This is a genomic window from Amycolatopsis sp. NPDC028719, from assembly GCF_055565395.1.
Genome location: NZ_JBVHUL010000005.1, coordinates 494,053 through 549,984, shown reverse-complemented (window position 1 = coordinate 549,984; position 55,932 = coordinate 494,053). Strand labels below are relative to the sequence as shown.

Sequence of the window (55,932 nt, the reverse complement as noted above, 5' to 3'; positions counted from 1 at the left end):
CGTCATCGTGCCGCCGGAGGGCTACTTCGCCGACGTCCGCGCGGCGTGCGACGAGCACGGCGTGCTGCTGATCGCCGACGAGATCCAGTCCGGCCTGGCCCGCACCGGCACGGTGCTGGCGCTCGACCACGAAGGCGTCCGCGCGGACCTCTACACGCTGGGCAAGGCCCTCGGCGGCGGCATCCTGCCGGTATCGGCGGTGGCCGGGCGCCGCGACGTGCTGGGCGTGCTGAAGCCGGGCGAGCACGGCTCGACCTTCGGCGGCAACCCCCTGGCCTGCGCGGTCGGGCGCGCGGTGGTCAAGCTGCTGAACACGGGTGAGTTCCAGCAACGGTCGACGGAACTGGGCGCGCACCTCCAGACGCGGCTGGGCGAGCTGATCGGCACCGGGCTGTCCGAGGTCCGCGGGCGCGGGCTGTGGGCGGGCATCGACATCGCCCCGGGCGGGCCGTCCGGCCGCGAGGCGTCCGAGGCGCTGGCGACGCGCGGCGTGCTCTGCAAGGAGACGCACGAGCGCACGCTGCGGGTGGCGCCGCCGCTGGTGATCACCCGCGAGGAGCTGGACCGCGGCATCGACGCGATCGCCGCGGTCATCCGCCCCTGAACCACCGGATGCCGCCGGGTGAGCCTCCCACCCCGGCGGCATCCGGAGCACAACGTCCTGCACCCCGAAGCCGTGAATGGCACATTGAGGGACTTCAAGTCCGTGAATGTGCCATTCACGGCTTTCGGGGACATTCGGTCCGGATGGGACGTTGGGTGGGTATGGGATCAGGGGACTGGGTGGAGCGGCCGCTCGTCGGCGCCGACAGCGTCACGCCGGCCGAGCTTTACGAACGGGGGAAGCGGCTCCGGGACAAGACTCCCGCCGCCGTGCACGACCACGAGGCCGCCGGGGCAGACCGGCCGAGCCCGAAGCAGTACTTCGACGCCAGCGACGCCGGCCGGCTCCCCGAGCTGACCGAACTGCGCCGGGAACGCATGCTCGCGTCGCCGTTCACCTTTTTCCGCGGCGCCGCCGGGCTGATGGGCGCCGACCTCGCCGGCACGCCGTCGTCCGGGCTCACCGCGCAGCTGTGCGGCGACGCCCACGCCGCCAACTTCGGGCTCTACGGCACGCCCGAAGGCAAGATCGTGATGGACATCAACGACTTCGACGAGACCGTCCCGGGCCCGTGGGAATGGGACCTCAAGCGGCTCGCGGCCAGTCTCGTGCTCGCCGGCCGCGAGGGCGGCATCGGCGATTCCGGTTGCCGCGAAGCCGCCGAAGACGCCGTGAAGTCCTACCGCCGCACCATCCGCGCGCTCGCCGACCTGCCGTTCCTGCGCAGCTGGAACGCGCTGCCGGACTCGTCGGTGCTGTCGAAGGCCCGCGCGGACGAGCTGATCGACGACTTCGCCGACGCCGCCGAGAAGGCCCGCAAGAACGACAGCGCGAAGGTCTCCGCGAAGTGGACCGAGCGCATCGACGACCACGAGACCGGCCTGGCTCGTCACCGGTTCGTCGAGGACCCGCCGGTGCTGACCCACGTCGACGATGCGACCGCGGAGGCCGTCGCCGCCGGCCTGGTGTCCTATGTGGACACCCTGCGCGAGTCGCGGCGGACGCTCATCGCGCGGTACCGGATCGCCGACGTCGCCTTCCGCGTGGTCGGCACCGGCAGTGTCGGGCTGCGCAGCTACGTCGCCCTGCTGCACGGCAACGACGACGAAGACCTGGTGCTGCAGGTGAAACAGGCGCAGAAGCCCGCGCTGGCGCCGTACCTGGACCTCCCGGAGGCCGAGCACGAAGGACGCCGGATCGTCGACGGCGCCCGGCTGGTGCAGGCCGAGACCGACGTCCTGCTCGGCTGGACCACGATCGACGGCGTCCCGTACATCGTCCGCCAGTTCCGGAACCTCAAGGGCGACATCGACCCGTCGGAGCTGGAGCGCGACCACCTCGACGACTACGGCCGCCTGGCGGGTGCCCTGCTGGCTCGCGCCCACACGCGCTCACTGCACCCGAAGCTCCTCGCGGGCTACTTCGCCGACGACTCCGAACTGGACGAAGCGTTGGGCGCGTACGCGGTGCGGTACGCCGACCGGACGGAAGCCGACCACGCCGCCTTCTCGGCGACCTAGGTCGCCACCAAAGCCGCGACGTCGGCCGCGCAGCCCCACGCCAACGTGATCCCCGAACCGCCGTGGCCGTAGCAGTGCACGACCTCGCCCACCCGTTCCAGCCGCACCACCGGCCGGAACGGGCGCAGGCCCACCGCGGACCGCAGCACCTCCGCACCCGCCAAGGCCGGGACCAGCTCGCGGCAGCGGCGCACGATGTCCGCCGTCACGCCCGGGTTGGGCTCGACGTCACCGCGGCCCGGCTCCTCCGTGCCGCCGCAGACCACGTGGCTGCCGTGCGGGATGACGTACGTGACGCCCGGGCCCGTCTCGTCGACCACGAACTCCGTCAGGCCCGGGTCGCTCAGGTGCACGACCTGCCCGCCGACCGGGACCATCGAGCCGTCGCCGGCCAGGGGGCCCGCGCCGAGGCCCGCCGCGTTGACCACCGGGCCGAGGTCCGCCAGCGACGTCAGCGACCGGTACTCGACGCGCGCGCCCAGCGAGACCACCTGAGCCAGCAGCCACTCCAGGTACACCGGCGGGTCGACCAGGGCCGTCGTGAACACCAGGTGGCCGCCGTCGCGCACCGGGTCGATCATCGCCGGCAGCCACTGCGGCTCGGGTTCGCCCGGGGCCAGCAGGACCCGCCCGCGGCGGAAGCGCACCCCGGGCGCCTCCTGCGCGCGCAGCACGGCCAGGGTCTCGGCGGTCCAGCGCACGATCCGCTTGTCCGGGCGGCGCACGGGCGGGTACAGCACCCCGCCCGCGGTCGCCGACGTCGTCTCCCCCGGCGGAGCCGCCGCGACGACCGTGACGTCGTGTCCCGCGCCGGCCAGCCGGTACGCGCAGCTCAGGCCGATGATCCCGGCCCCCGCCACCGTGATGTGCATCCGTTCCTCCTCTCCCGGCATCGTGGCAGACGGGTGCGTCACGGAGTCACGGCTACCCTCTCGCGGGTGAGGACGATGTGGGTGCCGGCCGCGGTCTGCGGGCTGCTCGCGGTGCTGCTGGGGCTGCCGTTCGCCGGCGGGACCACGCCCGGCGCCGTGGACGCGACGGTCGCCGGCTGGATAGCGCACCTGAGCCCGGGCGTGCTGCGGGCGCTGGTCCTGCCGACCGAGCCGTACGTGGTGCTCCCCCTCGGCGTGCTCGCCGTGGTGCTGTGCCTGCGCGCCGGTCGGCGGACGGACGCGGTGTTCGCGCTCGGCGCGCCCGTGCTGGCGATCCTGCTGACGAGCTGGCTGCTGAAGCCGCTCTACGACCGGTGGAAGAACGACACGCTGGTCTACCCCAGCGGCCACACGGTGAGCCTGGTCGCGGTGCTGACCGTGCTCGTCCTCGTCACGCGCAGGGTGTCCGTCGTGGTGCTCGCCGCACTGGCGCTGTCCGCCGCGACGATCGGCCTGGTCGGGATGGGGTACCACTACCTGACCGACGTCGTCGGCGGGACGCTGTTCGCGGTCGCCGTCGTGCTGCTCACGTGGCCGGCGCCGCGTCCCGAGCCAGCGCCGTCAACCGGCTGACCGCGCGCAGGTACTTCTTGCGGTAACCGCCGTTGACCATCTCCTCGGTGAACAGCGACGGCAGCGGCTCCCCCGAGACGACCACCGGGATCGCCCGGTCGTAGAGCCGGTCGGCGAACGCGACCAGCCGCAGGGCCACGTTCTGGTCCGGCGCCGGGTGGACACCGCGCAGGTGCACGCGGGTGACCCCGTCGAGCAACCGGCCGTAGCGCGAAGGATGCAGCGAAGCCAGGTGCTCGCACAGCGCCTCGAAGTCGTCCACAGTGGACCCTTCGTGCGCGGCGACGGACTCCTCGAGGACGTCGGGCGGGACCGGCGGCGGCGCGTCCGGCAGGCCGCGGTGGCGGTAGTCCGGGCCGTCGACGCGCACCACGCCGAACCGGGCCGACAGCGACTGGATCTCGCGCAGGAAGTCCTCGGCGGCGAACCGGCCCTCACCGAGTTTCTCCGGCAGCGTGTTCGACGTCGCCGCGATGTGCACGCCGGCGTCCATGAGCTCCTGCAGCAGCCGCGTGACCAGCGTGGTGTCGCCCGGGTCGTCCAGCTCGAACTCGTCGATGGCCAGGATCCGGTGCTCCGAGAGCCGCCGCACGGCCTCGGCGAAGCCCAGCGCGCCGACCAGGTGGGTCAGCTCGACGAACGTGCCGTACGCCTTGGGCGAGGGCGCCGCGTGCCAGGCCGAAGCGAGCAGGTGGGTCTTGCCGACGCCGAACCCGCCGTCCAGGTAGAGCCCCATCGGCCCGGCCGGCTCCGAAGAACCGCCGAAGAGCTTGAAGCGCTTCTTCTCCTTGCGCGCGCCGACCTTGGCGGCGAACGCCGAGCAGGCCTCGACCGCGGCGGCCTGGCTGGGCTCGTCCGGGTTCGGGATGTACGTGTCGAACCGGACCGCGTCGAACCGCGGGGGCGGCACCAGCGCACCGATCAGCTCGTCGGCGGACAGCTCGGGACGGCGGTCGGTGAGGTGCGCGGGCATGGTCGCAGAGCCTAACGGCGCCGCGCGACCCGGCGAGCGGCGATGTCCCCCGGTCGAGACGCACTTCACGCCCATGCTGGGATTGTCGCGTGCGGAGCGTGTGGCCCTCTTCGACGGGCGAACTGACCGGGGCCGACCTCGAGGAGATCTACGCCTACCCGGCGGCGGTCGACCGCCCCTGGGTGCAGGTCAACTTCGTCGCCTCGGCCGACGGCGCCGTCGAGGTCGACACGACGTCGGCGGGCCTTTCGCACGCCGCCGACCGGCGGGTCTTCCTGCTCGGGCGCGACCTCGCCGACGTGATCCTGGTCGGCGCCGGCACCGCCCGCGCCGAGGACTACCGCGGGGTCGTCGCGGGCCCGAAGCGCCTGGAACGCCGCCGCCGGCTCGGATTCGACGGCGTCCCGCCGATCGCCGTCGTGACGCGCACCGCGGAGCTCGACCCGGCGTCGCGGCTGTTCACCGAGACCGTCGTACCCCCGATCGTGGTCACCACGGAGTCCGCGCCGACCGGCGCCCTCGAAGCCGCCGGGGCGGAGATCCTGCGCGCGGGCACCGGCGACGTCGACGTCCGGCGCGCGCTCGAGCTGCTCGCCGCGCGCGGGCTGCGCCGCGTCGCCTGCGAGGGCGGGCCGCGGCTGTTCGGCCGGCTCGTCGCGGACGACCTCGTCGACCAGCTGTGCCTGACCGTCGCGCCGCTGCTGGTGGCCGGCCCGGCGGCCCGGATCGCCGCGGGACCGGTGGCCGTGCCGCGGCGGCTCGCGCTGGCGTCGATCCTGGTCGAGGACGGCTTCACGTTCCTGCGTTACCGCCGGGACGCGGGGTGAGCGACGACGCCGGCCTGGTCACCCGGGCCGCGGCCGGCGACGACACCGCGTTCGGCGCGCTCGTGCGGCGGCACACCCCGCGGATGTACCGCGTCGCGCTGCGGATCACCGGCAGCGCCGCCGAAGCCGAGGACGTCGTGCAGGATTCGTGGCTCGCCGCGTGGCGCTCCCTCGCGTCCTTCCGGCACGAGTCCGCGGTGTCGACCTGGCTCTACCGCGTGGTCACCAACAGCGCGCTCGCGCTGCTGCGCCGTCGCCGTCCCACGGTCTCCCTCGACGAGCCCACCGACCGGTCCACTGTGGACAGTGCGCTGCTCGCCGCCGCGGTCCCGGGCCCCGAAGGCCGCGTCGTGCGAGCCGAGGAGGTCGACGCGGTGCTGCGCGCGATCGGGCGGCTGGAGGTGTCGCAGCGCGTGCCGCTGGTGCTGCGCGAACTGGAGGGCCTGAGCTACGAAGAGGTCGCCGAGGTGCTCGACGTGAACGTCGGCGCCTTGCGCTCGCGGCTGCACCGGGCCAGGGTGGCGCTGCTCGCCGAATTGAGGGAGCGGTGATGGCCGAGCTTCAGGACCCCGAGCGGGACCCCCGCTGGGACGCCGTGCGCGCCGCGGCCCGGCGCCGGGTGCCGACGCCGCCCGGGCTGGTCGAACGCGTGCTGCGGGCCGTCGCGCGCGGCCACCGGACGGCCGTGGAGGTGCCCGGCGAGACGGGCAGCCTGCGCGTCACCGAAAACGTCGTCGCGCGGCTCGCCTCGGCGATCGCCGCCGAGCGGGCGCCCGGCGAGGTGCGGGTTTCGGCCGTCGCGGTCGAGGACGACGCCGTGCAGGTGCTCGTGTCGGTGCGGTTCGGCGTCGCCGCCGACGCGGTGGCCGAAGCGCTGCGGCAGGAGATCACCACGGAGCTGTCCCACCGGCTCGGCGTCGCCACGACGGTGAACGTGCACGTCGTGGACGTCCACCGCGGCTAGCCGTTCCCCCGATCGGGGGACCTTGCGTGAGGTTCTCGCCTTCGCGGGCATCGTACGGGCGAGAGACCGCCGCGAGAGGAGCCCGCACGCATGCACCCGGAACGGACCGAAAGCCCCGGCACGGTGACCCCGCTCAACGAAGACGGCGCCGCCGGCCGCACCACGATCTCGTCGGTCGTCGTGCAGAAGGTGGCCGGCCTGGCCACCCGCGAGGTCGCCGGGGTGCACGCCCTGGGCGGCGGCGGGGTGTCGCGCGCGCTCGGCGCCCTGCGCGAACGCATCCCCGGCTCCGGCACGGTGACGACCGCCGGCGTCGCGGTGGAGGTCGGCGAGAAGCAGACGGCGATCGACCTCGACGTCGTCGTCGAGTACGGCGCGCGCATCGCGGACGTCGCCCGCGCGGTGCGGCGCAACGTGATCACCGCCGTCGAGCAGATCACCGGGCTCGAGGTGATCGAGGTGAACATCGCCGTCAACGACATCCACCTGCCGGGCGAGGAAGAGCCCGAATCGACGCGGGTGGAATGACCGGGCGCGGCACGGGCGACGCGGCGGGCCGGGCGGCCTTCCGCGCGTTCGTGCGCGCGCACCACCCGGACGTGGGCGGCGATCCGGCGGAGTTCGCGGCCGGGCTGGCCCGGTTCCGGGCGGAGTCCGCCCGGGTGTCCGAAGTGGACTCCCGCTACGACGCCCCGGTGAGCTTCGTCGAGCGCCGCCGCGGGATCGCGGCCGTCGTGGCGCGGTTCCGCCGCCGCCGCCGCCGTCCGCCCCGGGTGCGCTGAGGCGCACCTTCCGTACCGTCCAAGCCGTCCTAGGAGGACATGTGAACGCAACGCAGACCGGGCTCCTGGCCGGGCTGATCCTCGGCCTGGCCGCGACCCAGGGGTTCACCGCGTTCCTGGTGACCCTGGCCCTCGGCATCATCGGCCTGGTCGCCGGCCGGGTCCTCGACGGCGAGCTCGACCTCGGCGAGCTCTTCGGCAAGGGCCGCGACAAGTGAGCCGCGTCCTGGACGTGCCGCGCGAGCTCGCCGAACCGGCCGAGCGCGGCACGCTCACCGTCGGGCACGCCGTGGTGCGCAAGGTCGCCCAGCACGCCGCCGACCAGGTCCCGGGCACCACGCGCGACGGCAAGAAGGGTGCCAAGGCCAAGGTCGGCGGCCTCGACAACGACGTCGACCTCGCGCTCGACCTCGCGCTGCGGTACCCGGCGCCGGTGCGGACGGTCGTCGACGTCGTGCGGGAGAAGGTCACCGACGAGGTCGAACTGCTCACCGGCTACCGCGTGCGGACCCTGGCCGTGACGGTGTCCGCGCTCCTGCCGGACGTGCCACCGAGGGTGCGGTAGCCGTGCGCCCGCTCGTCCGCCTCCTGTCCGCCCTGCTCGCCCTGGCCTTCGCGGCCGCCGGCGCGCTGCTCGCGCTCGAAGTCGGCTGGCACTGGTGGCGCCCGGCCTCGGGCCCGCTGCTCGTGCCGTGGCCGCGCTGGCAGGCCGGACTGGCGTCGCTGGGCTGGGACGCCTACGCGGTGCGCGTCGGCGCCGGCTTGGTCGCCGCCGCCGGCCTGGTCCTGCTGCTGTGCGCGCTGGCCGCCAAGAGCCGCGCGATCCGGCTCACCGACCCGGCCGACGAGGTGAGCGTCTCGACGTCGCCGCGTTCGCTGGCCCGGCTGGTCGGGCTCGCCGTGCGCGCGCAGGACAACGTCGCCGGCGCGACGGTCACCGCGAGCGCCCGCCGCGTCCGCGTCCGCGCGAAGAGCGCCCTCGAAACCGAAGGCGAGCTGCGGCCGCGCCTGCTGGCGACGGTGTCCGCACTGCTCGACGACGTCCCGCTCGTGCGGCGGCCGAAGGTCTCGGTCGTCGTCGACTCCCCCAAGGACCGCCGATGACGAAGTCCGTCGCCGCGAAGGCGCTTTCCCGGTCATACACCGGCGAACGCACGCTGACGTTCCTCGTCGGGCTGTTCGCCCTGCTCGGCGGAGCGCTCGCCCTGGTGGTCGGCTTCGGCGTGCTCGGCGAGTTCCGCGGCCGCCGGCCGCTGCTCGACCCGATGGCCCTCGAGTGGCTCGGCGGCCACGCCACGCCCGCCCGGATCGTCGCGATCGTGCTCGGCGTCCTGCTGCTCGTGCTCGGCCTGCGGGGGACGCTGCGGTCGCTGCGCCCGGAGCCGCGGCCCGACGTGGACCTCGACCGCACCGAAGGCGCGGAGCTCGTCGTCACCGCCGCCGCGATCTCCGGCGCGGTCCAGGCCGACGCGGAACAACTCGACGGCGTCAGCCGGGCCCGGGTCCGCGCGGTCGGCTCGCGGACGGCTCCGGCGTTGCGCGTCACGCTGTGGCTGCACGAGGGCACGGACCTCAAGAGCGTCTGGGAAGACCTGGACGCGCGCGTCCTGACGAGGGCGCGGGAGTCGCTCGGGCTCGACGTCCTGCCCACCGCCGTGCGCCTGGAACTCGACACGAGCGCGCCGAAACGCGTGCGCTGAGCGGCGTCTTTCCGCAGAATGCCCGCATGCCCCTACCGCTGCAGTCGCCGCTGAAGCCGATGCTCGCCAAGCCCGCGAAGGCCATCCCGGACTCCGGTGGCCTGCTGTTCGAGCCGAAGTGGGACGGCTTCCGCTGCATCGTCTTCAAGGACGGCGACGAGCTGTACCTGCAGTCCCGCGCGGAAAAGCCGTTGAACCGGTACTTCCCGGAAGCGGTCGCGCGGCTGCTGGAGATCCTGCCGCCGCGGGTCGTGCTGGACGGCGAGCTCGTCGTCGCGCGCGGCGGCCGGCTGAACTTCGACGCGCTCACCGAGCGGATCCACCCCGCCGAAAGCCGCATCACGCTGCTGGCGGCCGAGCAGCCCGCCGAGTTCGTCGCCTTCGACGTCCTCGCGCTCGACGACGAACCGCTCCTCGACGAACCGACGTCGGTCCGCCGCGAACGGCTCGTCGAACTGGCCGGCGACCGGTTCGCGCTCACCCCGGCCACGACCGATCCCGCCACCGCGCGGCACTGGTTCGAGCTGTTCGAGGGCGCGGGCCTCGACGGCGTCATCGGCAAGCCGCTGGACGAGCCGTACACGCCCGGCAAGCGCGTGATGCTCAAGTACAAGCACCTGCGCACCGCCGACTGCGTCCTGGCCGGGCTGCGCTGGCACGTCGACGGCGGCCCCGGCGAGCTCGTCGGGTCGTTCCTGCTCGGCCTCCACGACGACCAGGGCGTGCTGCACCACGTCGGCACCATCGGGTCGTTCCCCAAGGACCGCCGCCGCGAACTCGCCGAAGAGCTCGCGCCGCTGGTCACCGACGGCGAAGACCACCCCTGGGGCGGTCGCGCGCAGGGCGAAGGCCAGCGCATCCCCGGCGGCATCACCCGCTGGCGCGCCACCGAGCACGAATGGGTGCCGCTGCGGCCCGAGCGCGTCGTCGAGGTCGCCTACGAGAACACCGAAGGCGGGATGCCGTCGCGGTTCCGGCACAACGCGCGGTTCAAGCGGTGGCGCCCGGATCGCGAACCCGCGTCTTGCGACTACACGCAGCTGGAGGAACCCGCCCGCTACGACCTCGACGCCGTGTTCCGCGGCCAGGTGGTGCGCACCCGCTAACCCGCGTCCCACACCGGCCGTGCGAAGCTCGGCGGTGCAATGCCTGTGATCGACGTGAGGACCTCGCCCGTGCGCCGCCGTTCCCGTCTCCTGGTCGCGCTGCTCGCCCTGGCCTCCGCCGCGGGCTGCGCCGCCGGGCCGTCGGTCCGCCCGGCCCTGGTCGAGAACGACGGCAAGACGACGGCCGCGTCGCCCTCGGGCACGCCCGCGGTGCCACTGCCGCCGCTGGGCGAACCGCAGTCGCCGTCACTGCGGTGGGCCGACTGCGACGACGACACCCGGCAGCGGATCGGCACCCCGGCCGTCCCGGACACGCTGCACTTCACGTGCGCGCGGGTCACCGCGCCGCTCGACGCGCCCGGCGAGGCCCGGCGTTCGGTCGTGCGGCTGCTGGCGCTGAAGGTCGGGTCCGGGCCGGTGCCGCTGGTCGTGGTCAACGACGTCGACGGCGACCCGGGCACGGTGTACGCCGCGCGGCTGGCGGCGACGCTGCCGCCGGCGTTCCTGGAGAAGTTCTCGCTGGTCGGCCTCGACCGGCGCGGCACCGGGCTCTCCGGCGCCGTCCAGTGCGTGCCCCCTGAGATCCGGCACGACCTGATCGACGCCGACCCGGACCAGGGCGACCTGCAGGACGTGCTGGACGCCGCGCGCAAGGCCGGCCAGCAGTGCGCGATCGAGCTGGACGACTCCCAGACCGCGCTGGACAGCTGGCGCACTGCGGGCGACCTCGACGAACTGCGCAAGCAGCTGGGCATGGAACGGCTGAGCGCGCTCGGCCGCGGCGACGGCTCGAAGGTCCTCGCGGAGTACGCGGTGCGCTTCCCCGGGCAGGTCGGCCGGATGGTGCTCGACGGCGTCCCCGACCCGGGCGCGGACACCGCGGCGGTGCTGGACGCGGTCGCCGCCGGCGCCCAGTCCACGCTGGACGCCTTCGCCACGGACTGCGCGGCGCGCAAGTGCGCCCTCGGCGACCCGAAGGCCGCCCTCGCCACGCTCACCGGGCAGCTGCGGCAGAACATCGCGCCGCTGACCGACGACGGCGTCGCGTTCGGGCCGGGGGTGGCGATGTTCGCCGTCTACTCGGGACTGGCGCAGCGCTCGCGGTGGCCGGAGCTGGCCGACGCGATCGCGGCGGCGCGGTCGGGGGACATCAGGCCGCTGGCGGCGTTCGCCACGCCGGCGCTGCACGACTCGCGCGCGCAGCCGTCCCGGCTCGACGCCACGGTCGCGACCCGCTGCAACGACAGCCAGACGCGGCTCTCGGCCGACCAGCTCGACCAGGTCGTGGCCGGGATGCGGGCGAAGTACCCGCAGTTCGGCGCGGTCGTCGCCCAGCAGCTGGCCTGGTGCGGGCCGTGGCCGGTGCGGACCGAGCCGCTGCCCGCGGCGGGCGGGCCGGGCGCGCCGCCGATCCTGGTCGCGGCCACCGCGGCCGACCCGGTGACGCCCCAGCTCGGCAGCACCCGCGCGGCGGACCAGATGCCGTCGGCGGTGACGATCACGTGGCAGGGCGCGGGCCACGGCGCGGTGGGCGGGTCCCCGTGCGTCACGGACGCGGCCCGCGCGTTCCTGGTGGACGGCAAGATCCCGGCCGACGGCACCCTCTGCCCCGCCTGAAAGGGGCATCACGCGTGATCAGAGGGGCATCACGCGTGATTGAGCGGGCATCAGCGCGATGCCCGCCTGGACACAGGTAATGCCCCTGCAGACACGGGTGATGCCCGTCCAATCACGCGTGATGCCCCTCGGCGCACGCGTCGGCGCGGGTTACTGGCGGTAGGACTCGACCTCGGAGACCGGGCGGGCCGCGGCTTCGTCCGGGTTCTCGTGGAACTCGGTTTTCGCGCGCCGCTGCCGGAGCAGGTCCCAGCACTGGTCGAGCTGCTGCTCGACCGCGGTGAGGCGATCCTTGTCGCCGCCGCTCAGCCCCACCCCGACCGAGCGCGACCGGAGCTCGTGCTCCTCCGCGATCAGCTCGTCGATCCGGCCCAGGATTTCGCCGTCGGCCATCAGTTCCTCCTCGTACGGTTGCTCGGTGGAGACGCTACCCCGGCCCCGGGAATTCCCGCCGCACCCGGTTCGTTGACCAGGGCATGAGCACCGTTGAGCTGACTGCCGAGAACTTCGACCAGACGGTAAACGACAACGAGTTCGTCCTGATCGACTTCTGGGCGAGCTGGTGCGGCCCGTGTCGTCAGTTCGCGCCGGTCTACGAAAAGGCCTCCGAGAAGCACGACGACCTCGTGTTCGCGAGCGTCGACACCGAAGCGCAGCAGCAGCTCGCCGCCGCCTTCGACGTCCGCTCCATCCCGACGCTGGCCATCATCCGCGACAAGACGCTGATCTACGCCCAGCCGGGCGCGCTGCCCGAGCCCGCCCTCGAAGAGCTCATCAAGCAGGCTCGCGAGGTCGACATGGACGAGGTCAAGCGCAAGGCCGCCGAAGCCGAGGCTTCCGAGCAGGCCTGAGCCAGAAGCCGTGAAGGCCTCCTTACCGGCCATGAGAGCCGGTAAGGAGGCCTTCACGGCTTTCAGGACCGGGTGGCCAGGCCGCGCAGGAAGAACCCGAGGTTCGCCGGGCGCTCGGCGAGGCGGCGCATGAAGTAGCCGTACCACTCGTCGCCGTAGGGCACGTAGACGCGCATGCGCGAGCCCGCCGCCGCGATCCGCGCCTGCTCTTCCGGCCGGATGCCGTAGAGCATCTGGAACTCGTGGTCGTCGTCCTTCCGGCCGTTCTCCTCGGCCAGCGCGGCGGCGATCTCGATCATCCGCGGGTCGTGCGACGCCACCATCGGGTAGCCCCGGCCGGCCATCAGGACGCGCAGGCAGCGGACGTAGGACTTGTCCACTTCGGACTTCTCCGCGAAGGCCACCTCTTCCGGCTCGGCGTACGCGCCCTTGCACAGCCGCACGCGCGATCCCGGCCCGGACAGCTCGCGGCAGTCCTGCTCGGTGCGCCGCAGGTAGGCCTGCAGCACCGCGCCCACCCACGGGTACTCGCCGCGCAGCTCGCGCAGGATGCCGAGCGTCGAGTCCGTGGTGGTGTGGTCCTCCATGTCGAGCGTCACGGTCGCCCCGACCGCCTCGGCCGCCGCGCAGATCTTCCGCGCGTTCTCCAAGGCGACGTCCTCGCCGTCCGCCGGCAGGAACTGGCCCACCGCCGACAGCTTCACCGAGACGTCCGCGCCGTCGGCCAGCCCTTCCGCGGCCAGGGCCGAGAGCACGGCCTCGTAGGCCGCGACCGTGGCCGACGCCTGTGCGGCGTCGGTGGTGTCCTCGCCCAGGTGGTCGAGGGTGATCCGCCGGCCGTCCGCCGCCAGTTCCCTGGCGACGCGGACGGCGTCGGCGGTCTCGGACCCGGCGACGAACCGGCGCACCACGGATCGCGTGGCGGGCACCGCTTCGACGAGCCGCCGGATGCCCTTCGACCGGGCGGCGGCGAGCAACGGGGCACGCAACATGACGGACCTCCCTCAGCCCTGGTGCGGGTAGCGGACGCTGGTCGGCGGGACGAACGTCTCCTTGATGGAGCGGGGGCTCGTCCAGCGCTGCAGGTTGAAGATCGAACCCGCCTTGTCGTTGGTGCCCGAGGCCCGCGCGCCGCCGAACGGCTGCTGGCCGACGACGGCCCCGGTCGGCTTGTCGTTGACGTAGAAGTTGCCGGCGGTGAACTTCAGCGCTTCGGACGCCTTCGCCACGGCCGTGCGGTCGTTGGCGATGATCGCGCCGGTCAGCGCGTACGCGGCGGTCTCGTCGACCAGCTTGAGCACGGCGTCGAAGTCGCCGTCTTCGTAGACGTAGACCCCGAGGATCGGGCCGAAGTACTCGGTGCTGAAGATCTCGTGCGCCGGGTCGTCGGTGACGAGGATCGTCGGCTGGACGAAGTAGCCGTCTTCGTCGTCGGCCGTGCCGCCGGTGAGGACCTCCACCGAGGCGTCGTTCTTGACCCGCTCGAACAGCTCCGCGTGCTTGGTGAACGCGCGCCGGTCGATCACCGCGCCGCCGAAGTGCGACAGGTCGGTGACGTCGCCGTAGGACAGCGCCTCGGTCTCGGCGACCAGACCGTCCTTCAGCCGGTTCCAGACGCTGCGCGGGACGTACGCGCGCGAAGCGGCGGAGCACTTCTGGCCCTGGTACTCGAAAGCGCCGCGGACCATCGCCGTGCGCAGGACGTCGACGTCGGCCGACGGGTGCGCGACGATGAAGTCCTTGCCGCCGGTCTCGCCGACCAGCCGCGGGTAGCCGCGGTAGCCCGCGATGTTCGCGCCGACCGTGGCCCACAGGTGCTGGAACGTCGCGGTGGAGCCGGTGAAGTGGATGCCGGCCAGGTCGCGGTGGGTCAGGGCGACCTCGGAGACGGCCTTGCCGTCACCGGGCAGCAGGTTGATGACGCCCGGCGGCATGCCCGCCTCTTCGAGCAGCCGCATGGTCAGGTGCGCGGCGAACGACTGCGTCGGCGACGGCTTCCACAGCACGGTGTTGCCCATCAGCGCGGGCGCGGTCGGCAGGTTGCCGGCGATCGCGGTGAAGTTGAACGGCGTGATCGCGTAGACGAAGCCCTCGAGCGGGCGGTGCTCCAGCCGGTTCCACACGCCGGGCGAGCTGATCGGCTGCTCGGTCAGCACGCGACGGCCGAACTCGACGTTGAAGCGCCAGAAGTCGGCGAGCTCGCAGGCGGCGTCGATCTCGGCCTGGGTCGCGGTCTTGGACTGGCCGAGCATGGTGGCGGCGTTGAGCGTGGCGCGCCACGGGCCGGTCAGCAGGTCGGCGGCGCGCAGCAGGATCGCGGCGCGGTCGTCGTAGGACAGCGCGCGCCACTCCGGCGCGGCCTTCGCGGCCGCCGCGATGGCGTCGGTCGTGTCCTGCTGCGTGGCGCTGTGGATGGTGCCCAGCACGTGGCGGTGGTTGTGCGGCTGGACGACCTCGATCTTCTCGCCGCCGCCGAGCCGCTGCTCGCCCCCGACGGTGATCGTGAGGTCGACGGGTTCCGCCTGGCCCAGCCGCTTGAGCGCACCCTCGAGTTCCGCGCGCTCAGCGCTGCCCGGCGCATACGTCAGCACCGGCTCGTTCTTCGGGGCGGGGGTCTGGGTCACGGCGTCCACGGCGGCTCCTCTGCAGCGCTGTACGTCTCTGATGCCCCGAACGGTAACTCCGGACACGCTTCGGCGGCTTGTCCGAAAGGCTAAAATCAATCAGGTGACCTTGGCCGATCGGATAACATCGTTGCGCCACGTGCTGGCCACCCTCGGGGAACCGCTGGTCGAGGTCGTCGTGGCTCCGCACGGCCTGGGCGTCCCGGTCACCGACGTCGTGATCCTCGATCCCGAAGACCCCTTGGAAGCCTCGTCAGGCGACCTGGTGCTGGTGATCGGCGCGCGCGGCCGGGCGGCGGCGCCCGCGATCCGCGCGGCCGGGCGCGGCGGGGCGGCCGCGGTGGCGGTCAAGGGCGCGACGGGTGCCGACGTCGCCGCCGACGCGGGCGTCGCACTCTTAACGGTCGGCGCCGAGGCACGCTGGGAGCAGGTGGAGTCGCTGGCCCGCGGGGTCGTCGAGGCGGCCCGCGCGGGTGGCGAAGCGGCCAGCGGCGAGGTGCTCGGCGACCTGTTCGCCCTGGCCCAGACGATCGCGACGCTCACCGGCGGCCTGGTCAGCATCGAGGACACGGCGAACCGCGTCCTCGCGTACTCACGGGCGGGAGACGAGGTCGACGAGCTGCGGCGGCTGTCGATCCTCGGCCGCGAAGGCCCCGAACGCTACCTCGCGATGCTGCGCGAATGGGGCGTCTACCAGCGGCTTCGCGCCGGCGAGGGGATCGTCCGGATCGACGAACGACCGGAGCTGGGCATCCGCCGGCGCATCGCGGCGGGCATCCACGCGGGCAAGCAGCCGCTCGGCACGATCTGGGTCCAGGAAGGCGCCCAGCCGCTCACCGAACGCGCCGAGACGGCCCTGCTCGGCGCCAGCCGCACCCTCGCGCCGCAGCTGATCCGCGCCCGCACGCTGCCCAGCCCGGAGCTGCGGCTGCGGGAAGACCTCCTCGCGAGCCTGCTGGAAGGGCGGCTGGACGCGGAGTCCGTCGCGGACGACATCGGCGCCGACCCGGCCCGGCCCGCCCAAGTCCTGGCGTTTTCGCTGGAGCGATCGGACAACCGGCAGCTGCGGCGGGCCGAACTGGTCCACCTCATCGCCGTCCACACGGCGGCCTACCGGCGCAGCGCGCTGGTGAGCGTGATCGGCGGCCGCGTCTACGCGCTGCTGCCGGACCTGCCCGAGCACTCCGACGCGGCGGTGCTGGCGCTGGCCCGGGAGATCGTCGGCACGGCGCGGCGGCACCTGGACGTCCCGGTGCGGGCGGCGCTCGGCGGCGTGGTCCCGCGGCTGTCGGACGCGGCCGCGTCCCGGGGCGACGCCGACCGCGTCCTGGCGGCGATGGCCCGCGGGCACTGGCCGGCCGACGTCGCCTCGCTGGCCGACGTCCGCGCCGAGGTGCTGCTGTCGGAGGTGCTGGCGTTCCTGGGCGGGCAGCCGCGCATCCGCGACCCGCGGCTGACGTCGCTGGTGGAGCACGACACCGAGCACGGCGGGATCCTGGTCCCGGCGGTCCTGGCGTGGCTCGACGCGTTCGGCGACGTCCGCGCGGCGGCCCGGGTGCTGAACATCCACCCCAACACGGTCCGCTACCGCGTCCGGCGCGCCGCCGAAGTGTCCGGAGTGGACTTCGAGGACCCGGCCCAGCGCATCCTTACTCAGCTGCAGCTGAGGCTCTGATCCTGCTAGCTTCGCCGGCGTGGATCTCTTCACACGCACGTGGGCGGCGTTGCGGGCCGCGGTCGCCGCCCTGCCCGACGACGACTTCGCGAAGCCGTCCGGCTGCCGGGGGTGGCTGGTCCGGGACCTGGTGTGCCACCTGGTGATCGACGCCCAGGACGTCCTGATCACGCTCGTGACGCCGGCTTCCCCGGCGGTGACGCACGACGCGGTGACGTACTGGGCGGTGTCTTCCGAACCGCCCTCCGGCGACGATCCGCTGGACGCGCTGATCGTCCGCCTGTCGGCGGCGTACGAGGACCCGGCGCTGCTGAAGTTCCACCTCGACGACGTCGGCGCGGCGGCGGGCCGCGCGGCCGGGCTGGCCGACCCGGGGATGCGGGTGGCGACGCAGGACATGGTGCTCACCGCGGGCGACTACCTCTCCGCGTACGTGCTGGAGTGGACTTTGCACCACCTGGACCTGGTGGCCCACGTGCCTTCGGTGCCGGGACCGCCGGCCGAAGGCCTGGCGCGGACGCGGTCGATGCTGGAGAAGATCGCGGGGGCGGAGTTCCCGCCGTCGTTCTCCGACCCGGACGTGCTGCTGGTGGCGACGGGCCGCCGCTCGCCGACGGACGCCGAGCGCGAGGCCCTGGGCGACCTGTTCGCGCGGCTGCCGTTCATTCTCGGGTGAGCTCCGGGAATTGCCCCCGGTAATTCTTCGACGCGATATCCGGGTATCGGGAAATCGCCTCACGCAAGCGCGGGAAGATCGGCCAGTTCGGCGAGCGCGGCGAAAGAATCGAGCCGCGCGGATTGGTCGTAGGCGGCCGTCGTCGCGAGGACTTCGTCGGCGCCTGCGGCCGCGACGAGCGCGCCCAGGCGGTCCGCCACTTCGGCCGGCGTCCCCGAAATCTGGCCGTCCAGGGTCTCCTCGAGGCGCCTGCGCTCGCGGTCGGTCATCGGCAGCGCCAGGACCTCCGCGGGTGGCGACAGCGGCGGGAAGACGCCGTGGGAGCGCGAATACACCGTCGCCCACGCTTCCGAGACGAGCAGGCGGCGCGCGTCGGCCGCCGAGTCCGCGACGGCGATCGCCGACGACACGACGACGTACGGTTCCCGCGCCCACTCCGACGACCGGAAGCCGTCGCGGTAGCGCGTCACGGCTTCGGTCAGGGCGCGTTCACCGCGGACGGGCGCGATCACCAGCGGCAGCCCGAGCTCCGCGGCGAGGTCGGCGCCGGACCCTGTGGCCAGCAGGAACGGCGGCACGCGCAGCCCCTCGGCGGGGTAGGCGTGCACGCCCGGATAGGCGTGCTCGCCGGTGAAGAACCCGAGGAGCTCCCGCACCTGCGCGCCGAAGTCGTCGGCGGCTTCCTTGCCGTGCCCGAGCGCCTCGCGGACACCGCCGGTGAAGCCGACCGAGCGGCCCAGTCCCATGTCGATCCGGCCCGGGTGCAGTGCTTCCAGGACACCGAACTGCTCGGCGACGACCAGCGGCCGGTGGTTCGGCAGCATGACGCCCCCGGTGCCGACGCGGATCCGGCTCGTCGCGGCCGCGACGGCGGCGGCCAGCACGGTCGGCGCGGACCCGGCGACCCCGGGCACGCCGTGGTGCTCGGAAACCCAGAACCGGTGGTAGCCCAGCCGTTCGACGTCGGCGGCGAACGCGACGGTGTCCCTCAGCGCCCGCGCGGTCCCGCCGTCACGCCGCACCGGCGAGCGGTCGAGCACGGAAAGCTTCACCCCGGGTGCAACGCCCGGCGCGGGACGGGATTCCCGTCAGGGGCGCCACCGCTCGCTGTAGTCCGGGTGGTCGGTGTAGGGCAGGGCCAGCAGGCGCAGCGTGAGGCACCAGTTGGAGCCGGCCTCGTCGGCGGGCACGTGGCAGGTCTCACACCAGTATTCGCTGCCGTAGAGCGGAAAGCCGGGCACCTTCTCCGACACCGTGGTGCGGTGCGCGAGCAGGATCCGCCGGGTCGCCTCGATCTCGTTGATCATCTGGTTGACCGCGTCGAGATCCAGGTCGGTCAGCCCGCGGATCTTCTGCTCCACGGCGACCTTCGTCTCGCCGCGGTTCATGGCGTCACCGGCCTTGGCCTTGTTGACGGCCTGCATGATCATCGCCTGCCGCGCGCCCACGCGCGCGGCGAGGAAAGCGATCAGGTCGTCCACTGAGGGCCTCCCTCGAACTAGCCCCAGGACATGTCTCCGGGGAGTCGTCGATCCGGGAACGCACGTTACGCCGTCGGAGCCGGTGGTCGAGACCACCGAGGCGGCCGTACGCCATTTGTGACCCGAAAGGCGACAGCGGGCAGCGAACTGATCACTCCGCGTTTTCCGGTGTGGGCTTTCGATTAAGCCTTTGACGAGTTCTGGGGTGCGGAAGTGGCCCGCGGCACTGTTGTGGCGTTGATTACAGGCGGTATCGATCGAGGGAATTCCGGTGCCGCTGAGTAACACCGGACGCGGCCACGGCGTCAGTCCCGGGCACAAGAGTCTCGGAGGCAGCCATGTCCGTTCCCCTTCCGCCCGGCCCGCCGGTGCCGTATCCCCCGCCGCTCCCCGCCCGGCCACAGCGCCGGAAGTGGCCGTGGGTGGTCGGCGCGGCGCTCGTGATCCCCGCCCTGGCGCTGGGCGTCGTGCTCGCGATCGCCTCCGGCAAGACGTCCTCGAGCCCGTGCCTGGACCGGACCCAGGCGGCCCCGTGCGTCGGCCCCGGCGGAACCTGGGTCTCCGCCGACGGCGGGGTCCGGCCTCGCGACGCGGCGGCGCCCGCCACCACCAGTCCTTCGATTCCGGCCTTCGCCGCGCCGACCACCACCGAGCCCGTCCTCCCCGAGCCCACGGCGAAGGACTACTCCGTCGAGCTGGCGGTCATCTCCAAGCAGTGCTTCGGCTCAGCGGGGTGCAACGTCATCGTCGAACCGAAGCTGACCTTCCTCGGCGCGAGCACCCTGCTCTGGGAGTGCGACATCACCTACAGCATCTCGGGTGACAGCTCCGGGGAGCTGATCGAGACCGCCTACTCGCAAGGCGGCTCCTCCTATCGCGTCGACCGCACCGTCATGAGTACCAAGAACACCAAGGTCGTGCCCAAGGCGAGCGTGACGTCGGTCAGCTGCCGGAAGCCGTGACGTCACGCCTCCGGCCGCGCCTTGCTGGGCTGGACCCGCTTGGGCTCCCCCGGCATCTTCGGGTAGTCCGGCGGGTACGGCATGTCCCCCAGCCCGTGGTCGCGCAGGTCGCGCTCGTACCACTCCAGCGCCGTCTCCAGGCCGAACGCCTCCGCGTCCATCGCCTCGTGCAGGTCGCCGTGGGCGGCCAGGAACGCCGGGATCGTCAGCACGTCGAAGTCGTCCGCGTCGACCTCCGGCAGCAGGTCCCACGTCAGCGGCGTCGACACCGTGGCGCGTGGGGTGCCGCGGACCGACCAGCTCGACGCCACCGTGCGGTCGCGCGCCGCCTGGTTGTAGTCCAGGAACACGCGGCCGCCGCGCTCCTCCTTCCACCAGGCGATCGTCGCCTTCTCCGGGATCCGCCGCCCGACCTCGCGGCCCAGCGCGATCACCGCGTGGCGGACCTCGACGAAGTCCCACTCCGGCCGGATCCGCACCAGCACGTGCACCCCGCGGCCGCCGGAGGTCTTCGGGTAGCCCGTCAGCCCCGCGTCCGCCAGCACCTCGCGGACCACCTGCGCGACCTCGACCGCGTCGGCGAACCCGGCCCGGTCCGGGGGGTCCACGTCGATGCGCAGCTCGTCCGGGTGGTCCACGTCGGCGCGGCGGACCGGCCACGGGTGGAAGTCGAACGTCCCCAGGTTGGCCGCCCAGGCGAAGACGGCCGGCTCGGTCGGGCACACCTCGGCGGCCTTGCGGCCCGACGGAAAGGTGATCTCGGCGGTCTCCAGCCAGTCCGGCGCGCCCTTGGGCACGCGCTTGGCGTAGAACCACTCGCCCTCGACGCCGTCGACGTAGCGCTTCAGCGTGGTCGGCCGCTCGCCGATCGCCCGCAGCAGGGGCCCGCCGACGGCGATGTAGTGCTCGACGACCTGCCGCTTGGTGATGCCGCGCTGGGGGAAGTACACCTTGTCCGGGCTCGAGACGCGGACGGTGCGCCCGCCCACCTCGTACTCGACCGGGTCACCGTGCTTGGGCATGCGGTGCACGCTAGCGGTGATCGCGCCGCGCGGCCCCCGCGAACCTGCCCGCACTTTCACGTGAAAGTGCGGGCCCCAGGTGGGCACTTTCACGTGAAAGTGCCGTCTGTAGGCTGGAGCGGGTGTCCGGCCGCACCAAGCTGATCGTCGCGCTCGCCGTGGCCGCCCTCTTCGTGGCGGCCGTGGTGCTGCTGCCGATCCCCGGGCCCGCCGAGCTCCGGGCCTGGGCCGCCGCCACCGGGCCCGCCACCCCGCTCGTGCTGCTCGTGGCGTACTCGCTGCTCACCGTCGCGCCGATCCCGCGCACCGTCTTCAACCTGGCCGCCGGCCTGCTGGTCGGCACTGCCGCCGGGATCGCCATCGGCCTGGTCGCCACCACCGTCGCGGCCGGCCTGTCCTTCGGCCTGGCCCGGCTGCTCGGCCGCGACCTGGTCACCCGGCACCTGCACCGGTCCGCCGTCCGGAAGGTCAACGACCGGCTCTCCGACGGCGGCGTCCTCGCGATCACCTCGCTGCGGCTCATCCCGGTGGTGCCGTTCGCGCCGTTCAGCTACCTCTGCGGCGTGTCGTCCGTGCGGCCGGCCCCGTACCTGGCCGGTACGCTGCTCGGCAGCGTGCCGGGCACCGTCGCCGTGGTCGTCCTCGGCGACGCCCTGACCGGCGACACGCCGCCCGCGCTGCTCGCCTGCTACGGCGCGTTCGCGCTGGCCGGGGCGATCGGACTGGTCAGGGTGTTCCGGAAACGGGTCCCGGCGGGACCGGTGCCCGAACCGGAGCCCGCCGGACCGGCTGGCTGACGCGAACAGCACAAGGCCGACCGCTACACTCGATCGGGTGCGCGAAGCGGAAACGCGCTGAGCAGGGCCACCATCACCGGGAATTTCGTCAGGAGCAGCCGCCATCGACACCGGTCAGCTGATCGCGGGGCACTACCGCCTCGTCGAGCACATTGGTAGCGGTGCCATGGGAGTCGTGTGGCGCGCCACCGACGTGCGCCTCGAGCGCGACGTCGCGATCAAGCAGATCCTCCCCCAGCCGGGCGTGTCCGAGACCGAGCGCGACAACATGCGCCAGCGCGCGATGCGCGAGGCGAAGAACGCGGCCCGGTTCCAGCACCCGAACGCGATCGTGGTGTTCGACATCGCCGAGCACAACGGCGACCCGTGCCTGGTGATGGAGTACCTCAACGGGCCCAGCCTCTCCACGATCCTCGCCCAGGAGGGCACGCTCCCGCTCGGCCGGATCGCCCGCATCGGCGAGCAGGTGGCGTCCGCCCTGGTGGCCGCGCACCGCGCCGGGATCGTCCACCGCGACGTCAAGCCGGGCAACATCCTCATCGACGAGACCGGCACCGCGAAGATCACCGACTTCGGCATCTCGCGCGCGGCCGGCGACATGACGCTGACGGCCACCGGCCTGATCGGCGGCACCCCCGCCTACCTGGCGCCCGAGCTGGCCCGCGGCGCCGACCCGGTGCCCAGTTCCGACGTCTTCGCCCTCGGCGCGACCCTCTACCAGGCGATCGAAGGCACCACGCCGTACGGCAACACCACCAACCAGCTCGCGCTGCTCTACGCGGCGGCGAACGGCCAGATCAACCCACCGGTGCAGGCGGGCGCGGCCACCGCGCTGCTGATGAGCCTGCTGCGCAGCGAGCCGGGCGAGCGGCCCAGCATGGCCGAGGCCCGGGAGCGGCTGGCCGCGCTGGCCCGCACCGAGCCGGGCGGCATGTCGGCGTCACCGCCGCTGCTCTCGGGTGGCGGGGGCCGCAAGCCCGCCGCACCCGCCGAGAGCGGCGACCGCCCGCCGTGGCAGCGCACCGACCAGCCGGCGCCGTCGTCCCCGCCGGTCGGCACGCCGGTGCCCGCGGGCAAGGCGCCGTCGAACCCGCCGCGCCCGACCGCGGCGTTCATGCCGATGCGGTCCCCGGCCGCGCCGCCGAACACCCCGCCCAGAGCGATGGCCGCGGCCGCGCCGACGGCCAGGGCCCCGCAGTACTCATCCGCCCCCTCGAAGCCGGACAACAAGCGCAAGTACGCGATCTTCGCCGGCGCGGGTGCCGCGGTCGTCGTGCTCGCGGTGATCGTGTTCCTCGTGGCGAACTCCGGCGGCAACGGCGGCACGGGCGGCACCACGAACGCCCAGTCGCCGAGCCGGCCCACCACCGGGCAGCCGTCCTCGAAGTCCAGCAGCCCGGACGACGCCCCGGCGTCGGGCAAACTGGGCCAGACGCCGTCCGAGGGCAAGATCACGGACTACGGCCAAGCGGGCCGGCTGCTCGCCAACAGCTACTACCCGAACGTCGAGAACGGCTGGAGTTATCTCACCCCCGCCGCCCAGGCGGTCTACGGCTCGCAGGACGAGTACAGGTCCTACTGGGGCGCCCACAAGGGTGACCTCAGCGGCTGGAAGTCGGCCACGGCGGCGGGCAACAAAGCCGACGGCTCGCTGGACATCACGATGGAGCTCAACGGCTCCCGCCGGAGGTACCACATCGTGCTCGTCGGCGGACAGCTGCTGATCGACAGCAACACGAAGCTCGACGCGAACCCCGACACCGGTCTCTGAGACTTAACGCGCCGCTGGTGGGCTGACGGGCGCCGATGGCCTACCGTGGAAGCATGGCCGACAACGGAGCTTCGCTGCCGGGCCAGAATCCTCGGTTCCACGAGGATCTGGTCGGCCTGGACCCGTACGACCCGGAGGCGCGCGCGTTCGCCGAGCACCTCGACCGGATCGAGCGTTCCGGTCCCAACTACACCATCGAAGCCGCGCTGGACGGCGTGTCCGACTTCGCCGACTCCAGCAACCGCCTCGGCGGGCTCCGGTACTGGGTGTCGGCCCTGATCGTGGTGCTCATCGTGCTCGGCGTGATAGTCGCCGCATGGGACATCGTGGTGCACGCCCTGGCGTGGCTCGCGGCGTAACGTGGAACGGGTGAAAGGTATGAAACCCGTTGTCGGCGCCACCCCACGCGTCGTGAAGTCCGAGCAGGAATGGCGGGCGGAGCTGGGCCCGGAGGAGTACGCCGTGCTCCGCCAGGCCGGCACCGAACGGCCGTTCACCGGTGAGTACACCGACACCAAGACCACCGGCGTCTACGAGTGCCGTGCGTGCGGTGCCGAGCTGTTCCGCAGCGACACGAAGTTCGAGAGCCACTGCGGCTGGCCGTCGTTCTACGACCCGGCCGACTCCGACGCCGTGCTGCTGCGCGAAGACCGCACCATGGGCATGAAGCGCATCGAGGTGCTCTGCGGCTCCTGCCACAGCCACCTCGGGCACGTCTTCGAGGGCGAGGGCTACCCGACCCCGACCGACCAGCGCTACTGCATCAACTCGATTTCCCTGAAACTGGTACCCCAGTCCTAAATCTGCCTTAAGCCGGCAACCCGCCGCCCTTCCTCGAACGTAGTCTCCGCACACGGACGAGGGAGGGCGGCATCATGACCGACACCTGGGGCATTCCCGGCCCGTTGTTCGCGGGCCTCTACCTGGGCCTGCTGCTTCTGCCCGCGGGCTACGCCGCGGTGCGGACCCTGCTGCTGCGGCGGGGCCGCGCGGGCGGCGTCCCGCAGCGTGCCGAAGAGCTGGCTCTCCTGACCGGCGGGCGCACGCGGGCCGGCGAGTTCGTCGTCGCCCGGCTGCTGGAGCGTCAGACCATCCGGATGGACGGCACCGGCCGGGTGCACCGCGTCCGGGGCAGCGACGCGGACGACCTGGGCCGATCGGCGCTCGCGCGGATCAGCAAAACCGGCACCGCCGTCGACTCGGTGCGCCGCGAGGTGCGGCACCACCCGGCGCTGGTCGACCTGGAGAACGGGCTGATCGCGCGCGGCCTGCTCGTCGACGCCCGGAAAGTGCGACTGACCTGGGTGTTCACCGCCGTCGCGTACTGGGCGCTGGTCGTGTTCGGCGTGGTTCGCCTGATCGCCGGCAGCTCCACCGGGCACCCCGTCGGCTTCCTGCTGGGCCTGCTGCTGCTGGGCCTGGTCGCGGCCATCTTCGTCACGACCCGCGCCGCGAACGCGCCCGAGGTCAAGGCCACCTCCGCCGGGCGCGCCGCGGCCCGCGAAGCCGAGCGCGCCGGCGGGCTGACGTCCGGCTCGGCGGGCGCGGTCGCGGCCGGCGGGTTCGACAGCCACCCCGACAAGGACGTCCGGCTGGCCGTCAGCCGCTCCACGGTCGTCTCGGTCACCCGCCAGTACAGCCGCCGCGGCCGGTGGGCGGCGGCCGGCGGCGGTGGGGTCGCCGGCTACTACGGCGGCAGCTCGTGCGGCGGTGGCGGCAGCTCCTGCGGCGGCGGGGGTGGCGGCGGCTGCGGTGGCGGTGGCGGCGGGGGTTGCGGCGGTTGAAACGCCGACGCGACCGCTCGCGTCTGACAGCTACGGTAACCGCAACTCAGTGAGGGGAGACGGGCGATGGCCGACCCGTGGGGCATCTCCGGACCGGATTTCGTGGTCCTCTACATCGCACTGCTCGGCGCGGTGCTGCTGATCCGGGTCATCGTCGCCGGCGTCGCCGCAAGCCGGGCGCTGCGGGCGGACCACGAGCGGCCCGGCCCGCCGCCGACGGTCTACGAGCTGGCCTTCCTGGCCGGCGGGCCCGACCGGGCGGTAGACACCGCGATCGCGGCGCTGGTGGAGCGCGGCCAGCTGCGGGTGAACAGCTACCGGCAGATCAGCAAGGCCGGGACGCGGCCGGTCGACCCGCTGGAGCGGGCGGTCGCCGATGTGGCGAAGCTGAAGACGACCTCGACGATCCGCGCGAAGGTCCGCGGCTCGGCGGCGATGCGCGCTCTGGAAGAGGGCCTCGACCAGCGGGGGTTGCTGGCTTCGGCGGCGGCCAAGCGGCAGTCGCGGACATTCGGGCTCGTCCTGCAGCTGGCCGTGCTGGTGCTGGGCGTCGTCCGGCTGGTCAACGGCATCTCACTGGGCCGTCCGGTGGGCGTCCTGGTGTTCCTGGTGCTCATCGCGGCCGTGCTGACGATCGTGGCCGCGGTCCGCCGGTCGAAGACCGGGCCCCGGCAGCCGTCGGGCGCGGGCCGCCGCCTGCTCGGCCAGGCACGCTCCGCGGCGAGCGGGCCGGTGCCGGCCGGGATGCTCGCCGGGGGCGTGCTGCTCGGCGGAGCCGCGGCGGCGGTCGCGCTGGGCGGCATGGCGCACTACCCGGACGAAGAGCTGAGCACGGCCCTGATGCCGACGGCGGGCTCCGCCGGCGGCGGCGGGTCGTCAGGCGGGTCGTCCTGCTCGAGTTCGTCGTCGTGCAGCAGTGGATCTTCCTGCGGCGGCGGCTCGTCGTGCGGCGGAGGTGGCTGCGGTGGGTGAGCTGGGCATCGGGATCGGCTGGCGGCACGAGCTCGACCTGTCCATCACCCGCCTGCCCGGCGTCGACTGGGTGGAGGTGGTCGCGGAGAACCTGCACGCCGACCACCTCCCGGAGACGCTGGACGCGCTGCGCAAGCGGGGCCTGCCGGTGCTGCCGCACGCCGTGTCCTTGTCGTTGGGCGGAGCGGAACCGCTCGACACCGGGCGCGTCCAGCACCTCGCGGAGATCGCGCGGGCCCTGGACGCGCCGCTGGTCAGCGACCACGTGTGCTTCGTGCGCGCGGGCGGGCTCGACTCGGGTCACCTGATGCCGCTCCCCCGCACCCGCGAGGCGCTGGACGTGCTGGTGGCCAACGTCCGGCTCGCGCAGTCCATCGTGGACGTCCCGTTCGCGCTGGAGAACATCGCGGCGGTGCTGGACTGGCCCGGCGCGGAGCTGACCGAAGAGCAGTTCCTCACCGAACTGACCGAGCGGACGGACTGCCGGCTGATCATCGACGTCGCGAACCTCTACGCCAACGCCCGCAACATCGGCACGGACCCGGCGGCGTTCCTCGACGGCATCCCGTGGGAGCGGCTGGCGTACGTGCACATGGCGGGCGGCATCGAGCGCGACGGCGTCTACCACGACACCCACGCGCACCCGGTGCTGCCGGAGGTCCTGGCGCTGCTGACCGAGCTGCGCCACCGGACGGACCCACCGGGAGTGCTGCTGGAACGCGACGACGACTACCCGACCGACGACGAGCTGGCGGCGGAGCTGGCAGCGTTGCGGGCGGCGGTGACGGTGTGAGCCGCGCGGATTTGGCGGCCCAGCAGGCCTCGTTGCTCCGGGCATTGCTGGCCGACGGGCCGGCGCCGGCGGGTTTCGACGCGGCGCGGTTGCGGGTGGAGGCTCAGGTCCTGCGCCGGAAACACGGGCGGGTGCTGGCCTACCAGCGGCCTGAGTTGGCGGAGGCGCTTGGGGAGCGGTTCGGGCCGTTGTTCGCGGAGTTCAACGCTTCGCGGCCCAAGCGGGATACGGAGCGGTCGGGGGCTTACGCGGATGCTTTCGTGACGTGGTTGATCGCGGAAGGTCACTTGCCGAAGCCCAAGCGGGGGTTGGTTTCCCGCCTCCGGCGCCGGTAGTAAGCAGTGGGCAGGCGTCGTCGCGAACGCCGGAGTCCCGGTCCGCCTAGCCTAAGATGGGGCGGTGAGCCTACGCCCGAGTGAGACGAGTCAAGGAATCTAATGGCTCGCAAACTTCCGGCTCGATGAACACAGGGCCGTAACTCTTTCGATCGACAGTCTGAGAGTGATCTCTACGTCGCACTTCCGGACAGTGCTGTCGAACGCCCCAGGGGGCCGTCATCGATGAGATTCAGGAGCAGTCTTTTACTTACACGAACAAACCAGTGTGATTCCACCGGGTGGCCGCAAACTCGGGCTCGGCTTATTGATGAACCGTGACGACATGCGGAACGGTCGAGCAATGCGGACCGGATCTCTGGAACGTACGCGGGGTCGAAAGCCCGGCTTGGCCGCACATGTTTCACACCGGCGGTTCAGCTCACCGCCCGATCTTCATCGGCCTGACGATCGACCTCATGGCTGCGGCTGGGTCCTGCTCCTCGTCGTTCAGTACGGAACGAACATCGGCGTGTGGGCCCTCGCGCCGGAGTTCTTCGTGATCGGTGTGGGTATCAGCCTGAGCTTCGCGACAATCCCGGTGATCGCCCTCGGCGACGACAAGCCTGGCCGCGGTGACCTCGATCTTCTTCCAAGTTCCGGAACGGTGCACGCCAGGGAGATCACACTGATCGTGGTCCTGGCGGTTACCGCCTTGAGCCTGCTGGTAGTTGCTGTAATGCCGCGGAAGGCAGCGCCCGCGCACTGACCATCACCGGCGAGCTGGCGACGGCCAGCTCGGCCAGCTGAACCAGCCGGTCCAGCCGCACCGGCTGGTTCTGCGCCACCGCTTCCCGCACGGCCCGGGTCACCACCTGGTTGAGGATGTCGGCGGCGGTCAGCGGATGCTCCGGCCTGCTGAAAGCCTTGTGCACCCGCCGCAGGTCCTTGTCCGGGAAGATGTCACCCAGCAGGTCGGTGAGGATGCGGAGCTGGGCGTCGGCGGACGGTCGCTCGAACGGGTAGACCGTGGCGCGGCGCAGCACCGCCGGATCGATCCGATCCGGCAGGTTGGTGGCCATCACGAAGACCAGCCGGGCACCGGATCGCCCGCTGGCCCGGTCGAGCGCGACGATCAAGCCGTCCACGATCGCGAGGTTTTCCTGTGCGCCCGAACCGGTGTCCGAGCTTCCGCGGGAGCTCGCCACCGCGTCGGCTTCGTCGAGGAACACGACGGTCGGCAGCGAGTGCCGCGCGGCGGCCTGGTAAATGGTCTCGATGACCTCGATCAGCTCGCTGCCGGCCCGGCCTTGAATGCCCTGTCCGCGCAGCCGTTCGTTGAGCTGCACGAACAGCGTGTCCTGCCCGAGCGCACGGGCGCATACGGGCGCTATGGCACGCATCAGCGCCGACTTGCCGGTGCCCGGGTCGCCGTGCAGCAGGATCAGCGACGTGCTTTCCTGTACCGCCTGCAGCAAGCCCAAAGTGGACTTACCGTGGTGGTTGGCCGCCCAGGAATGGAACCAATCGTCGTCGCGCAGCCGCGTGACGATGTCGCCGACCACGTCGTTCGCCGGTATGCCGTGCAGCCGGGCCAATCGCTGTTCTGCCTTCAGGATGCCTTCCGTGTCCTGCGCGGAGACGACGTAGGCGGCGGAGAGGTAGTGCTGCAGTTCTTCGCTGATCGCGCTTGGCACCTGGGGCACCGGCCCGGCCGGAAGTTCGGCCGTGTTCTCGAGCTCGATGGACGTGTTCGCCGTCACCTGACCCGGTGCCGACACCGCCGACAGCACCACGTCGAGGGTGCGCCCGGTCGGGAGGCTGACCCGTAGCATCGTGCCGGTCGCGGATTCCTCGATGGGGATACCGAGGAGCTGCTGGTGGATTGCCTCGCGGAGCCCGTCGGGCTCGACGGCTTCCCGTCGCCGTAGCCGGAATTCCAGCCGCTGGGCCACGTTTTCCTGGGCTTTGACCATGGTCAGGCCACCGGTCCGATCCCGGCGACCGCGTGACGGAGAATGTCCACAAGCGGCACGCCGATTATCTGAGTGATAATCATGTCGAGGAGGGTTTTGCCGATGTAGAGGGCGATCTTCGCCCCGTTGCTCTTCCAGACCGGTTTATCGGCCTGGACGGCGCTGGTGATCGAGTCGACCAGCTTGGTTTCGGCCGGCCGTCGGGCCAGGGGATTGCCGGAAGATTCGGTGTGCAGCAGGGTTTCCGCGGCGTGGAGGGTGGGTGCCCGCACGGCACGCACAGCGCGAAGGGCCTGCTGATCCGGCTCGCCGGCCACCAGCTCGCCCGAGAGCCGCAGTGTCGTGTCCACCCAGTTGGCCCGCGGGGTGCTCAAATAGTGCACGTTGACGATCTTGGCCAGCCGGTCGAGTTGCGCTCGATCGTCGAGCACGATGCCGAAGTCGCTGATCCGGCTGTTGATCCGTTCCACCGACGTCAAAGTGGGCAGGCTGGGGTTCGTGGGGGAGACCACCAGGTTCGTCGAGATGATGTCCTGCGCAGGCAGGACCATCGACATCGGGTTCCGGCCTTTCAAGGCCACGTCCAACGTCAGGTTCGTCATCAGCCCCTCCACCTGTACTCTTCCGCCTGGGCCGACAGCGGCCCGGACGCGTAGGTGCCATATCCGGTGTACTGTCCGCCGGAATATTTGCCGACGAAAGTCCGGCCGCCGCTTTGGCCCGGAACGCTCGGCAGTCCCCACGACGTGCCCTGGATGATCTGCCGTTGCTTTTCGATCGGGAGCTCACGCATGTGCTTGCTCCAGCGGACCCAAGCCGTCAGCCGGGCGCTCGAGGGCACGGGCACCCGGGTGATGGCCCGCCCGCCGATTCCCATGCGACTGCCGTCGCCGGTGTACGAAATCGTGTAACGCAGTTCGTGGAGAACTTCGTGCTCCTGGGCCGGATCCTCGATGCTCAAGCCGATCGTGGTCACGGCGTCGTTGATCAGAAAGGTGCTGAACGACAGGTCCAGCGTGTTGATCCGTTCCCAGCTCACGATTCTGGGATAACTCTGTTGCATCGCGCCGAGGTCTCGTTTGATCTGCTGAGACACGTAGAGCACATCAGCTTGGGTAACGGTCAGGCTCATCGCCTGGACGACCGACATCGTTCTCCTTTCCGCGGCGCGCGAATCAGCCCAGCCAGCTGCGCAGCCTGGCCCCGGGGGATGGGGTGAAGCCCGGCACTGGGGCCGGTGTGCCTCCGGAAGCCGGCACGAGGAAGAGAGCTGTGGAGCTGTCGCGATCCGCAGTGAAGGCGACGGTGCCGCCGTCAGGTGACACCGCGGCGCTGCTGGGAACAAAATCGCTTTCGGGGGTCAAGGCACGCACTGCGCCGCTGCTACGGCTCACCGAATAGAGGCGGTCGTCCGGCGAACGGACTATCGCGGAACCGTCCCGCGCGACGCCGAGCACCGGACCGGCCGGCACTTCCTTTCCGAACGTGCTGCGGCTCGACTTCGAGATCGTCACGGTGATCCGGCCGTTCTCTTCACAAACCTGGCCACGAGTAACGGTGTCCAGCACGCAGGCAGGGCCGACGTAGCCGTCTCCCCCGATCCCCGTGAGATCGGGATAACCCGGAACCGGTTCGCCGGACGCGGCCCAGACCAAGGTGGTGTTGTCGACGGCGGCCGCGAGCTGATCGCCGATGAACAGCGCCCCGGTGTAGAGGCGGCGCTTGGCGTAACTTCCCTGGGCCGGAGCGACGGGGTGGAACTCGCCGTCGAAGGTGATGTAGCCGGCGTCGTAGGACATCGCCGTGGCTTTGTAGGGGACCGGCTCGCCGAGGGAGGCGATCTTGGTGTAGGAGGGGTCGAGGGACGCTTTGTCGAGATCCGTGATCGGCCGGCCGGAACCGGGATATTCCCGGGCTGCCACCAGTTTGCCTTCAGGAGTGACGAATTGGAGCAGTGAGTGGTTGGCCAGAACGAGTGCGTGGCCGCTCGGAAGATCACCACCGGCGGATGTCGTCGGCGTGACTTCGGTGACTTCGCCCGAAAAAGCCGGTGCCGGGAGGACAGTGGTGCTCGAATCCGCGGATTGGCCGGAGCAGGCAGCCGTCGCGGCGATGACGATGCAGTCGAGCAATCCCGGCGCGTAACGGCGCCGATGAGCGGCGGATACTTGCTTGCGCAGCACGAACGGTGAAATCAACTGCCCTCCTCGACGGTGCCCATGCGGCGCCCGCGCCGGTTACAACCGTTATGCGGCCGGTGTGTCATGGAGCCAAGTCGGAGGGCTGTACGGCCGCGTTACGCAATTTCGGCGACGCTGCCCGATGAGGCGAGTGTTCGGCCGGGTGCCGGCCCGGCCGTTCGACCCGGCACCCGGCGGCCTTTTCCCGCGTCATCAACAACGTCGGCGGCTCGTCGCCGTCGAATACGGCCGCCTCGCCATCGATGGGCAAAGCGATACCTTACGGGGGTGCGCCGAAAGTTACCGATTCGCTGCCCGCGCCAGTGCTCTCTGGCGACCCGTGCGCGTACGCGTCCACCCGGACCAAATCGCGCAGGCTCTCGGACAAGCAGCACCGTCTACCTCGGGCACCCAACTCGACCGATCTCACCTGCACGTGGGACAGCCTCGGCACATCCGCGCATATGGGCGCAGATTGGGCACCGAGCCATACGAGACTTAAGCATCTCTTTTGACCGAAGTACTAGACGCCGCTAAGGGGTCCAAGTCGGTTTGTCGACACCCGGCACCCGCGTCCCGAAGTCCCACCGCGGCTCCGCACCCGGCAACCCACCCGCCATCCGGACTCGCGTCAGCCGGCCGTAACCGCTGTCCACGTCCTCCAGCAAGTCACCGAACTCGACGTCCGCACCAGCAGGATCCTTGCGCCCCAGCGAATCCAGCCACCGGCCCGTGCCGGCCAGCGAAAGCCGGACCCGCCACGTGCCGCCGTCGGTTACCTGGCGGTGCAACGCCGTCATCACCGCCGCCGCCGCGAGCCAGCCCGTTCCGTGGTCCAGGGCCTGGACCGGCAACGGCGCGGGGTCGCCCGAACCGTCCCAAGCGATGCCGTTCGACATCTGGACCAGGCTGTCGAACCCGCGCCGCCGGGCCCAGGGGCCTTCCCAGCCGTACGCGCTCAAGTCGGCGATCACCAGGCCCGGCCGCAGTTCGGCCAGCTCCGCGGGCCCGAAGCCGATGCGGGACAGTGCTCCCGGGCGGAACGACTGCACCAGCACGTCAGCCCGGCTGATCAGCTTCTTCAGCCGCGCGCGGCCGCCCTCGGTGTCCAGTGCCACGAACGTCGAGCGCTTGCCCTGTCCGGTGTCGCGCACCAGCGCCTCGACGCGTGGCAGGTGCGCCGCGCCGACGTGCAGCATGTCGGCGCCGTGCGCGGCCAGGACCCGGCCGGCCACCGGGCCGGCCAGCACGTGCGTCAGCTCCAGGATCCGGATGCCGCCCAGCGGACGGTCCGAGTAGAACAACGTCCGCTTCGGCGCTTCGCCGATCGGCGCCAAGTCCACCAACGGCAGCGAAGCCACCGCCGAACCCTGCGGGTGCGCGGCCCAGTCCTCGGGCGAGCGCAGCTGGGCCGCCGCTCCCCCGGCCGACACGACGGCGTGCTCGACCTCGCGCGCGCCGCGTCCGGCGACCGCCTTTTCGACGGCCTCGCGCGTCCCCGGCACGCCGAGCCCCCAGCACACCGCCGCTTCGTGGCGCGGGTAGTTGCAGTGCAGGCGCACCCAGCCGTCGGCCGTGCGGTAGTTGCCCGACAGCGGTGCCCACACCGACTCCGGCGAAGCGCCCTCGACGCGCGAGAACCCTTCGCTCGCGAAAGCCGCCGCCGCGTGCCGCGTGTCGGCCGTGACGACGCCGGGGTCGATTTCGCGCAGCTTCAGCATTTCGCCGGCCGCCAGGGTCGCCGCCGCGACGGAGGCCGTGGCGGCGGCCGCCACCCGGTACGGGCCGGGCAGCACGTCTTCGGCGCCGGTCAGCTCGACCGGTCCCGGCGTCTGCCCGGTGAGGGTGTGCCAGACGCCGTCCAGGATCTCGCGCACTAGGGCAGGGCCGCGACGAGCTCGGCGGGCGGCACGCGCGTGCCGGTGTAGAACGGGATCTCCTCGCGCACGTGCAGCCGCGCCTCGGTGCCGCGCAGGTGGCGCATCAGGTCGACGATCCGGTGCAGCTCGTCGGCCTCGAAGGCCAGGATCCACTCGTAGTCGCCCAGCGCGAACGACGCGACGGTGTTGGCGCGCACGTCCGGGTAGTCGCGGGCTTCCTTGCCGTGGTCGGCGAGCATCTTGCGACGGTCGGCGTCCGGCAGCAGGTACCACTCGTAGGAGCGCACGAACGGGTAGACGCAGATGAACTTGCGCGCCTCTTCGCCGGCGAGGAAGGCCGGGATGTGGCTCTTGTTGAACTCCGCGGGCCGGTGCAGCGCCGTCTGGCTCCAGACCGGTGTCGACGCGCGGCCGAGCGGCGTGCGGCGGAAGCCGGAGTAGGCCGCCTGGACCTGCTCGATCTCCTCGGCGTGCCACCAGATCATGAAGTCGGCGTCGGCGCGCAGGCCGGAAAGGTCGTAGACACCGCGGACGACGACACCCTTCGCCTCCAGGCCGTCGAGGTACTCGGTCGTCTCGCGACCGGCCGTCCCGCGGTCCTCGCCCAGCCGCCCGGGCTCGATCCGGAAGACCGACCAGGTGGTGTAGCGGATGGTGTCGTTGAGCTCGTTGTAGTTGACCCGCGCCATGCTTCCATCCTGTCACCGCGGCGACGCGGCCGCTGCCACGGGTCAGGTGAGAGCACTCACGAAGAGAGGTGCGCGGCGATCCGCTGGGCCGCCGCTTCGGCCGTGGCCACGCACGCCGGCAGCCCGACGCCGTGCAGGGTCGCGCCCGCCACCGCGAGCCCCGGCACCCCGGCGATCGCCTTCTCGATCCGCTCCACGCGCTCGAGGTGGCCCGTGCCGTACTGCGGCAGGCCGCCGCCCCAGCGCGTCACCAGGGTCTCGATCGGCGCCGCCGTCACGCCCGTCAGCCGCGCCAGGTCGTCGCGGACCACGCGGACCAGCTCGACGTCGTCCGCCTGCAGCGCGCCCAGCTCGCCGAAGCGCCCGACCGACCCGCGGACCAGCACCGGGCCGGTGCCGAAGTGCGCCCACTTCCGCGAAGAGAACGTGAACGCCTTCGCCGCGTACGGCACGCCCGAAGCGTCCCGTTCGCCCTGTCCGATGAGGATCCCCGAGGCGTCGGGCAGCCGCGTGCCGGGCGGCAACGCCAGCGCCACCACGGCCATCGACGCCAGCTCGACCTCGCCGAACGCCGCCGAAGCCGCGGGCACCAGGTCGGCCAGCAGCCGCCGGGCCGAGGGCGCGGGCACCGCGAGCACCACCGCGTCGGCCTCGACCGTGTTGTCCGCGGGCGCGTGCGCGGTGGGGTTCGCGCCGATCCTCAGCCGCCAGCCGGTGCCGTGGCGGTCGATTTCGCAGACCGGCAGCCCGGTCCGCAGCTCGGCGCCGGACAGCTCGGTGAGCCGGTCGACCAGCGTGCCCAGGCCGCCGGGCACGGTGCCGAACACCGGCGCCGACGACGGGTTCGCCGGCAGCTGTGACTGGGCCGCCGCGGTCAGCGAACCGGCGCCCGCGGCCACCGCCGCGGCCAGGCCGGGCATGGTCGCGCGCAGGCCGAGGCCGTCCGCACCGCCCGCGTAGACGCCGCCGAGCAGCGGGTCGACGAGCCGGTCGACCAGCTCGTCGCCGAACCGCTCGCGCAGCAGCGGCCCGAGGGGAAGGTCACCGCCCGGCAGCCGCAGCGCGGGCAGCGACGGCTCGGCCTCGACGGCCCGCCGCCCCGCCTCCGACAGCACCCCGGCCACCGACTCCGCCGACGCCGGAACACCCATGACGGTGCCCGGCGGCAGGCCGGTCACCGCGCCACCGGCGTGGATCTTCGCGCGCGCCTTCGTCGGGTGCACGACGTCAAGCCCCAGCTCGCGGGCCAGCCCGAGCATCTCGGGACGGCGGACGAGGAAGGCCTCGGCGCCGACGTCGTACGGAACGCCGGCCAGCTCGGCCGTGCGCAGCTTCCCGCCCGGCGTCTTCGTCTTCTCGAACACGACGATCTCGGCGCCGTCGCCGAGCAGCCGCCGCAGCCGGTACGCCGCGGTCAGCCCGGAAACACCACCGCCGACGACCGCGACGCGCTTCACAGCTCGTGCACCAGCCCGGCCACGCGGGTCAGCACGTCGGGGTCGACGCCCGGCAGCACGCCGTGGCCGAGGTTGAAGATGTGGCCGTCGGCCGCCTTGCCCTCTTCGACGATCCGGCGGACCTCGGCTTCGAGGACCGGCCAGGACACGTGCAGCAGCGCCGGGTCGAGGTTGCCCTGCACGACGGCGTGCCCGCCCAGCCGCCGCACGGCTTCGTCCAGCGGGATCCGCCAGTCGACGCCGACGACGTCCGCGCCCGCGTCGCGCATGGCGCCGAGAAGCTCGCCGGTGCCGACGCCGAAGTGGATCCGCGGCACGCCGTACGCGGCGACGCCGTCGAGGACCTTCGCCGAGTGCGGCAGCACGAACTCGCGGTAGTCCCGCTCCGACAGCGCGCCCGCCCAGGAGTCGAACAGCTGGATCGCGTCGACGCCGGCGTCGAGCTGGGCGCGCAGGAACGTCAGCGCGGTGTCGGCCAGGCGGCCCGCCAGCTCGTGCCACAGCGCCGGCTCCGAGTGCATCAGCGCCTTGGTGTGCTCGTGGTTGCGGCTCGGACCACCCTCGATGAGGTAGCTGGCCAGGGTGAACGGCGCGCCGGCGAAGCCGATCAGCGGCGTCCCGCCGAGCCGCTCGACCAGCAGCCCGACGCCGTCGGCGACCTGGGCGACCTGGTCCGGCTCGAGCTCGGGCAGCGCCTTCACGGCGGCGAGGTCGCGCACCGGCGCTTCGACCACCGGACCGGTGCCGGGGACGATGTCGATGTCGACCCCGGCGGCCTTGAGCGGCACGACGATGTCGCTGAAGAGGATGGCCGCGTCGACGTCGTGCCGGCGGACCGGCTGCAGCGTGATCTCGGCGAGCATCTCGGGGTCGAAACAGGCGTCGAGCATCGGAACGCCCTCGCGCAGCGCGCGGTACTCGGGCAGCGAGCGGCCGGCCTGGCGCATGAACCAGACCGGCGTGCGGGCCGGGCGTTCGCCGCGCGCGGCGGCCAGGAACGGGGCTTCGGGCAGCTCGCGGCGGCCGGACGGAACGGCTCGCTGCGGCAGGGGCGTGGTCGGAGACATCGCCGTCAATCGTGCCACGAGCCCGGTGGGGCCCTTCTCTCGGCGCGCCTGCGCCCGCAACGGGGCGTGTCCGCCCTAAAGTCGAAGCGTGACCGCGATGACGCCAGTGCCCGAACTCTTCCGTGAAGCAGTTGTGGCGCTGCAGTCCGTCCGGCCCCGCCGGGAGGTGCTGCTGGAGCCGATGCGGGCGCCGCAGCGGCTCGCGCCGTGGTCGTACGCGGTCAGCTGCGAGGTGGCCGGGCCCGCGGACGTACTGGCCTCGGGCCGGCTGGTCCTGCTGCACGACCCCGAAGGCCAAGAGGGCTGGGACGGCGTGCTGCGGCTGGTCATGTACGTGCGTGCGGAGCTGGATCGGGAACTGGCGGCGGATCCGTTCCTGCCGGCGGTCGGCTGGTCGTGGCTGACCGACGCCCTGGAGGTGTCGGGCGCGAGCTGGACGGCGCTGGGCGGCACGGTGACGGAGACGTCGTCGGCCCGCTTCGGCGACATCTCCGGCCCGGCGCGGACGGACGATCTGGAGCTGCGGGCGTCGTGGACGCCGACGGACGCCGGGCTGCTCCCGCACGGGCAGGCGTTCTGCCAGGTCATGGCCAGTGTCGTCGGGTTGCCGCCGGTCGGCGTGACGATGTTCGGACAGCGCCAGAGCTCCTGAGTTCCCGACCCGCGGCGGGAGCCGACGTCAGGGAGGGTCGTCCACCGCGTCCGGCGTCCTGAACGGGTCGTTCATGACGTTCCGGGCCCCGGCTCCGCGGCCGTCCGGGCGATCGTCGGCCACGGCTCGGTAACAGCCCCACACCCCAGGCGGCGCCAGAGCCGTTCACTTGTACGGATGTGAGCAAATTTCACGTCCGTAGAACGCCGTCCAAACCAACGGGAACACCCGGTCGGCCCTCTCAGCGCGCCTCCGGCGGGCGGAACGTGCCGGCGAAGGCAATCCGATCCGGTCGCCCACCTCGACGTTCCTGAGGCGATTTCACGTCTTCGCCGGCACCCCCGTTCGTGGACGCCGCGCGGTCACGCACCGCTACAAGATCAACTCCCGGCGAACGGCCCGGAGATCACCGCCAATGGCCACTGACAGTCACCGTTCCGGCCTTGCGGAGGCTCGCGGAACCCGTTCCGCACTGATGATCATGTCCCGGCCGGAGGCACATTCCGGGCCGCCGAGACCCCCATCCGGCCCCTCGCCACTACGCGCACCGGCAGCTGCACACCTCATCTGCACGGCCATTTGGGCGCCGGTAACTTCTTTGCATCGTGTTCGCTGGGCTATCCGTTAGCAACCGGCCGTGTACTAGCCCGATCGTGTTACTCCGAACCCACTGAGTGACTGTTCGTTTGAGATAGATACCCATTCGATCCCCCCGCAACGGCCTCAGGGCGGCTACAGTGCCTTCGACGACACCACTTTCGGTCTAAAGCTGGCGCGGCTGAACGGCCGAAGGTCCCGGTGCCGGTCGGGGGGCACGACCGACTCCAGGGAGGTAGTGACGTGGCTACCGTCGGCATTTCTCAGGCCGTCCGATCCACGCCAGCCGGTGCATTGCCGGCGAGCATGGTTCCGCACCCGCGGGAAGAGCTTTTTTCGGTACTGGTGGTCGACGACCACCCGCTGTTGAGGGAGGCAATCGCAGCAAGACTCGCACAGATGGGTGCGGGGACCGTCCACGAGGCCGCCACGGTGGCCGAGGCGAGGGCGCGAGCACAGGCCACTGGGCCTTGTGACCTGGCGATCCTCGATCTCGGACTGCCGGACGGCAGCGGCATCGAGCTGGTTACGGAACTCCGTAGCCACGGCTGGCCGCGCGTGGTCGTACTCGCATCCTCGGACGACCCGTACGCGGTCCGCTCGGCCTTCCAGGCCGGGGCCCAGGCGTACCTGCTGAAGTCCGCGTCGCCGGTCGTCGTGACCGATGGCGTGCGGCGTGTGCTCGAGGGCGGCGTCTACGCCGACCCGAGCGTGGCTCCGGTGCTGGCCACCGGGACCCGCGTCGCGGGCACCGACAACACCCCGCGCGAGCTCTCCGCTCGTGAGGTGGAGGTGCTCCAACTGGTCGCCGACGGGCAATCCAACAAGGAGATCGGCGAGGAGCTTTCGCTCTCCGCTCTCACCGTCAAGTCCCACCTGTCCCGGATCGGGCGCAAGCTCGGCACGGGCGACCGGGCTCAGATGGTGGCGCTGGCCATGCGGGCCGGCGTGATCCGCTGACACAGGCGAACAGCCCTGCGGGGCGGGCGGACCAGGCGCGGTACGCCCGTCCCGTAGGGTCGTCAGTTATGGGAAGTACAGAGGCCACCGGGATGGAGATCGAGTCCACGGGCGGCCCTGTGCTGCTACGCGAGCCCGTCGAGGGCACACCCCCGGTGGTCACCGATCGAGCCGCGCTGCTCGAAGCCTGTGCACGGCTCGCCGCGGGCACCGGCGCCGTCGCCGTCGACACCGAACGCGCGTCCGGCTACCGGTACTGGCCCAAGGCCTACCTCGTCCAGCTGCGGCGCGAGGGTTCCGGCACGGTCCTGATCGACCCGACCGAGCTGGACGACCTCACCCCGCTGAAGAACGTCCTCAACTCCCTGGAGTGGGTGCTGCACGCCGCCTCCCAGGACCTCCCCTGCCTCGCCGAGCTGGACCTGCACCCGGCAGCGCTGTTCGACACCGAACTGGCCGGCCGGCTGGCGGGCTACGAGCGCGTCGCGCTGGGGACCCTCGTCGAGCTGCTGCTGGGCTACACCCTCGAGAAGGGGCACAGCGCGGCCGACTGGTCGAAGCGGCCGCTGCCGGTCGACTGGCTCAACTACGCCGCCCTCGACGTCGAGCTGCTCATCCAGCTGCGCGAAAAGCTGGAGGCGGAGCTGGGCGCCCAGGGCAAGCTGGAGTGGGCGCAGCAGGAGTTCGAATTCGTGCGCACGGCGCCGCCGCCGGGTCCGCGGGCCGAGCCGTGGCGCCGGACGTCCGGCGTGCACAAGATCCGCAACCCGCGCGGTCTGGCGGCGGTCCGCGAGCTGTGGCAGGCGCGTGACGAGCTGGCCCGCAAACGCGACCGCGCGCCGAGCCGGATCCTGCCGGACAGCGCGATCATCAACGCGGTGACGGCCGACCCGAAGACGGTCGAGGAGCTCCAGGCGCTGCCGGTGTTCAGCGGCCGGGTCCAGCGCAAGTACACGGCGAGCTGGCTCCGGCACCTGCAGGCGGCTCGCGCGCTCCCCGCGTCCGAATTGCCGTCGCCTTCGCAGCCGACGGACGGCCCGCCCCCGGTGAACCGCTGGGCGGACAAGGACCCGGACGCGGCGGCCCGGCTGTCGGCCGCCCGCACGGCGCTGACGGCGATCGCGGAGGACCGGCGGCTGCCGGTGGAGAACCTCCTGCTGCCGGATCTGGTGCGCCGCACGTGCTGGCGTCCCCCGGCGGAGACGGACGAGGAGTCGGTGGCCGCGGTCCTCCGCGCGGGCGGCGCGCGGCCGTGGCAGATCGGGTTGACGGCCACGGCGTTGAGCAAGGCCCTCCAGACCACGGCTTCCTGATCCCGGGGTCTTGCGAGCGGACAGATCCGGGACATTTCCGGAGCACTCACCGGAACCGCCCGGACTCGGTCCCCCGCCTGCTCTAGGCTGCGCCGGAAAACGCCGCGACGCCGCCGAAGGTACCGATGACCGATTTCCTGGCCGATCAGCCCGCTGTCCAGTGCTTCCTCAGTTTCACCCATGAAGACGACAGTTTCCTCAATTTCGTTACGCCCCTGAAGAATTCGCTGGAGAAGTTCTGCGCCTCGGCGCACGGGCGCAAGATCGAAGTGTTCGTGGACCGCGAGAGCATCGGCTGGGGCGAGGACTGGCGGACCAAGATCCAGGACGGCATCAACGCCGCGATGGTGTTCATCCCGGTCATTTCGATGAACTACTTCTACGAGAGCGGCGCCTGCCGCGAAGAGCTCACCGCGTTCTACGCCAAAGCGAACGAGCTCGGCCTGACGCAGCTGATCCTGCCGTTGATCGTCCTGGGGCACGAGCTCATCACCGGGCAGAGCGACGACGCCAACATCCGCATCATCGAGAAGCTGCAGTACGTCGACATCAAGGACGCCGTGCTCGCCGGTTCCGGGACCGCCGAGTGGCGGCGGACCATGGCCGTGGTCGCGGACAAGCTGATCCTGGCCATCCGCTCCGCGGAAGCCGCGCTGGAAAAGCTGAAGAACTGCGACCAGCTCCTCCTCGACGGTTTCGTGCCGGAAGAGGACGGGCCCGGCCTCCAGGAATACAAGGAAAACCTCACGGAGATCGGCGAGCTCCTGGAACGGCAGCTCGACGCGATCAGCCACTCGCTGGACGAATTGGCGGAGGAAATGCGCCAGGTGACCGGGGAGGTCGCCGGGATGACACCCGAAGCCCTCAAGGCACGGGTCGTCCGGGCGGCCGACACCATCAGGCCGCCGGCGGTCACCATCCAGCAGGTCGGCACCGACTTCGAAGCCACCGTCGCCGAAACCGACTCCACGATCCGCTCGTACATGCGCCTGATGGATTCGCACATGACGCCGGAGCTGCTGGACCGGGCCCGCCGGGAGTACGACGAGTTCGCCGAGATGCTGAACGGCCTGATGGAGCTGGAAGCCCGGATCACCGAGTTCCTCACCCGGGTCCGGCCCCTCGAAGCGATCAACGCACCCCTGCGCGCGGCGATCCGGCCACTGCGCGTCGGTGCCCAGTCGATCCAGCTGGGGATGCGCACGATGCGCGAGCTCTCCCGGATCATCAGCAACCTGCTGGCCGGCTGCCCCGCCCAGCTCGGCGGGCCGCCCCCGGTCCAGACGCGCTGAAGGGCACCTTCAGCGCATGTGGTGAACCGAAGGTGCCCTTCAGCCGGTGAGCGTCGCCAGCAGGGTGTGGGCCTCGGCGCGCAGCTCGTCCGTCGGCTCCGGCAATCCCGCCAGGCGGACCACTCCGTCGGCCCCCTCACGCACGTGGGCCTCGATGTCGAGCGCCGGATCGTCACGGCGGATCACCGCGATGCTCTCCACCAGCCCGAACACCAGGTCCGTCCGGATGCTCACCGCCGAGGACGCGACACCGGAAGCCGCCACCAGCTGCCCGTACGCCGCCTTCAGGTCCGCGCGCTCGGCGCGGAAGCGGGCCAGGTTCGGGGACGCCACCTCCGGCAGCAGGTACAGCGCGCCCAGGTTGTGGCGGGCGCCGCCGAGGAGGCGGATGTCCGCGTACGCCAGCGCCCACAGCCGGACCGCCGCCGGAGACGAGTCCGCGACCAGCCGCGCGGCCAGGTCCAGGGACGGACGGACCGTCTCGGCCAGCAGGGCCGCGAGGATGTCTTCCTTGGCCGGGAAGTGGTAGTAGAGCGACGCCTGGCGCAGCCCGGCGCGTTCGGCGATCGCCCGGGTCGTCGTCGCCGCGTAGCCGGCTCCGGTGAACAGCTCGCCCGCCGCGTCGAGCACGGCGAGCCGCGCGTCCGGCCGGTTCGCCGCCGCGCCACTCGCCCTGGGCCTGCCGACCCCCGCCCCTTTGACCACGCCGTGATCTTGCCAGGTCCGCGCCGCGGGCACCCGCACCGAGGGGCGGTTACCGCCGCATGTCGCTGTTGACGTGCGGTCGGCGTGGCCGTTAACGAGCCGCTAACGCGCCGGAGATCATCACGACGTGCCCGGAACCTAGTTTCTGTCAAGCGATCGAAACCAGGTCAGGAGCGCCCATGTCCCCACCCGACGAACTCACCGCCTTCGGTTACCGCCAGGAGCTTCGCCGGTCGCTGGGCGGGTTTTCCGCCTTCGCCGCCGGGTTTTCGTTCGTCTCGATCCTCACGACCGTCTTCCAGCTCTTCGGCTTCGGGTACACCTTCGGCGGCCCGCTCTTCTTCTGGACGTGGCCGGTCGTGCTCGCGGGTCAGCTGCTCGTGGCCCTGACCTTCGCCGAGCTCGCCGCGCGCTTCCCGCTCGCCGGATCCGTGTACCAATGGGCGAAACAGCTCACCCGGGGCTTCCTCGGCTGGCTCGCCGGCTGGATGATGCTGCTCGGCTGCGTCGTCGCGCTCGCGGCCGCGGCGATCGCGCTGCAGATCGTGCTGCCCTCGGTGTGGGACGGCTTCCAGCTCGTCGGCGGCGACCCCGCGGTGACGTCGCCGTCGGGCGCGGCCAACGCCGTCCTGCTCGGCACCGCGCTGCTCGTCTTCACCACCGCGGTCAACGCCGGCGGCGTGCGGCTGATCGCGCGGATCAACGACGTCGGCGTCGCGGCCGAACTGCTCGGCGTCGTCGTCCTCGTCGCCGGGCTCGCCCTGTTCGCGGTCCGCGGGCCGCAGGTGGTGCTGCACGACACTCCCGGCACGAGCGCCGGGCTCGGCGGCGTGCTCGCCTCGGCGCTCATGGCGGCGTATGTGCTCTACGGCTTCGACACCGCCGCCTCGGTCGCGGAGGAGACGAAGAACGCGCGAAGGGCCGCTCCGCGCGCGGTGCTGCGCGCGGTGCTCGTGTCCGGGATCGGCGGGCTGGCCGTCGTGCTCACCGCGCTGATGGCCGCGCCGAGCCTCACCGACGGGCAGCTCGCCGGCCGCGGCCTGCCGTACGTGATCACCGCCGTCTTCGGCGACACCCTCGGCCGGATCTTCCTCGCCGACGTCGCGATCGCCGTGGTCGTCTGCACCCTCACCATCCAGACCGGCACCGTCCGGCTGATCTACGCGATGGCCCGCGACGGCGCGCTCCCCGCGGCCACCCGACTTTCGTCGGTGAGTTCGCGCACGGGCACCCCGGTCGCGCCCGCCCTCGTGTCCGGCGGGCTCGCGATCGGGCTGCTGCTGCTCAACTTCGGCAACCCGACGCTGTTCAGCACGATCACCGGGACGTCCGTGGTGGTCGTCTACCTGGCGTACCTGCTGGTCACCGGACCCTTGCTGGTGAACCGGCTGCGCGGGCGCTTCCCCGCCGAGCCCGGGTTGTTCTCCCTCGGCCGCTGGGCTGTTCCGGTGAACGGAGCGGCCGTCCTCTACGGCGCCGCCATGATCGTGAACATCGCCTGGCCGCGCGCGGAGATCTACGACGTGACCGGTTCGGGCGCCCCCTGGATGCTCTTGTTCCCGATAGAGTTCGTCGGCGGCGCACTGCTGCTCGGCCGGCTCTGCCGGCCGCGCCCGCGTCCCGCCCCCGCCCTCGAACCCGCGCTCGAGAGAGGACGTCCATGAGCACCACTGCCACCACCCACGGCGCCCGCGCCCACGCCCGCGCCCAGGCCGGCACCGTGGTCGAAACGATGCCGTCGATCCCGGCGAGCACGTGGCCGGCACCACCGCCCGACGTCGCGCCCGACGCGCTGACCTGGGCCGAAACGGTGGCCGGGGGCGGCTACACGCACAAGGTGCTCGCCCGGGGCACGCGGCTGCGGCTGACCGACGTCGACGGCGACGCCTGCGCGCACCTGCTGCTGTTCAACGCCGATCAGCCGTGGGAACGGCTGAACGTCGCGGACACGGTGAAGGTGCAGTGGAACGCCTACCTCGGCGCGAAGGTGGCGCTGCTGTCGGACCAGGCGCGGGTGCTCGCGACGATCGTCGCGGACTCGAGCGGACGGCACGACGCCCTCTGCGGGACGTCCACAGTGGACGGCAACACCGAGCGCTACGGCGACGGTGCCCCGCAGGGCCCCTCCCCCGCCGGGCTGCCGCTGTTCACCTTGGCGGCGGCCAAGAACGGCCTCGGGCCACGGGACCTGCCGCCGAGCCTGTCGTTCTTCCAGGGTGTGCGCGTCCAGCCCGGCGGCGGCCTGGACTTCACCGGGTCCGCGGGCGCGGGCCGGGCCGTCGAGCTCCGGATCGAGATCCCGGCGATCGTGCTCATCGCCAACGTCGCCCACCCGGTCGACCCGCGGCCGGACTACACCGTGACGAACCTCGAAGTGCTCGCCTGGCGCGCCACCCCGTCCACGCCGGACAGTCCGGAGTGGACGCACTCGCCGGAGGCGCAGCGGGCCTTCGAGAACACCGCCGACTACCTCACCGCCCGGGGGATCGCATGAGCACGGCGTACCAGTCGCAGCTGCAGTTGACGTTCGACGTCCCGGCGCGGGCGCCGTTCTCCACCGTGCTGAAGCGGGGCAGCGAGCTGGCGATCATCGACCTCGGTGGCAACCAGGCCGTCGACTTCCTCTGCTACGACGCGAACGACACGGCCAAGCGCTACAGCGCGGCGGCGACGATCGCCGCGCAACGGAACATCTTCCTGACCACGGGCAGCGTCCTGCGCACGCAGGAGGGCGCACCGCTGCTGACCGTCGTCGCCGACACGTGCGGGCGCCACGACACGCTCGGCGGCGCGTGCAGCAAGGAGTCCAACAGCCTCCGCTACGGCCAGCACACCCGCTTCCAGCACGCCTGCGTCGAGAACTTCCTCAGCGAAGGCGCGAAGTGGGGGCTGGGCAAGCGCGATCTGGTCAGCAACGTCAACTGGTACATGAACGTGCCGGTCGAAGAGGACGGCACCCTCGGCATCGTCGACGGGATCTCCGCGCCCGGCCTCGAAGTCCGGCTGCGCGCCGAGACCGACGTCCTCGTGCTCGTGTCGAACTGCCCGCAGATCAACAACCCCTGCAACGGGTTCGACCCGACGCCGGTCCGCATGGTCGTGACGTCCTCCGGAGGCGGCGAGTGAGGCTGCTCGTCGCCAACCGCGGCGAGATCGCGGTCCGGATCCTGCGTACCGCCCGGGAGCTCGGCCTCGAAACCGTCGCCGTGTACTCCGACGCCGACCGCCTCGCCCCGCACGTGCGGCTCGCCGACCGGGCCGTGCGGCTCGGCCCGGCACCCGCCGCGGAAAGCTACCTGCGGGCCGGCGCGATCGTCGAGGCCGCGCTCGCCACCAGCTGCGACGCGGTCCACCCCGGTTACGGGTTCCTGTCCGAAGACGCGGCGTTCGCGCGAGCGTGCGAGGACGCCGGGCTCGCGTTCGCCGGGCCCTCGCCCGGGCACCTGGAGGTGTTCGGCAGCAAGCACACCGCGCGCGAGGCGGCGATCGCCGCGGGTGTGCCCCTGCTCGCCGGCACCGGCCTGCTGTCCGATGTGGACGAGGCACTGGCGCGCGCGGAGGGCATCGGCTATCCGGTGATGCTCAAGGCGACCGGGGGCGGCGGCGGGATCGGGATGCGCGCCTGCGCGACCCCCGGGGAGCTGCGCGAGGCGTGGGACGGCGTCCGCAGCGTCGCGGCCAAGAGCTTCGCGAACACCGGGGTGTTCCTGGAGCGGCTGGTGCGCCGCGCCCGCCACGTCGAGGTCCAGGTGTTCGGCGACGGCTTCGGCGAGGTCCTGGCGCTGGGCACCCGCGACTGTTCCCTGCAGCGGCGCAACCAGAAGGTCGTCGAGGAGTGCCCGGCGCCGGACCTGCCGGACGCGATCCGGAAGCAGCTCGTCGACTCGGCCGTCGCGCTGTGCTCGTCGGTGCGGTACCGGTCGGCGGGCACGGTCGAGTACGTCTACGACCCCGAGCGCGAAGAGGCCGCGTTCCTCGAGGTCAACACCCGGCTGCAGGTCGAGCACCCGGTCACCGAAGCGGTCTACGGCGTCGACCTGGTCGCCTGGATGCTCCGGCTCGCGCAGGGCGACCGGGCGATGTTCCGCGCGGTGCCGGTCGCGCGCGGGCACGCCGTGGAAGCGCGGGTGTACGCCGAAGACCCCAGTGCCGGGCACCGGCCGAGCGCGGGGCTCGTCACGCGGGTCACCCTGCCCCCGGATGCGCGCGTGGACACCTGGGTCGAACCGGGCACGACCGTCACGACCCACTACGACCCGTTGCTGGCCAAGGTGATCTGCACCGGCACCGACCGCGACGACGCACTCGCGCGCCTGCGGGAGGCGCTCGCCGTGACCCGGGTCGACGGCGTGCGCACCAACCTCGGGCAGCTGCGGACGGCGGGCGCCGACGCGGCGTTCGGCGCGGCCGCCCACGACACGTCCACTTTGGACGGCATCGAGGACGATGAGCCCCGCGTCGACGTCGTGCGCGGCGGGACGATGACGACCGTGCAGGACTGGCCGGGCCGCACCGGTTTCTGGCACGTCGGGGTGCCGCCGAGCGGGCCGATGGACGACCGCTCGCTGCGGCTGGGCAACCTCGCGCTCGGCAACCCCGAAGGCGCGCCCGGGCTGGAGTGCACTGTGGACGGCGTGACGCTGCGGTTCTCCCACGCCACGCAGGTGTGCGTCACCGGCGCGCCGGCGACGGTCCTCGTCGACGGCGCCGAAGTTCCCTTGTGGACACCGGTCGAGGTGCCCGCCGGGGCCACGCTCGACGTCCGCGCGTGCACCGCCGGGCTGCGCAGCTACGTGCTCGTGCGCGGCGGCGTCGACGTCCCGGCGTTCCTCGGCAGCGCGGCGACGTTCACCCTGGGCAAGTTCGGCGGGCACGGCGGCCGCGCGCTGGCCGTCGGCGACGTCCTGCGCACCGGACCCGCGCCCGCGGACCCGGTGCTCGGCCCGGTCGGCGACCGTCCGGACTTCGGGTCGCACTGGACGATCGGCGCGCTCGAAGGACCGCACGCGGCGCCGGAGTTCTTCACCCCCGAAGACGTCGACACGTTCTACGCCACCGACTGGCAGGTGCACTTCAACTCCGCCCGCACCGGCGTCCGGCTCGTCGGGCCGCGGCCGCGGTGGGCCCGGGCCGACGGCGGCGAGGCGGGCCTGCACCCGTCGAACATCCACGACACGCCGTACGCGATCGGCGCCGTCGACTACACCGGCGACCTGCCGATCCTGCTCGGCCCGGACGGGCCGAGCCTGGGCGGGTTCGTCTGCCCGGCGACGGTCGCCACCGGCGAACGGTGGAAGCTCGGGCAGCTGCGGCCGGGCGACACCGTGCGGTTCGTGCCGATCGACCCCGACCACGCGGCGGTGCTGCGGCGGCGGCCGGCCTCCGCGGTGACGTCCACCAGGAACGCCCGGCACGACGGCGGTGTCCTGGGACGGCAAGCGTCCGAGGGCGACGAGCCGTCGGTCACCTACCGGCGCGGCGGGGACGACAACCTGCTCGTCGAGTACGGCGAGATGAAGCTCGACCTGGCCCTGCGGATGCGGGTGCACGCGCTCGGGGAACGGCTCACGGCCGAGGGCGTGCCGGGGATCGTCGACCTGACCCCGGGCATCCGGTCGCTGCAGGTGCACGTCGACCCGGACGCGCTGCCGGTCGGCAAGGCGCTCGGCCTGGTCCGGGAGCTGGAGCGCGACCTGCCGCCGACGCACGCCCTCGAGGTGCCGAGCCGCAGCGTCCGGCTGCCGCTGTCGTGGGACGACCCGGCGACGCGCGAGGCGATCGAGCGGTACATGACCGGGGTGCGCGACGACGCGCCGTGGTGCCCGTGGAACATCGAGTTCATCCGGCGGGTCAACGGGCTGTCCAGTGTGGACGACGTTTACCGGACGGTGTTCGACGCGGAGTACCTGGTGCTCGGCCTCGGCGACGTCTACCTGGGCGCGCCGGTGGCGACGCCGCTGGACCCGCGCCACCGGCTGGTGACGACGAAGTACAACCCGGCCCGGACGTGGACCGCGGAGAACTCCGTCGGCATCGGCGGCGCGTACCTCTGCATCTACGGCATGGAAGGGCCCGGCGGCTACCAGTTCGTCGGCCGGACCGTGCAGGTGTGGAACAGCTGGCACGGCGGGGAACAGCCGTGGTGCCTGCGGTTCTTCGACCGGATCTCCTGGTACCCCGTGTCCGCGGACGAACTGCTCGACCTGCGGGCGCGGAGCGCGTCCGGGCGGCTGGCCCTCGACACCACCGACGGCACCTTCAAGCTGGCCGAGTACCAGCGGTTCCTCGCCGACAACGCGGAGGGCATCGCCGGGTTCCGGGCGACGCAGGCGGCGGCGTTCGAGGCGGAACGGCGCGCGTGGGCCGCGGCGGGCGAGTTCGACCCGAAGCCGGAACCGGTGGCGCGGCCGCCGAAGCGGGTCGAGGCACCGCCGGGTGGTCACGTCGTCGAGGCGCCGTTCGCGGCGACGGTGTGGCGGGTGGACGTCACGGCCGGCGAGCGCGTGGAGGACACGCAGTCGCTGGTGACCCTGGAAGCGATGAAGACGGAGGCGCGGATCCCCGCGCCGGCGAGCGGTGAGGTGGTCGAGGTGCTGGTGTCCCCCGGTGATCAGGTCGCCCCCGGAACGCCGCTGGTGGTACTCGGATGAGCGTCCTGGAACGAGTTCATGCCGCGTACCGGCGGATCGAGCAGGTGGACCGGCCGGAGATCTGGATCGACCTGCGGCCGGAGGCCGAGGTGCTGGCCGAGGCCGCCGCGCTGGAAGAACGAGGGCTGCCGCTCTACGGCAAGCTCGTCGCGGTCAAGGGCAACATCGACGTCGCGGGGTTGCCGACCACGGCGGGCTGCCCGGCTTACGCGTACCAGCCCGAGGCGGACGCGGCGGTCGTCGCGCGGCTGCGGGCGGCCGGGGCGCTGGTGCTCGGCACGACCAACCTCGACCAGTTCGCGACCGGGCTGGTCGGGACGCGCAGCCCGTACGGTGCGGTGCGCAACGCCGTGGACCCGGCCTCGGTGTCGGGCGGGTCCAGCTCGGGTTCGGCGGTGGCCGTGGCGCTGGGCATCGTCGACCTGGCGCTGGGCACCGACACCGCGGGTTCCGGGCGGGTGCCCGCGGCGTTCAACGGGATCGTCGGGCTCAAGCCGACGCCCGGGCTGCTGCCGACCGAGGGCGTCGTGCCCGCCTGCGCGAGCATCGACTGCGTGTCGCTGTTCGCGCGGACGGTCGAGGAGGCGTCGTTCGCCCTGACCTGCCTGGCCGAGCCCGCACAGGTCCACCCGGGACGGTTCCGGATCGGCATCCCGGCCGAGCTGGGCCTCTTGGCCGATGGCTGGGCGAAGGCGTTCGAGGCCACGGTCGCGGAGTACGCCGCGGCCGGCGCCGAAGTGACCACTGTGGACATGTCGGCTTTCCTGGAAGCGGCGCAGCTGCTGTACGGCGGCGCGTTCGTCGCCGAGCGGTACACCGCCGTCGGTGAGTTCCTGGAGCGGCACCCGGACGACTGCGACCCGGTGGTACACGGCATCATCACCGGCGCCCGCGACATCCCGGCGCACCGGCTGTTCGCCGACCAGCGGACCGTGGCCCGGCTGCGCGCCGAGGCCCTCGCGGTCCTGGCCGGCGTCGATGCGCTCCTGACCCCGACGACGACCGAGCACCCCACTCTCGCTGAGGTAGCGGCCGACCCCGTCGCGGTCAACGCGCGGCTGGGCCGGTTCACCAATTCCACCAACCTGTTCGGGCTGTCGGCACTGGCGGTCCCGGCAGGCACGGTGGCCGGGCGCCCGTTCGGCGTGATGCTGGTGGGTGCTCCGCACGACGACCTGAAACTGGCGGCGCTGGCAGGATTGCGCCCGTCGCGCATCCCGATCGTGGTGGTCGGCGCGCACCTGAGGGGACAGCCGCTGAACCACGAGCTGACCTCGCGCGGCGGCCGGTTCGTGTCGGCGGTGTCGACCGCGGCTTCGTACCGGTTGTATGCGCTGGACACGGTGCCGCCGAAGCCGGGTCTGGTGCGGGTCGCGTCCGGAGGAGTGCCGGTGGCCGCGGAGGTCTGGGAGCTGCCGCCACCGGGTTTCGGCGAATTCGTGGCCGGCATCCCGGCCCCCCTGGCGATCGGCAAGCTCGAACTGGCCGACGGCTCGTCGGTGTCCGGCTTCCTGTGCGAACCGGCGGCCACGGAGGGAGCGGAAGACATCTCGGCGAAGGGCGGCTGGCTGGCCCACCTCGGCGTCCGGTAAACGGGTTGTGCCGCCGTCCACACTGAAGTGGTGAAAGTTCTTGCGTGCGGCCATCTCGCTCCGGCCGCCGGGGCGCGGGTCTGCGCCCACCTCACCACTGACAACGGACCCGCGTGCTTCCGCGTCCTCACCGGGATCAAGACCGACTTCGACCTGCGGTGCCCGGACTGCGCCGATGCCGAGGCGCCGGAACTGCTCGACGCCTGCGTCGGCTGCTTCGACCGCGCCGAGGAGCTGGCGCACCTCGGCTGGCGCGGCTCGCCCGAGATCCTGCTGCGGGACCGGGAACTCGACGGCGCCTGGACGACGCGGCCCTGCCCGGTGCGTCCGCTGAACAACCGGTGCCTCGTACCGGTGCCGGGCGGCTGGCTCGCGCTCACCGAAGCGGGTTTCGTCCGGATCGACCACGAGGACCAGTGGCTCCTCGGGCCGGTCGTGCTGCCCGAGGAGCGTGACGTCGAGCGGAACGACGGGCCGGAGCGGCCTCGCGGCCCCGTACTGCACGCTTCGCGCGACGGGCGGTTCGCGGCGATCGTCTCGGACTACGGGCAGTACGGCACCGTCGTCGACCTGACGGAGTGGGTCACCGTGCTGAACCTCGACCGTGACTGGGACGACAACGAGTGGACCCGCTTCCCGTTCGCCTTCCTCGACGGGGACAGGTTCGTCGCGGCCACCGACTCGAACCGGCTCGACGTCTTCGACGCGGCCACCGGCCGCCTGCTCACCGAGCGCTCCACCACCCGCGAGGACAATCCCGAGCACTACCTCGACTACTACTTCGGTGCCCTGCTGCCCAGCCCGTCCGGCCGTGCGCTGCTCACCGACGGCTGGGCCTGGCACCCGGTGGGCATCCCGCTGATCATCGACTGCGCGGCGTGGCTCGCGGGCGACCGGCACGCCCCCGAACACGGACGCCACCTCGCCGACCGCGGCGACACCTGGGACACCCCGATCGCCTGGCTCGACGAAAACACCGTGGCCCTGCAAAGTGCCGACCCGCCCGTCTGCGGCATCGAGCTGCGCGACGCCGCGACCGGGCGCCAGACCGGATCCTTCACCGGCCCGAAGGGGCGGATGTGGGCCCACGACGGCCTGCTGTACGTCGCCGCCGAAGCCGGGCTCGAGGTCTGGGACCCGGCCGAAGGCGCCCGTGTCGGCTTCGCCTCCGGGTTCCACCCCATCGCCCACCACGACGGCGCGTTCGCCGAACTCCGTAACGATCAGCTGAGGATCTGGGCCGCCGTCGGATAACAACGCTCATTCCGGGGCAGGAGTCCGCCGATGACCTCGGTGAGACCCCGGAGGCGGCCATGACCACGGCGACGACATCCCCCGCAGAACACCCTCGTCCACTCGTACCTGTTCCTCCGGCGCGCCATCGGGCTCATCGGCCTGGCCCTGCCGGTGGTGCTGATCGTGGGCAAGCAGATCGTCCAGGGCGGCGACCTCATCGGGTCGCTCAGCGGCTACTACTACAGCGACCTCGGGAACGTCTTCGTCGGCGCGATGTGCGCGGCCGGGGTGTTCCTGCTCGCCTACTACGGCCACGACTACGTCGACAACGTCGCGAGCACCGTCGCCGGGCTCGGGGCGATCGGGCTCGCGCTGTTCCCGACCACCCCCGACCACGACGTGTCGGCCTGGGACCGGACGTCCGGAGTCCTGCACCTCGCCTTCGCGGCCGTGTTCTTCCTCTCCCTCGCCTACTTCTGCCTGCGGCTGTTCCCGCACGACGGCGAGCAGTCCCCGGGCACGAGCGTCGTCTACCGCGTCTGCGGCGGCGCGATCCTCGCCTGCCTGGTGCTCGTCGCGCTGACGAGCTACCTCCGGCTCGTGCCGGAGCTGCACCCGGCGCTGTGGCTGGAGGCCGTCGCCGTGGAGGCGTTCGGCGTCGCGTGGCTGGTGAAGGGACGGACGATGGAGCCCAAGAGTGTGCCGTAGCCCACTCGACCGGGCCACACCACTGGTTACCGGCGGGTAACAAGGGCTATCGTGCGGCTATCACCGTCTACTTCATGGAGCATTCGTGGCCGCACCAGCAACGCCGCTCGCGCCGACCGCGCGGGGCGTGCGCACCGTCGCCTTCGTCGAGGGGGTACGGACCCCCTTCGGCAAGGCCGGCGACAAGGGCATCTACGCCGGGACCCGCGCCGACGACCTCGTCGTCAACGCCATCCGTGAGCTGCTGCGGCGGCACCCGGAGCTGCCGCCCGAGCGCGTCGACGAGGTGGCCATCGCCGCCACCACCCAGATCGGCGACCAGGGCCTGACCATCGGCCGCACCGCCGCGCTGCTCGCCGGGCTGCCGAAGTCGGTCCCCGGCTTCGCCATCGACCGGATGTGCGCCGGCGCGATGACCGCCGTCACGACCACCGCGTCCGGCATCGGCTTCGGCGCCTACGACATCGCCATCGCCGGCGGCGTCGAGCACATGGGCCGCCACCCGATGGGCGAGGGCGTCGACCCGAACCCGCGGATCATCGCCGACAAGCTCGTCGACCCGACCGCGCTCGTCATGGGCCAGACCGCCGAGAACCTGCACGACCGCTTCCCCGCGATCACCAAGCAGCGCACCGACGCCTACGCCGCGCGCAGTCAGGAGCGCTACGCCGAGGCCGTCAAGACCGGCAAGATCGGCCCCGAGCTGGTCCCGGTCGCGACCCGTTCCAAGGAGCTGGGCTGGGGCTTGGCCACCGAGGACGAGCCGCCGCGCCCCGGCACCACGCTGGAAACCCTCGCCGGGCTGAAGACGCCGTTCCGCCCGCACGGCCGGATCACCGCGGGCAACGCGGCCGGCCTCAACGACGGTGCCACCGCCTCGATCCTGGCCGACGAGGACACCGCCCGCGAACTGGGCCTGCCCGTCGCCATGCGGATGGTCGGCTACTCCTTCGCCGGCGTCGAGCCGGAGGTCATGGGCATCGGCCCGGTGCCGGCCACCGAGAAGCTGTTCAAGCGCACCGGCCTGTCCATCGACGACATCGGCCTGTTCGAGATCAACGAGGCCTTCGCCGTGCAGGTGCTGGCCTTCCTCGACCACTTCGGCATCGACGACGAAGACCCGCGCGTCAACCAGTGGGGCGGCGCGATCGCGTGCGGCCACCCGCTGGCTTCCTCCGGCGTCCGGCTCATGACGCAGCTGGCCCGCCAGTTCGCCGAGCGGCCCGACGTGCGGTACGGCATGACGACGATGTGCATCGGCATCGGCATGGGCGGCACCGTGATCTGGGAGAACCCGGCCTTCGAGGGGGCGAAGTAATGACTTTCACCGCTGAAGAAGCGAAGGCCGCCTTCCCGGACGAGGTCGTCACGCACGCCGTGACGCGGCTGGTGAAGGTGCCCGGGCTCGACAAGCCCGTCGCGCTGATCACGCTCGACAACGGCCACGACCACACCCGGCCGAACACCTTCGGCCCGCAAGGGTTGGTAAGCCTGAACGCGGCTATCGACAAGGCGTTCGAGGCCGAGCCGGCCGCGATCGCCGTCACCGGCAAGCCGTTCATCTTCGCCGTCGGCGCGGACCTGTCCGGCGTCGAGTCCGTGAGCGACCCGAAGCTGGCGCGCGAGATCGCCCAGACCGGCCACGACGTCTTCCGCCGTCTGACCGAGACGAAGATCCCGACGTTCGGGTTCGTCAACGGCGCCGTCATGGGCGGCGGGCTCGAACTCGCGCTGTCCTGCCACTACCGGACGCTGTCGGAGAACACCGCCGCGATCGCGTTCCCCGAGGTCTTCCTCGGCCTGTTCCCGGGCTGGGGCGGCACGCAGCTGCTGCCGAACCTCATCGGGCCGGACGCCGCCGTGACGGTGATCATCGAGAACGCCCTGGCGCAGAACAAGATGCTCAACGTCAAGCAGACGGCCGAGCTCGGCATCGTCGACGCGGTCTTCGGGTCCGCCGACTACCTCGAGCAGTCGCTGCTGTGGCTGGCCAAGGTCGTCAACGGCGAGATCGTCCCGGAGCGCCGCGAGATCGACCGCGGATCGGGCTGGGACGCCGCCGTCGCCCGCGCCAAGTCCATTGTGGACGGCCGCACGCACGGTGCGTCGCCGGGCGCCACCAAGGCCGTCGAGCTGCTGGAGCTGGCCCGCGAGAACGATCTCGACCGGGGTTACGCGGCCGAGACCGACGGCCTCGCCGAGCTGCTCATGTCCGACGTCCTGCGCGCCGGGCTGTACTCGTTCAACCTGGTCAACAAGCGCGCCAAGCGCCCGGCCGGCGCGCCGGACAAGTCCCTGGCGCGCAAGGTGAACAAGGTCGGCATCGTCGGCGCCGGCCTGATGGCCAGCCAGCTCGCGCTGCTGTTCGTGCGCCGCCTCAAGGTGCCGGTCGTGCTGACCGACGTCGACCAGGAGCGCGTCGACAAGGGCGTCGGCTACGTCCACGCCGAGATCGACAAGCTCCTGGCCAAGAAGCGCGTCTCCCCGGACGGCGCCAACCGGCTCAAGGCGCTGGTCTCCGGCTCGCTCGACAAGGCCGCGTTCGCCGACGCCGACTTCGTCATCGAGGCCGTCTTCGAGGAGCTGGGCGTCAAGCAGCAGGTGTTCGCCGAGCTGGAGCAGCACGTCTCCCCCGAGGCGATCCTCGCGACGAACACCTCGTCGCTGTCGATCACCGCGATGGCGTCGAAGCTGCAGCACCCCGAACGCGTGGTCGGCTTCCACTTCTTCAACCCGGTCGCCGTGCTGCCGCTGCTGGAGATCGTCCGCGGCGAGCAGACCGACGACGCGTCCCTGGCGACGGCGTTCTCGGTCGGCAAGCAGCTGAAGAAGTCCAGCGTGCTGGTGAAGGACGCGTCGGCGTTCGTCGTCAACCGGCTCCTGCTGCGCTTCCTCGGCGAGGTGCTGGTGACCGTCGACGAAGGCACGCCGTTCGAGGTCGCCGACCGGGCGCTCGAGCCGCTCGGCCTGCCGATGACCCCGCTGACGCTGATGCAGCTCGTCGGCCCGGCCATCGCGCTGCACGTCGGCGAGACGCTGCACGAGGCGTTCCCGGACCGGTTCACCGTGTCCGAGAACCTCGCGAAGTTCGTCAAGGCGGGCAAGAAGGGCGTCTGGGTCTGGGATTCCCAGGGCAACCAGTCGCCCGACCCCGAGGTCGTCGAGCTGTGGACGCAGGGCGACCGGCCGTCCACTTCGGAGCAGGTGCGTGAGCGCGCGCTCGCCGCGATCGCCGAGGAGATCCGGATCATGCTCGACGAGGGCGTGGTCGCGGAGGCGCAGGACATCGACCTGTGCCTGCTCCTCGGCGCGGGCTGGCCGTTCTGGAACGGCGGCATCACGCCGTACCTGGACCGCTCCGGCGTGTCCGAGCGGGTGAACGGCAAGCCGTTCCTCGCTCCGGGCGTGGCTTCGGTCCCGGCTTCCTAGTATTCGCCCTCACGAGGGCACTTCGGCGGCGGCGCGGTGAGTTCCAGCTGCGCCGCCGCCCGGTCGGAGTCGATGACCGTCACCCGCTCGGCGGTCCGGTAGCGGGCGTGCAGGTCCTGCGCCCAGGCCCGCAGGTCGGTGCCGGGCACGGCGAGCAGGGAGATCGACGGCGGGTCCACGAACACCCGCCGGGCCGCGGGGTCGTCGCGGAAGGACGGCACGGCCGCCT

The 55,932-nt window shown here is 72.1% G+C and carries 57 protein-coding genes (2 of these 57 cut by a window edge); 39 read left to right on the top strand and 18 right to left on the bottom strand.

The annotated features are described in order from the left end of the window. Both rocD and ACZ4TR_RS25865 read left to right on the top strand, forming a co-directional pair. Window positions 1-604, top strand: the final stretch of a protein-coding gene (gene rocD / locus ACZ4TR_RS25870; RefSeq protein WP_364523197.1) for an ornithine--oxo-acid transaminase. The gene continues 629 nt to the left of window position 1, outside the view; 604 of the gene's 1,233 nt are visible here — the last part of the coding sequence; its start codon lies beyond the left edge, outside the window; the stop codon is at window positions 602-604. Between the two features lie 161 nt (window positions 605-765). After that, complete coding sequence (locus tag ACZ4TR_RS25865) at window positions 766-2,124, top strand: DUF2252 domain-containing protein (protein WP_465289382.1); 1,359 nt, start codon at window positions 766-768, stop codon at window positions 2,122-2,124. On the opposite strand, the gene ACZ4TR_RS25860 is transcribed toward ACZ4TR_RS25865, so the two are convergent. After that, window positions 2,121-2,996, bottom strand: a complete 876-nt coding sequence (locus ACZ4TR_RS25860) for an FAD-dependent oxidoreductase (RefSeq protein ID WP_465289381.1) — start codon at window positions 2,994-2,996, stop codon at window positions 2,121-2,123. The genes ACZ4TR_RS25865 and ACZ4TR_RS25860 overlap by 4 nt on opposite strands. Before the next feature lie 81 nt (window positions 2,997-3,077). Between ACZ4TR_RS25860 and ACZ4TR_RS25855 the strand changes: the two genes are divergently transcribed. Next, window positions 3,078-3,629, top strand: coding sequence for a phosphatase PAP2 family protein (locus ACZ4TR_RS25855; RefSeq protein WP_465289770.1), 552 nt, complete (start codon window positions 3,078-3,080; stop codon window positions 3,627-3,629). Here ACZ4TR_RS25855 and zapE read toward each other — a convergent pair. Then, window positions 3,583-4,602 (bottom strand): cell division protein ZapE, encoded by a 1,020-nt coding sequence (gene zapE / locus ACZ4TR_RS25850; protein WP_465289380.1) that lies wholly within the window; start codon window positions 4,600-4,602, stop codon window positions 3,583-3,585. The genes ACZ4TR_RS25855 and zapE overlap by 47 nt on opposite strands. An 89-nt stretch (window positions 4,603-4,691) precedes the next feature. On the opposite strand from zapE, the gene ACZ4TR_RS25845 reads away from it, so the two are divergent. From ACZ4TR_RS25845 to ACZ4TR_RS25795, 11 genes are all read left to right on the top strand, one after another. Next, window positions 4,692-5,429 carry a pyrimidine reductase family protein gene (locus ACZ4TR_RS25845; RefSeq protein ID WP_465289379.1) on the top strand — a complete coding sequence of 246 codons (738 nt, stop codon included), beginning with the start codon at window positions 4,692-4,694 and terminating at the stop codon, window positions 5,427-5,429. Continuing rightward, on the top strand, window positions 5,426-5,980 hold the full coding sequence (locus ACZ4TR_RS25840) for an RNA polymerase sigma factor (protein WP_465289378.1): 555 nt from the start codon (window positions 5,426-5,428) through the stop codon (window positions 5,978-5,980). The genes ACZ4TR_RS25845 and ACZ4TR_RS25840 overlap by 4 nt, the downstream gene beginning before the upstream one ends. After that, window positions 5,980-6,393, top strand: a complete 414-nt coding sequence (locus tag ACZ4TR_RS25835; RefSeq protein WP_465289377.1) for an Asp23/Gls24 family envelope stress response protein — start codon at window positions 5,980-5,982, stop codon at window positions 6,391-6,393. The genes ACZ4TR_RS25840 and ACZ4TR_RS25835 overlap by 1 nt, the downstream gene beginning before the upstream one ends. A gap of 90 nt (window positions 6,394-6,483) precedes the next feature. Beyond that, window positions 6,484-6,921, top strand: coding sequence for an Asp23/Gls24 family envelope stress response protein (locus ACZ4TR_RS25830; protein WP_364523219.1), 438 nt, complete (start codon window positions 6,484-6,486; stop codon window positions 6,919-6,921). Next, entirely contained in the window at window positions 6,918-7,175 is a 258-nt protein-coding gene (locus ACZ4TR_RS25825; RefSeq protein ID WP_465289376.1) for a hypothetical protein, read from the top strand. The genes ACZ4TR_RS25830 and ACZ4TR_RS25825 overlap by 4 nt, the downstream gene beginning before the upstream one ends. A gap of 41 nt (window positions 7,176-7,216) precedes the next feature. After that, on the top strand, window positions 7,217-7,393 hold the full coding sequence (locus tag ACZ4TR_RS25820) for a hypothetical protein (protein ID WP_043781197.1): 177 nt from the start codon (window positions 7,217-7,219) through the stop codon (window positions 7,391-7,393). Continuing rightward, window positions 7,390-7,740 carry an Asp23/Gls24 family envelope stress response protein gene (locus ACZ4TR_RS25815; protein ID WP_465289375.1) on the top strand — a complete coding sequence of 117 codons (351 nt, stop codon included), beginning with the start codon at window positions 7,390-7,392 and terminating at the stop codon, window positions 7,738-7,740. Before ACZ4TR_RS25820 ends, ACZ4TR_RS25815 begins: the two co-directional genes overlap by 4 nt. A 2-nt stretch (window positions 7,741-7,742) precedes the next feature. Next, the gene (locus ACZ4TR_RS25810; RefSeq protein ID WP_465289374.1) at window positions 7,743-8,279 is read left to right on the top strand and encodes a DUF6286 domain-containing protein; all 537 of its coding nucleotides are present in this window, start codon (window positions 7,743-7,745) and stop codon (window positions 8,277-8,279) included. Further along, the gene (locus ACZ4TR_RS25805; RefSeq protein WP_364523225.1) at window positions 8,276-8,875 is read left to right on the top strand and encodes an Asp23/Gls24 family envelope stress response protein; all 600 of its coding nucleotides are present in this window, start codon (window positions 8,276-8,278) and stop codon (window positions 8,873-8,875) included. The genes ACZ4TR_RS25810 and ACZ4TR_RS25805 overlap by 4 nt, the downstream gene beginning before the upstream one ends. 26 nt (window positions 8,876-8,901) lie before the next feature. After that, window positions 8,902-9,981: an ATP-dependent DNA ligase gene (locus ACZ4TR_RS25800; RefSeq protein ID WP_465289373.1), complete on the top strand. Its 1,080-nt coding sequence runs from the start codon at window positions 8,902-8,904 to the stop codon at window positions 9,979-9,981. A gap of 39 nt (window positions 9,982-10,020) precedes the next feature. Continuing rightward, a complete protein-coding gene (locus ACZ4TR_RS25795) occupies window positions 10,021-11,598 on the top strand; it encodes an alpha/beta hydrolase (protein WP_465289372.1) in 1,578 nt (525 codons plus the stop codon). A gap of 150 nt (window positions 11,599-11,748) precedes the next feature. Here ACZ4TR_RS25795 and ACZ4TR_RS25790 read toward each other — a convergent pair whose 3' ends face one another. Next, the gene (locus ACZ4TR_RS25790; protein ID WP_013224533.1) at window positions 11,749-11,991 is read right to left on the bottom strand and encodes a DUF2630 family protein; all 243 of its coding nucleotides are present in this window, start codon (window positions 11,989-11,991) and stop codon (window positions 11,749-11,751) included. A gap of 83 nt (window positions 11,992-12,074) precedes the next feature. Here ACZ4TR_RS25790 and ACZ4TR_RS25785 point away from each other — a divergent pair, with 83 nt between their 5' ends. After that, entirely contained in the window at window positions 12,075-12,449 is a 375-nt protein-coding gene (locus tag ACZ4TR_RS25785) for a thioredoxin family protein (protein ID WP_465289371.1), read from the top strand. A 62-nt stretch (window positions 12,450-12,511) separates the two neighbouring features. Here the strand turns inward: ACZ4TR_RS25785 and ACZ4TR_RS25780 are convergent, their stop codons facing one another. Together ACZ4TR_RS25780 and pruA are read right to left on the bottom strand one after the other, a co-directional pair. Beyond that, window positions 12,512-13,441: a proline dehydrogenase family protein gene (locus tag ACZ4TR_RS25780; protein ID WP_465289370.1), complete on the bottom strand. Its 930-nt coding sequence runs from the start codon at window positions 13,439-13,441 to the stop codon at window positions 12,512-12,514. Between the two features lie 12 nt (window positions 13,442-13,453). Then, window positions 13,454-15,082, bottom strand: coding sequence for an L-glutamate gamma-semialdehyde dehydrogenase (gene pruA / locus ACZ4TR_RS25775; RefSeq protein ID WP_465289369.1), 1,629 nt, complete (start codon window positions 15,080-15,082; stop codon window positions 13,454-13,456). 112 nt (window positions 15,083-15,194) lie between these two features. Between pruA and ACZ4TR_RS25770 the strand changes: the two genes are divergently transcribed. Together ACZ4TR_RS25770 and ACZ4TR_RS25765 are read left to right on the top strand one after the other, a co-directional pair. Continuing rightward, on the top strand, window positions 15,195-16,748 hold the full coding sequence (locus tag ACZ4TR_RS25770) for a PucR family transcriptional regulator (protein ID WP_465289768.1): 1,554 nt from the start codon (window positions 15,195-15,197) through the stop codon (window positions 16,746-16,748). Window positions 16,749-16,767: 19 nt separating this feature from the next. Beyond that, entirely contained in the window at window positions 16,768-17,424 is a 657-nt protein-coding gene (locus tag ACZ4TR_RS25765) for a maleylpyruvate isomerase N-terminal domain-containing protein (protein WP_465289368.1), read from the top strand. 59 nt (window positions 17,425-17,483) lie between these two features. Here ACZ4TR_RS25765 and ACZ4TR_RS25760 read toward each other — a convergent pair whose 3' ends face one another. Together ACZ4TR_RS25760 and ACZ4TR_RS25755 are read right to left on the bottom strand one after the other, a co-directional pair. Beyond that, window positions 17,484-18,476 carry an MsnO8 family LLM class oxidoreductase gene (locus ACZ4TR_RS25760; RefSeq protein WP_465289367.1) on the bottom strand — a complete coding sequence of 331 codons (993 nt, stop codon included), beginning with the start codon at window positions 18,474-18,476 and terminating at the stop codon, window positions 17,484-17,486. A gap of 36 nt (window positions 18,477-18,512) precedes the next feature. After that, entirely contained in the window at window positions 18,513-18,905 is a 393-nt protein-coding gene (locus tag ACZ4TR_RS25755) for a DUF6221 family protein (protein ID WP_155542325.1), read from the bottom strand. A gap of 338 nt (window positions 18,906-19,243) precedes the next feature. On the opposite strand from ACZ4TR_RS25755, the gene ACZ4TR_RS25750 reads away from it, so the two are divergent. Further along, complete coding sequence (locus tag ACZ4TR_RS25750) at window positions 19,244-19,867, top strand: hypothetical protein (protein ID WP_465289366.1); 624 nt, start codon at window positions 19,244-19,246, stop codon at window positions 19,865-19,867. 2 nt (window positions 19,868-19,869) lie between these two features. Here ACZ4TR_RS25750 and ACZ4TR_RS25745 read toward each other — a convergent pair whose 3' ends face one another. Further along, window positions 19,870-20,889: a DNA polymerase domain-containing protein gene (locus ACZ4TR_RS25745; protein ID WP_465289365.1), complete on the bottom strand. Its 1,020-nt coding sequence runs from the start codon at window positions 20,887-20,889 to the stop codon at window positions 19,870-19,872. 122 nt (window positions 20,890-21,011) lie between these two features. Here ACZ4TR_RS25745 and ACZ4TR_RS25740 point away from each other — a divergent pair, with 122 nt between their 5' ends. From ACZ4TR_RS25740 to ACZ4TR_RS25705, 8 genes are all read left to right on the top strand, one after another. Continuing rightward, window positions 21,012-21,686, top strand: a complete 675-nt coding sequence (locus ACZ4TR_RS25740; protein ID WP_465289364.1) for a TVP38/TMEM64 family protein — start codon at window positions 21,012-21,014, stop codon at window positions 21,684-21,686. Window positions 21,687-21,852: 166 nt separating this feature from the next. After that, a complete protein-coding gene (locus ACZ4TR_RS25735) occupies window positions 21,853-23,457 on the top strand; it encodes a serine/threonine-protein kinase (RefSeq protein WP_465289363.1) in 1,605 nt (534 codons plus the stop codon). A gap of 53 nt (window positions 23,458-23,510) precedes the next feature. Next, the gene (locus ACZ4TR_RS25730; RefSeq protein WP_285483171.1) at window positions 23,511-23,816 is read left to right on the top strand and encodes an aminotransferase class IV; all 306 of its coding nucleotides are present in this window, start codon (window positions 23,511-23,513) and stop codon (window positions 23,814-23,816) included. Between the two features lie 19 nt (window positions 23,817-23,835). Next, entirely contained in the window at window positions 23,836-24,258 is a 423-nt protein-coding gene (gene msrB, locus ACZ4TR_RS25725; RefSeq protein ID WP_364523244.1) for a peptide-methionine (R)-S-oxide reductase MsrB, read from the top strand. A 74-nt stretch (window positions 24,259-24,332) separates the two neighbouring features. After that, window positions 24,333-25,241, top strand: a complete 909-nt coding sequence (locus tag ACZ4TR_RS25720) for a TIGR04222 domain-containing membrane protein (protein WP_465289362.1) — start codon at window positions 24,333-24,335, stop codon at window positions 25,239-25,241. 66 nt (window positions 25,242-25,307) lie between these two features. Beyond that, window positions 25,308-26,213 (top strand): TIGR04222 domain-containing membrane protein, encoded by a 906-nt coding sequence (locus ACZ4TR_RS25715; RefSeq protein WP_465289361.1) that lies wholly within the window; start codon window positions 25,308-25,310, stop codon window positions 26,211-26,213. Continuing rightward, window positions 26,206-27,006, top strand: coding sequence for an MbnB/TglH/ChrH family RiPP precursor modification enzyme (locus ACZ4TR_RS25710; protein ID WP_465289360.1), 801 nt, complete (start codon window positions 26,206-26,208; stop codon window positions 27,004-27,006). Before ACZ4TR_RS25715 ends, ACZ4TR_RS25710 begins: the two co-directional genes overlap by 8 nt. After that, window positions 27,003-27,341 carry an SCO6045 C-terminal-like domain-containing protein gene (locus ACZ4TR_RS25705; protein WP_465289359.1) on the top strand — a complete coding sequence of 113 codons (339 nt, stop codon included), beginning with the start codon at window positions 27,003-27,005 and terminating at the stop codon, window positions 27,339-27,341. The genes ACZ4TR_RS25710 and ACZ4TR_RS25705 overlap by 4 nt, the downstream gene beginning before the upstream one ends. Before the next feature lie 686 nt (window positions 27,342-28,027). Here the strand turns inward: ACZ4TR_RS25705 and ACZ4TR_RS25700 are convergent. The 8 genes from ACZ4TR_RS25700 to hemE form a co-directional block, all read right to left on the bottom strand. Further along, window positions 28,028-29,275: an AAA family ATPase gene (locus tag ACZ4TR_RS25700; RefSeq protein WP_465289358.1), complete on the bottom strand. Its 1,248-nt coding sequence runs from the start codon at window positions 29,273-29,275 to the stop codon at window positions 28,028-28,030. A 23-nt stretch (window positions 29,276-29,298) separates the two neighbouring features. After that, entirely contained in the window at window positions 29,299-29,898 is a 600-nt protein-coding gene (locus tag ACZ4TR_RS25695; RefSeq protein WP_465289357.1) for a hypothetical protein, read from the bottom strand. After that, a complete protein-coding gene (locus tag ACZ4TR_RS25690; protein ID WP_465289356.1) occupies window positions 29,898-30,446 on the bottom strand; it encodes a hypothetical protein in 549 nt (182 codons plus the stop codon). Before ACZ4TR_RS25690 ends, ACZ4TR_RS25695 begins: the two co-directional genes overlap by 1 nt. 25 nt (window positions 30,447-30,471) lie before the next feature. Then, a complete protein-coding gene (locus tag ACZ4TR_RS25685; protein WP_465289355.1) occupies window positions 30,472-31,494 on the bottom strand; it encodes a TolB family protein in 1,023 nt (340 codons plus the stop codon). Window positions 31,495-32,009: 515 nt separating this feature from the next. Then, the gene (locus tag ACZ4TR_RS25680) at window positions 32,010-33,344 is read right to left on the bottom strand and encodes a CoA transferase (protein WP_465289766.1); all 1,335 of its coding nucleotides are present in this window, start codon (window positions 33,342-33,344) and stop codon (window positions 32,010-32,012) included. Window positions 33,345-33,352: 8 nt separating this feature from the next. Beyond that, window positions 33,353-34,045: a hydrogen peroxide-dependent heme synthase gene (gene hemQ / locus ACZ4TR_RS25675; protein ID WP_364519113.1), complete on the bottom strand. Its 693-nt coding sequence runs from the start codon at window positions 34,043-34,045 to the stop codon at window positions 33,353-33,355. Window positions 34,046-34,101: 56 nt separating this feature from the next. After that, a complete protein-coding gene (hemG, locus tag ACZ4TR_RS25670) occupies window positions 34,102-35,502 on the bottom strand; it encodes a protoporphyrinogen oxidase (RefSeq protein ID WP_465289354.1) in 1,401 nt (466 codons plus the stop codon). Continuing rightward, window positions 35,499-36,569, bottom strand: a complete 1,071-nt coding sequence (hemE, locus tag ACZ4TR_RS25665; protein WP_465289353.1) for a uroporphyrinogen decarboxylase — start codon at window positions 36,567-36,569, stop codon at window positions 35,499-35,501. Before hemE ends, hemG begins: the two co-directional genes overlap by 4 nt. Before the next feature lie 88 nt (window positions 36,570-36,657). On the opposite strand from hemE, the gene ACZ4TR_RS25660 reads away from it, so the two are divergent. The 4 genes from ACZ4TR_RS25660 to ACZ4TR_RS25645 all read left to right on the top strand — a co-directional run bounded on the left by ACZ4TR_RS25660 (window position 36,658) and on the right by ACZ4TR_RS25645 (window position 41,383). Beyond that, complete coding sequence (locus ACZ4TR_RS25660; RefSeq protein ID WP_364519119.1) at window positions 36,658-37,221, top strand: DUF3000 domain-containing protein; 564 nt, start codon at window positions 36,658-36,660, stop codon at window positions 37,219-37,221. Window positions 37,222-38,061: 840 nt separating this feature from the next. Then, entirely contained in the window at window positions 38,062-38,778 is a 717-nt protein-coding gene (locus ACZ4TR_RS25655) for a response regulator (RefSeq protein WP_033261886.1), read from the top strand. Window positions 38,779-38,870: 92 nt separating this feature from the next. After that, on the top strand, window positions 38,871-40,091 hold the full coding sequence (locus ACZ4TR_RS25650) for an HRDC domain-containing protein (protein WP_465289764.1): 1,221 nt from the start codon (window positions 38,871-38,873) through the stop codon (window positions 40,089-40,091). A gap of 125 nt (window positions 40,092-40,216) precedes the next feature. Then, window positions 40,217-41,383 carry a toll/interleukin-1 receptor domain-containing protein gene (locus ACZ4TR_RS25645; protein ID WP_465289352.1) on the top strand — a complete coding sequence of 389 codons (1,167 nt, stop codon included), beginning with the start codon at window positions 40,217-40,219 and terminating at the stop codon, window positions 41,381-41,383. Window positions 41,384-41,422: 39 nt separating this feature from the next. Here ACZ4TR_RS25645 and ACZ4TR_RS25640 read toward each other — a convergent pair whose 3' ends face one another. Continuing rightward, window positions 41,423-42,088, bottom strand: coding sequence for a TetR/AcrR family transcriptional regulator (locus ACZ4TR_RS25640; protein WP_465289351.1), 666 nt, complete (start codon window positions 42,086-42,088; stop codon window positions 41,423-41,425). A 179-nt stretch (window positions 42,089-42,267) separates the two neighbouring features. Here ACZ4TR_RS25640 and ACZ4TR_RS25635 point away from each other — a divergent pair, with 179 nt between their 5' ends. The 9 genes from ACZ4TR_RS25635 to ACZ4TR_RS25595 all read left to right on the top strand — a co-directional run bounded on the left by ACZ4TR_RS25635 (window position 42,268) and on the right by ACZ4TR_RS25595 (window position 55,703). Then, entirely contained in the window at window positions 42,268-43,752 is a 1,485-nt protein-coding gene (locus tag ACZ4TR_RS25635; protein WP_465289350.1) for an amino acid permease, read from the top strand. Further along, on the top strand, window positions 43,749-44,582 hold the full coding sequence (locus ACZ4TR_RS25630) for an urea amidolyase associated protein UAAP1 (RefSeq protein ID WP_465289349.1): 834 nt from the start codon (window positions 43,749-43,751) through the stop codon (window positions 44,580-44,582). The genes ACZ4TR_RS25635 and ACZ4TR_RS25630 overlap by 4 nt, the downstream gene beginning before the upstream one ends. Continuing rightward, the gene (locus ACZ4TR_RS25625) at window positions 44,579-45,214 is read left to right on the top strand and encodes an urea amidolyase associated protein UAAP2 (RefSeq protein ID WP_465289348.1); all 636 of its coding nucleotides are present in this window, start codon (window positions 44,579-44,581) and stop codon (window positions 45,212-45,214) included. Before ACZ4TR_RS25630 ends, ACZ4TR_RS25625 begins: the two co-directional genes overlap by 4 nt. Beyond that, window positions 45,211-48,738, top strand: coding sequence for an urea carboxylase (gene uca, locus ACZ4TR_RS25620; RefSeq protein WP_465289347.1), 3,528 nt, complete (start codon window positions 45,211-45,213; stop codon window positions 48,736-48,738). Before ACZ4TR_RS25625 ends, uca begins: the two co-directional genes overlap by 4 nt. Continuing rightward, entirely contained in the window at window positions 48,735-50,330 is a 1,596-nt protein-coding gene (locus ACZ4TR_RS25615; RefSeq protein WP_465289346.1) for an allophanate hydrolase, read from the top strand. Before uca ends, ACZ4TR_RS25615 begins: the two co-directional genes overlap by 4 nt. Window positions 50,331-50,360: 30 nt before the next feature. Beyond that, entirely contained in the window at window positions 50,361-51,584 is a 1,224-nt protein-coding gene (locus tag ACZ4TR_RS25610) for a YncE family protein (RefSeq protein WP_465289345.1), read from the top strand. Window positions 51,585-51,749: 165 nt separating this feature from the next. Then, on the top strand, window positions 51,750-52,274 hold the full coding sequence (locus ACZ4TR_RS25605) for a DUF998 domain-containing protein (protein WP_465289344.1): 525 nt from the start codon (window positions 51,750-51,752) through the stop codon (window positions 52,272-52,274). A gap of 127 nt (window positions 52,275-52,401) precedes the next feature. Continuing rightward, window positions 52,402-53,592 carry a thiolase family protein gene (locus ACZ4TR_RS25600; RefSeq protein ID WP_465289762.1) on the top strand — a complete coding sequence of 397 codons (1,191 nt, stop codon included), beginning with the start codon at window positions 52,402-52,404 and terminating at the stop codon, window positions 53,590-53,592. Then, complete coding sequence (locus ACZ4TR_RS25595) at window positions 53,592-55,703, top strand: 3-hydroxyacyl-CoA dehydrogenase NAD-binding domain-containing protein (protein WP_465289343.1); 2,112 nt, start codon at window positions 53,592-53,594, stop codon at window positions 55,701-55,703. The genes ACZ4TR_RS25600 and ACZ4TR_RS25595 overlap by 1 nt, the downstream gene beginning before the upstream one ends. Here the strand turns inward: ACZ4TR_RS25595 and ACZ4TR_RS25590 are convergent. Next, a protein-coding gene (locus ACZ4TR_RS25590) for a hypothetical protein (RefSeq protein WP_465289342.1) crosses the window boundary here: on the bottom strand, window positions 55,700-55,932 show its 3' portion. 208 nt of this gene lie beyond the right edge of the window; 233 of the gene's 441 nt are visible here — the last part of the coding sequence; its start codon lies beyond the right edge, outside the window; its stop codon occupies window positions 55,700-55,702. The genes ACZ4TR_RS25595 and ACZ4TR_RS25590 overlap by 4 nt on opposite strands.

Bases quoted from the DNA above. Each gene is read 5' to 3' on its own strand.
- ACZ4TR_RS25865 (WP_465289382.1), top strand. From the start codon at position 766: ATGGGATCAGGGGACTGGGTGGAGCGGCCGCTCGTCGGCGCCGACAGC.
- ACZ4TR_RS25860 (WP_465289381.1), bottom strand. From the start codon at position 2,996: ATGCACATCACGGTGGCGGGGGCCGGGATCATCGGCCTGAGCTGCGCG.
- zapE (WP_465289380.1), bottom strand. From the start codon at position 4,602: ATGCCCGCGCACCTCACCGACCGCCGTCCCGAGCTGTCCGCCGACGAG.
- ACZ4TR_RS25835 (WP_465289377.1), top strand. From the start codon at position 5,980: ATGGCCGAGCTTCAGGACCCCGAGCGGGACCCCCGCTGGGACGCCGTG.
- ACZ4TR_RS25830 (WP_364523219.1), top strand. From the start codon at position 6,484: ATGCACCCGGAACGGACCGAAAGCCCCGGCACGGTGACCCCGCTCAAC.
- ACZ4TR_RS25825 (WP_465289376.1), top strand. From the start codon at position 6,918: ATGACCGGGCGCGGCACGGGCGACGCGGCGGGCCGGGCGGCCTTCCGC.
- ACZ4TR_RS25805 (WP_364523225.1), top strand. From the start codon at position 8,276: ATGACGAAGTCCGTCGCCGCGAAGGCGCTTTCCCGGTCATACACCGGC.
- ACZ4TR_RS25800 (WP_465289373.1), top strand. From the start codon at position 8,902: ATGCCCCTACCGCTGCAGTCGCCGCTGAAGCCGATGCTCGCCAAGCCC.
- ACZ4TR_RS25795 (WP_465289372.1), top strand. From the start codon at position 10,021: ATGCCTGTGATCGACGTGAGGACCTCGCCCGTGCGCCGCCGTTCCCGT.
- ACZ4TR_RS25790 (WP_013224533.1), bottom strand. From the start codon at position 11,991: ATGGCCGACGGCGAAATCCTGGGCCGGATCGACGAGCTGATCGCGGAG.
- ACZ4TR_RS25785 (WP_465289371.1), top strand. From the start codon at position 12,075: ATGAGCACCGTTGAGCTGACTGCCGAGAACTTCGACCAGACGGTAAAC.
- ACZ4TR_RS25780 (WP_465289370.1), bottom strand. From the start codon at position 13,441: ATGTTGCGTGCCCCGTTGCTCGCCGCCGCCCGGTCGAAGGGCATCCGG.
- ACZ4TR_RS25750 (WP_465289366.1), top strand. From the start codon at position 19,244: ATGTCCGTTCCCCTTCCGCCCGGCCCGCCGGTGCCGTATCCCCCGCCG.
- ACZ4TR_RS25745 (WP_465289365.1), bottom strand. From the start codon at position 20,889: ATGCCCAAGCACGGTGACCCGGTCGAGTACGAGGTGGGCGGGCGCACC.
- ACZ4TR_RS25735 (WP_465289363.1), top strand. From the start codon at position 21,853: ATGGGAGTCGTGTGGCGCGCCACCGACGTGCGCCTCGAGCGCGACGTC.
- ACZ4TR_RS25730 (WP_285483171.1), top strand. From the start codon at position 23,511: ATGGCCGACAACGGAGCTTCGCTGCCGGGCCAGAATCCTCGGTTCCAC.
- msrB (WP_364523244.1), top strand. From the start codon at position 23,836: ATGAAACCCGTTGTCGGCGCCACCCCACGCGTCGTGAAGTCCGAGCAG.
- ACZ4TR_RS25720 (WP_465289362.1), top strand. From the start codon at position 24,333: ATGACCGACACCTGGGGCATTCCCGGCCCGTTGTTCGCGGGCCTCTAC.
- ACZ4TR_RS25715 (WP_465289361.1), top strand. From the start codon at position 25,308: ATGGCCGACCCGTGGGGCATCTCCGGACCGGATTTCGTGGTCCTCTAC.
- ACZ4TR_RS25695 (WP_465289357.1), bottom strand. From the start codon at position 29,898: ATGACGAACCTGACGTTGGACGTGGCCTTGAAAGGCCGGAACCCGATG.
- ACZ4TR_RS25690 (WP_465289356.1), bottom strand. From the start codon at position 30,446: ATGTCGGTCGTCCAGGCGATGAGCCTGACCGTTACCCAAGCTGATGTG.
- hemQ (WP_364519113.1), bottom strand. From the start codon at position 34,045: ATGGCGCGGGTCAACTACAACGAGCTCAACGACACCATCCGCTACACC.
- hemE (WP_465289353.1), bottom strand. From the start codon at position 36,569: ATGTCTCCGACCACGCCCCTGCCGCAGCGAGCCGTTCCGTCCGGCCGC.
- ACZ4TR_RS25650 (WP_465289764.1), top strand. From the start codon at position 38,871: ATGGAGATCGAGTCCACGGGCGGCCCTGTGCTGCTACGCGAGCCCGTC.
- ACZ4TR_RS25645 (WP_465289352.1), top strand. From the start codon at position 40,217: ATGACCGATTTCCTGGCCGATCAGCCCGCTGTCCAGTGCTTCCTCAGT.
- ACZ4TR_RS25635 (WP_465289350.1), top strand. From the start codon at position 42,268: ATGTCCCCACCCGACGAACTCACCGCCTTCGGTTACCGCCAGGAGCTT.
- ACZ4TR_RS25630 (WP_465289349.1), top strand. From the start codon at position 43,749: ATGAGCACCACTGCCACCACCCACGGCGCCCGCGCCCACGCCCGCGCC.
- ACZ4TR_RS25625 (WP_465289348.1), top strand. From the start codon at position 44,579: ATGAGCACGGCGTACCAGTCGCAGCTGCAGTTGACGTTCGACGTCCCG.
- ACZ4TR_RS25615 (WP_465289346.1), top strand. From the start codon at position 48,735: ATGAGCGTCCTGGAACGAGTTCATGCCGCGTACCGGCGGATCGAGCAG.
- ACZ4TR_RS25595 (WP_465289343.1), top strand. From the start codon at position 53,592: ATGACTTTCACCGCTGAAGAAGCGAAGGCCGCCTTCCCGGACGAGGTC.